Below are 55149 nucleotides of genomic sequence, written 5' to 3' on the forward strand. Positions count from 1 at the left end.
CGGCACGTGGAGGCCGTGACCGGAATCGAACCGGCGTAACTCGCTTTGCAGGCGAGTCCCTCAACCACTCGGGCACACGGCCGTGTGCTGCTTTCGGTACGACCGTAGGCGGGCGGTGAGGGTGGCTCAAGAGTGGCGGGAGGGTCGCAACAGGACCGCCATACGCCGTTCATGGTCGTACGACCATGGAAGGAGCTCCCGCCCTCCTCGCGACAGGGGCCAAGTGCCGCCACGGACCTTACTCTGGGCTCCATGAGCAGCCTGGAGCCGAGCGACCCCGCCGGGATAGCCGCCGACGCGGACGCCGACCGCGCCGACCGCGTCACCGACCGCGACCTCGATCGCGTCACCGACCGCGCCGACCGCGTCATCGATCGCGTCGACCACATCACCGACCGCGTCACCGACCGCGCCGTCCCGGCCGACCTCGATCCGCCCCTGGCCGGCCGGGACGGCGTGCTGGACCGTGCGCACCGCGCGCTGAGCGTCGGCATCGTCTCCGTCGTCCTGCTGATCGCCTTCGAGGCGACCGCCGTCGGCACCGCCATGCCGGTGGCCGCGCGGGAGCTGGACGGGATCCCGCTGTACGCGTTCGCCTTCTCCGCGTACTTCACCACCAGCCTCTTCGCCATGGTCCTCTCCGGCCAGTGGTCCGACCGCGCCGGGCCGCTCGCCCCGCTCACCACCGGCATCTCCGCCTTCGCCGCCGGGCTGCTGCTGTCCGGCACCGCGGGCACCATGTGGCTGTTCATCCTGGGCCGGGCCGTGCAGGGGCTCGGCGGCGGGCTGGTGATCGTCGCGCTGTACGTGGTCGTCAGCCGCGCCTACGCCGAACACCTGCGGCCCGCCATCATGGCGGCGTTCGCCGCGAGCTGGGTCGTTCCCTCGATCGTCGGGCCGCTCGCCTCCGGGACGATCACCGAACACCTCGGCTGGCGGTGGGTGTTCGTCGGCATCCCCGTCCTCGTCGTCCTGCCGCTGGCGCTCGCCCTCCCGGCGATCCGCCGGACGGCCTCCGGGCCCACCGACCCGCAGGCGCCCCCCGCCCCCTTCGACCGGCGCCGGATCCGCCTCGCGCTGGCCATCTCGCTGGGCGCGGGACTGCTCCAGTACGCGGGCCAGGATCTGCGCTGGCTGTCGCTGGTCCCCGCAGCCGCGGGCGCGGCGCTGCTCGTCCCCGCGGCGCTCGGGCTGCTGCCGCGCGGCACCTACCGGGCGGCGCGCGGTCTGCCGTCGGTGGTGCTGCTGCGCGGTGTGTCGGCCGGCGCGTTCGTCTCGGCCGAGTCCTTCGTGCCGCTGATGCTGGTCACCGAGCGGGGGCTGAGCCCCACCCTGGCCGGCTTCTCGCTCGCGCTGGGCGGCGCCACCTGGGCCCTCGGCTCGTACATCCAGTCCCGGCCGCGGGTGGAGCCCCATCGTGAGCGGCTGATGGTCCTGGGCATGGTGCTGGTCGCCGCGGCCATCGCGGCCGTGCCGACCGTACTGATCCCCTCCGTCCCCGTGTGGGTCGTCGGGGTGGCCTGGGGCTTCGGCTGTCTGGGCATGGGCATGGTGATCGCCTCGACGAGCGTGCTGCTGCTGAAGCTGTCGGCCCCGAAGGAGGCGGGCGCCAACTCCGCCGCGCTCCAGATCTCGGACGCCCTCTCCAACGTCCTGCTCCTCGCCGCGGGCGGCGCCGCCTTCGCGGCCCTCGGCGGCGGCGCGGCGGGCGCGGCCCACACCGCCTCCGCCGCCGGCTCGCACCCCGGGGCCTTCGCGGCGGTCTTCCTGCCGATGGCCGCCGTGGCCCTCGTCGGCGCCTGGGTCGCCACCCGGCTGCGTACCCGTCCGTGACCGCTCCGCCACCGCTCCGGCATACCTGCTGGTCAGCACGGGCGGGACGCCCGCACGCCCGCAACTCGGCTGCCCCGGGGGCGTTGTGAGCCGGGTCTCAACCACCCCCGCCCCGGCCTCGTCGGGGCCGGGAGCGGCCGGCGGCACCGGTAGGGTGGCCCGGTTGTCGTACGTAACCGAGGGCCCGAATCGGAGACCGTGACTACTACCGCCTCCCATCACCTCTCGCCCGCCTTTCCCGGCCGGGCCCCCTGGGGTACCGCCAACAAGCTGCGCGCCTGGCAGCAGGGTGCCATGGAGAAGTACATCCAGGACCAGCCCCGCGACTTCCTCGCGGTCGCGACGCCCGGCGCCGGAAAGACCACCTTCGCGCTGACGCTCGCCTCCTGGCTGCTCCACCACCACGTGGTGCAGCAGGTGACGGTCGTCGCGCCGACCGAGCACCTGAAGAAGCAGTGGGCCGCCGCCGCCGCGCGGATAGGCATCAAGCTGGACCCGGACTACAGCGCCGGTCCGCTCAGCAAGGAGTACCACGGGGTCGCGATCACGTACGCCGGTGTCGGCGTGCGCCCCATGCTCCACCGCAACCGCTGCGAGCAGCGCAAGACGCTCGTCATCCTCGACGAGATCCACCACGCCGGTGACTCGAAGTCCTGGGGCGAGGCGTGCCTCGAAGCGTTCGAGCCCGCCACGCGCCGGCTCGCGCTCACCGGTACGCCGTTCCGGTCGGACACCAACCCCATCCCCTTCGTCACGTACGAGGAGGGCAACGACGGCATCCGCCGGTCGTCGGCCGACTACACCTACGGCTACGGCAACGCGCTCGGCGACGGCGTCGTGCGCCCCGTGATCTTCCTCAGCTACAGCGGCAACATGCGCTGGCGCACCAAGGCCGGGGACGAGGTCGCGGCGAAGCTCGGCGAGCCGATGACCAAGGACGCCGTCTCGCAGGCATGGCGCACCGCGCTCGACCCGCGCGGCGACTGGATGCCCAACGTGCTGCGCGCCGCCGACCAGCGGCTCACCGAGGTGAGGAAGGGCATTCCGGACGCCGGCGGCCTGGTCATCGCCTCCGACCAGGACTCGGCCCGGGCGTACGCCAAGCTGATCCGCGAGATCACCGGCACCAAGGCGACCGTCGTCCTCTCCGACGAGGCAGCGGCGTCCAAGCGGATCGACGAGTTCAGCGACAACGACGACCGCTGGATGGTCGCGGTCCGCATGGTGTCCGAGGGCGTCGACGTGCCGCGCCTGGCCGTCGGCGTGTACGCCACGACGATCTCGACCCCGCTGTTCTTCGCGCAGGCGGTGGGCCGTTTCGTACGGTCCCGCAGGCGTGGCGAGACGGCGTCCGTCTTCCTCCCCACCATCCCGAACCTGCTCTCCTTCGCCAACGAGATGGAGGTCGAGCGCGACCACGTCCTCGACAAGCCGAAGAAGGACGGGGACGAGGACCCGTACGCCGAGTCCGAGAAGGAGATGGACGAGGCGAACAGGCAGGAGGACGAGGACACCGGGGAGCAGGACATGCTGCCCTTCGAAGCCCTCGAATCCGACGCGGTGTTCGACCGGGTGCTCTACGACGGTGCCGAGTTCGGCATGCAGGCCCACCCGGGCAGCGAGGAGGAGCAGGACTACCTCGGCATCCCCGGACTGCTGGAGCCCGACCAGGTGCAGCTGCTGCTGCGCAAGCGGCAGGCGCGGCAGATCGCCCACAGCAAGCAGCGGCCGGCCGAGGAGGCCGACCTGCTGGAGCTGCCCGCCGAGCGGCGGCCGGTCGTCTCCCACAAGGAGCTGCTGGAGCTGCGCAAGCAGCTCAACACGATGGTCGGCGCGTACGTCCACCAGAGCGGCAAGCCGCACGGCGTGATCCACACCGAGCTGCGCCGGGTGTGCGGTGGTCCGCCGAGCGCGGAGGCGACGGCCGGACAGATCCGGGAGCGGATCAAGAAGGTCCAGGAGTGGGCCACCCGGATGCGCTGAGCACCTCCGCCTCTCCTGGCACCCGGACCTCCCTCCGCCACTGAAACGCCGCCGTTGCCGTGCCGTGCCGTGCCGTGCCGGGACTGTGACCGTGGCCGCCCCCCGTCCGACGACCGCGGCCGTCCCCGCCCGGCCCGCCGACGGGGACGGTCGCGTCCGTCGCCCCTGTCGCAGGCGCCGCACTGGTCGCACTGGTCGTGCTGCTCGTGGGCGGCGCCGCTCAGGTTCCCGGTCGTCGGCCGGCCCGTCCTGCCCTCGAACGCCGCGCCCCGGATATCGGACGCCGCTCGCCGCCCCCAGGCGCCCCCTCACCCCGCGCGCACGGCGGCTGCGCTGCTCACGCTCCGCGCGTACGCCCCCGCCGGCACGGGGAACCGGAGGCAACCCCCCCTGTCGCGCCCGGATTCTGGACGAGGTCTTCCGCTGAGCGGAGTCCGTCGCTACTGTCCCCGGCACATGCAAACGCCCCGTGGCAGCGCCGCCGCGGAGCGCAGCCGGTGTGCCATGGCCTCGCCGGCGGCCTCTCCGTGCGTCGCCGATGGGACCGGTGTCGCGTCCGCCGTTGAGAGTGTCCGCCGTCACTCACTCCGAAGGAGAGGGCGTCGTGACCGCGGAGACCTCCCAGACGCTCGACCGGGGACTGCGCGTCCTCAAACTGCTCGCCGACACCGATCACGGTCTGACCGTCACCGAGTTGTCCAACAAACTCGGTGTCAACCGCACCGTCGTCTACCGCCTGCTCGCCACCCTGGAGCAGCACGCCCTCGTCCGCCGGGACCTGGGCGGCCGCGCCCGGGTGGGGCTCGGCGTGCTGAGGCTCGGCCGGCAGGTGCACCCGCTGGTGCGCGAGGCCGCGCTGCCCGCGCTGCGCTCGCTCGCCGAGGACATCGGGGCCACCGCCCATCTGACCCTGGTCGACGGGGCGGAGGCACTCGCCGTGGCGGTCGTCGAGCCGACGTGGACGGACTACCACGTGGCCTACCGGGCCGGTTTCCGGCATCCGCTCGACCGGGGCGCGGCGGGTCGCGCGATCCTCGCCGCACGCCAGGGCGCCCTGACCGATCCCGGCTACACGCTCACGCACGGAGAGCTGGAGGCGGGCGCGAGCGGCGCGGCCGCACCACTGGTGGGCGTGACCGGTGTCGAGGGCAGCGTGGGCGTGGTGATGCTGGCCGACGCGGTGCCGGAACGGGTGGGCCCGCGCGTGGTCGACGCGGCACGCGAGGTCGCCGACGCCCTGCGCTGAGGTCTCCGGCCCGGATCGGGCACGGTCCGGGCCGGTGGCCGGGGGCGACGGGCCCGGCAGGGTCCGGACGTGAGGCAGGCGCCGGACCATGACCGCGGAGTTCCGGTGGGGACGCGGCGGCCGCCCCCGCCGTCGACGGCCGGGTGCGCTTCTCGGCGTCCAGCCGGTGCATGAGGGAAGCGGGCCGGGAGGCCCGTGAGAGTGGCGGCGGCCACGCGGGGGTCGCGCAGCCCCGGGCACGACGTGCCGCGTGCGGCGCCCCGAGTGGCCGGGGGCCGGGCGGGGGAGGCGGGCCCGATAGATTGGCGTCGTGCTCTCCAGTCTCTCGCGTCCCCGTGCTCTCGCTCTGTGCGCCCTGCCCGTCATCGCGCTGCTCGCCGTCGCCGGACTCGCACCGCTGCCGTTCTCCCTCGCGCAGCCCGGGTCCACGGCCGATGTGCTGGGCGAGGACGACGGCAGGCCGGTGATCACCATCAAGGGCGTGCCCGTGCGCAGGACCGAGGGCCAGTTGCGGATGACGACCATCGTGGCGACCGGGCCGCGTGCCGAGGTGGACTTCGGGGACGTCGTCGACAGCTGGTTCCGCACGGACCGCGCGGTGCTTCCGCGCGACGCCGTCTTCCCGCCCGGCAAGTCCGACGCGGAGATCGAGAAGCGCAACCTCGGCCAGATGGCCGAGTCGCAGGACTCGGCCACCCTGGCCGCCCTGAACTACCTCGGCAAGAGCGAGGACCAGGTCGACGTCACGCTCGACCTTCCCGACATCGGCGGCCCCAGCGCGGGGCTGTTCTTCGCGCTCGGGATCGTCGACAAGATCGAGGGTGACGGGGCCGGCGGCGACCTCACCGGCGGGCGGAACATCGCCGGTACGGGAACGATCTCGGCCGACGGCAAGGTCGGCGAGGTGGGCGGGGTGTCCCTGAAGACGCAGGCCGCCCGCCGCGACGGGGCGAGCGTCTTCCTCGTACCGAAGGGCGAGTGCTCCGACGCCCGGGCGGCCCTGCCCGACGGGCTGCGGCTCGTCCCGGTGACGACGCTCAAGGACGCGGTGTCGTCCCTCCGGGCGCTGGAGCAGGGGACGAAGGTCCCGAGCTGCTGACCCCGGCCACGGCCGCGTCGCCCGTCGGCCCCGGCCCTCGCTCCGTTCCTGCCGCGCCGGTCCGCGCCGCGTCGTCCGGTGCGCCGCCGTCGCCGCCCGGTCCGCCGAAGTCCATCTCCCGCCAGCAGGGGAAGACCACCGGCGCCAGGGTCGCCAGCAGGAACAGCGCGCCGAGCGCGAGCAACGCCGTGGGGAGCCCGGCCCGTTCGACGAGGTAGCCGGCGGCCACGCCGCCGAGCGGGGTGGTCATCAGCACCCCGGCGGTGGTCACGCCGGAGACCCGGCTGCGCAGTGCGCCCGGGACGCGCTCGTACAGCACGGTGGTGAGGATCGGGTTGAGCACCCCGGCTCCCAGGCCGCCGACGGCCATCGTCACGACCAGCGGCAGGAGGGTGTCCGTGAGGGCGGCGACAACGTACGGCGGCGCTCCGCCGACCAGGAACGCGACGGCGAACACCCACCGGCGAGGGAAGCGGTGGCCCACCGCCCCGTACAGCAGCGCCCCGAGCAGCGCGCACCCGCCGAAGACGGCGACGATCAGCCCGATGGCGGTGGCGCCGCCCAGGTTGTCCCGGGCGTGCACCGGCAGCAGGACCGAACTCCAGCCCTGGCTCAGGCCGTTGGTGACCATCACCATGACCATGATGGCCAGCAGCAGCCGGCTGCGCAGGACGAAGGAGTACCCTTCGCGCAGCTGGGCGCGGTAGGCGGACAGGGAGACCGGTGCGGTGTCCCGCTGCGGTTCGGCCGCCTTCACCCCGCGCACCCCCCAGGCGACGAGGAGGGCGGAGAGTCCGAAGGTGGCGGCGTCCAGCAGGAGCACCGTCTCCGCGCCGACGAACGCGATGAGCAGTCCCGCCAGCGCCGCCCCGGTCATCCTGGCGCCCCGCGACACCGCGTCGAAGAGGCTCGCGGCGCGGGTGAGCGTGGTCCCGGCCCGCTCGGCCAGGTCGGGTACGAGGACGTGCCGGGCGGTCTCCCCGGGCGCGTGGAACAGGCCGGTGACGCCCATCAGCGCGCACAGCACCCAGAAGTCGAGCCGGCCCGCGTAGTGCAGGAGCGGGATCGCGGCGAGGGCGAGGGCACAGACGAGGTCCGAGACGACGCTCACGCGGCGGCGGCCGATCCGGTCGATGACCGGGCCGCCGAAGACCGCCGAGACCACCACGGGCAGGGTGGCGCAGAACGCCACCAGGCCCGCCTTGCCGGGGCTGCCCGTGGTCTGGAGCGCGAACCACGGGACGCCGATGAGGGTCAGTGCGTTGCCGCTGATCGATATCGCGTTGGCCGCCAGCACGGTGGCGAGCGGGCCGCGTCCCCCCGGACCGGTCATGCGGCGCGGGGGGCGTGCGCGGGAGCGGTGGCCAGGCGGAGGCCCATCTCGACGAGTGTCCAGCCGAGTCGGGCGCGCAGGAGGCGGCGGCGGGCCGGCCGCGGGGGAGCCGCGTCCCGCAGGTCGGCGGCGCGCAGGGCGTGCAGCATCAGATGGACGTCGGGGTGCATGGCGGTGGTCCCTTCAGTCGTTCTTCTGGGGGAAGGCGCGGAGGTGGACGCGCACGCGGGCCGCGCCCTCCCCCGGTGCGACGTCGGCGTAGCTGTTGATCACCGCGTGCAGCTTCTCGTCCAGCTCGCGCAGCTGCTCGGGGTTGAGCCGGAGCGTGAAGTCGCTCATGTCCGCGTTCTTGGCCCACTCGGCCGGCCAGTCGCGCATCGTGCCGATCCAGGTGGTCAGTTCCTGGCTGTGGATGGTGGCGACCTCGTGGAGGAGGACGCCGAGCGCGCCCCGGGTCTCGGGGCTGTCGTCGTCGTACAGGGCGGGGCCGAAGTGGGTGCTGTAGTGGGCCGACCTCCACCACCGCTCGCGTCCCTTGCCGCGCTCGGGGTCGTCCTCGACGAAGCCGTACGCGGCGAGCTGGCGCAGGTGGTAGCTGGTGGCGCCGCTCGACTCGCCGAGGCGCTCGGCCAGTTGGGAGGCGGTGGCCGGGCCGTGCCGGCGCAGGGCGTTCAGCAGCCGCATCCGCAGGGGGTGGGCCAGTCCGCGCAGGGAGCGGACGTCCAGTTCGTGGGCCGGCGGCCGGTCGGGCGGCTGCTTCTCGGGGGTGGGCATGCCTCCAGCGTAGAGTTGCAAAGGAATGGTTGCAAGCATTTCTTTGCAAGTCCCGTTCCGGACGGCCCGGCCGCTCCCCTTGCGACCGCTCTCCGTGCGACCGCCCTCCCCTCAGCCGCCCTCCTTGATGAAGCCCTCCTTCACCAGCCACTCCTTCGCCACGCCGTGCGGGTCCCGTCCGTCCACGTCCACCTTCGCGTTCAGCTCCTGTGCCACCTTCGTGTTCAGCCGTGCGCTCAGCGGGTCGAGCAGCTTCGCGATCACCGGGTACTTCTCGAACGTCGGGGAGTGCAGGGCCGGGGCGGCGTTGTAGTGGGGGAAGAACTGCTTGTCGTCGGCCATGGTGTCCAGGTGCATGGCCTGGATGCGGCCGTCGGTGGTGAACACCTCGCCGAGCAGACAGGAGCCGCCCTGCGCGACCTGCGTGTAGATGATCCCGGCGTCCATCTTCTTGATGTTCCCGGCCGGGATGTCCATCCCGTACGCCTTCTCCATACCCGGCAGTCCGTCCTCCCGGGAGGCGAACTCGTTCTCCACGCAGACCGTCACCGCCGAGGGGTCCTTCCGCGAGAGTTCGGCGACGTCCGACAGCGTTCTGAGCCCGTACCTCGCGTTGTCGCGCCGGTTGATCGCCAGCGTGTACGTGTTGTCGAGGGTGGACGGCGGCAGCCAGGTGACCCCGTTGCGCACATCCGCGTCGCGCACCGCCTCCCACTGCTCCAGCGGGTCGGCGATCGGCTCCTGCCGGCCCTGGTACGTGATCCAGGCCGTGCCCGTGTACTCGTAGATCGCGTCGGCGTCGCCCTTGATGATGGCCTCGCGTCCGCTGATCGATCCCGGCAGGTTCGTCCGGTCCAGCACCTCCGCGCCCGCCGCCTTGAAGATGAGGCCGATCATCTGGCCCAGGATGATGTTCTCGCTGAAGTTCTTCGACGTCACCGTCAGGGACGCGCCCCTGAGCGGCTGTCCCTGGCCCACCGATCCCGGCAGCACGTCGTCGACCATCGGTGACCCGCTCTTCAGCCCGCAGCCGGACAGCCCCGCGCCGCCCACGAGCAGCGCCAGGGCCGCGGCCGCGGCCGTCGTCCGGTACCGCGTCACGACGCCTCCAGCCCTCGTGGCGTCAGCGCCAGTTCCACCAGCGACGCCAGCCAGTCCACCAGCAACGCCAGCGCCACCGTCAGTACCGAGCCCAGGATCAGCACGGCTGTCCGCTGGGTCTGGATGCCCGACGTGATCAGGTCGCCGAGACCGCCACCGCCGACGAACGTCGCCAGCGTGGCCGTACCGACGTTGAGGACCAGCGCCGTGCGCACCCCCGCCAGGATCAGCGGCACGGCCAGCGGCAGCTCCACCTTGGTGAGCACCCCCGGCGCCGACATCCCGATACCGCGCGCCGCCTCCACCAACTGCGGTTCGATCGCCCGCAGTCCGGACATCGTGTTGGACAGCACGGGCAGGACCGCGTAGATCACCATGCCGATGACGGCCGTACGGGGCCCGATGCCCAGCCAGATCACCAGCAGCGCCAGCAGGCCGATCGCCGGGGTCGCCTGGCCGACGTTCGCGACCGCCGTCGCCACCGGCGCACCACGGCGCAGCCTGCGCCGGGTCAGGGCGATGCCCAGCGGAATGGCGATGATCAGCACCCAGAAGGTCGAGACGGCGGTCAGCCGGACGTGCTGCCACAGCCGCAGCTGCACATTGCCGCCCGACAGGGAGTTGCGGGCGATCGCGTCCAGCTGGGCGTGGGAGATCCACAGGTAGGTCAGCAGCAGCAGGACGGCCAGCGCGATCGGCATGACCAGGAGCTTGCGCGGGGTGAACCGCCGCCCGGGGCCGGCGGGCGGCGGCCCCGGCTCCCGCTCCCGCTCCCGTTCCCGGTCCTCGTCCGCGAGGTCGTCGCGGAAGGCGCGGTCCGCCGCCTCGTGCTCACCGGGCGGGCGTCGGGCGGCGCCGTTCACGAGCCGCCCTCCAGCTCCGCCTCGGTCCGGTGGTGGCGCAGCTCCTCCAGCTCGTGCCGGTGCTCCATGGCGGCCAGCCGGTCGGCCTCCAGCATCTCGTGCACGGAGTTCATCAGCGTCTCCATGTCGACGACCCCGATGAACTGGCCGCGCCGCCCGGTCACCGCCACCCGGCCGCCCGAGTCGATGAGCACGGCCTCCAGCGCGTCGTGCAGCGTGGCGTCCCGCGTCACGGTGTCGTGCACCAGCTGCCCGGCCCTGGCCGGCGACCCCTTGGCGCGCATCAGGTCGCCGCGCCGCAGCCATTTGTAGGGGCGGCCCCGCCGGTCCAGCATCAGCAGCTCGTTGTGCAGACCGTTGCGCAGCCGGTTGAAGACCGTCTGGAGCGGGTCGTCCACGGTCACGGTGGGGAAGTCGGCGATCTCCACCTCGCGCACCCGGGTGAGGTTGAGCCGCTTCAGGGCCGCGCCCGCCCCGACGAACCCCGACACGAAGTCGTCCGTCGGGTTGGTGAGGATCGCCTCCGGGGTGTCGAACTGCGCGATGTGCGACCGCTCCCGCAGTACGGCGATCCGGTCGCCGAGCTTGATCGCCTCGTCGAAGTCGTGGGTCACGAAGACGATCGTCTTGTGCAGCTCGTGCTGGAGCCGGATCAGCTCGTCCTGGAGGTGGTCGCGGGTGATCGGGTCGACGGCCCCGAACGGCTCGTCCATCAGCAGCACCGGCGGATCGGCGGCCAGCGCCCTCGCCACCCCCACCCGCTGCTGCTGTCCGCCCGACAGCCGGCGCGGATAGCGGCCGTGGTACTCGCGCGGATCGAGGCCCACCAGATCGAGCATCTCCTCGACCCGGTCCCTCACCCTGGTCCTCGGCCAGCCGAGCATCTTCGGCACGAGCGCGATGTTCTCGGCGACGGTCATGTGCGGGAAGAGCCCGGAGGACTGGATCGCGTACCCGACCTTGCGGCGCAGCTTCACCGGGTCGATGTCGGTGACGTCCTCGCCGTTGATCCTGATCCGGCCCGAGGACGGCTCGATCAGCCGGTTGATCATCTTCAGGGTGGTCGACTTGCCGCAGCCCGAAGGACCCACGAAGATCACCGTCTCGCCGGCCTTGATCTCCATCGACACGTTGTCCACGGCGGGCTGTGAAGTGCCGGGGTAGCGCTTGCTGAGGTTCTCCAGCTCGATCGAGGCACCGGACGTCTCAGACACGGATCCCCCTCGGGATGGTCAGCCGGCCCACGAGGGCCAGCAGGGCATCGAGGAGCAGGGCGAGGACGACGATGCCGAGCGTCCCGGCCAGCACCTGGTTGATGGCGTTGGCGCTGCCCAGCGAGGCGATGCCGCGGAAGATCTCGTTGCCCAGGCCCGGCCCGGAGGCGTACGCGGCGATCGCGGCGATGCCCATCAGCATCTGGGTGGCGACGCGGATGCCGGTGAGGACGGGCGGCCACGCGAGTGCCAGCTCCACCCGGAGCATCCTGGCCGTGCGGGACATCCCGATGCCCTTGGCGGCGTCCACCAGGGCCGGGTCGACGCCGCGCAGCCCCACGATCGCGTTGCGCACCACCGGCAGCAGCCCGTAGAGCACCAGCGTGATGACGGTGGGCGGCACGCCCAGGCCCACCACCGGGATCAGCAGGCCGATCAGCGCCAGTGAGGGGATGGTCAGGACGGTGGCCGTCGAGGCGATGGCCAGGTTCCCCGCCCAGTCGCTGCGGAAAGTGAGCACCGCGATCGCCACCCCCAGCAGGGTGGCGATCGCCATGCACTGGACGACGGCGCTGACGTGCTGGAACGCGTCGGTGAGCAGGTGCTGGCGCTGGTCGACCAGGTATCCCCAGAAGCTCACGCGCGCTCCTTCCCGGTCCGGAGCGGCCTGCCCGGCACGCGCCTCAGTCCGGCTCGTCCCCCGCGGCCTGCTGCACCAACGGGATGATCCGCAGAGGTACGGGGTTCTCCATGACGATCGCCGTGGAGGCCCGCACGATCCCATCAAAACCGACGACCCGGTCGATCACCCGCTGGAGATCCGCGTTGGAACGGGCCACCAGGCGGCAGAGCATGTCCCCGTGGCCGGTCGTGGTGTGCAGCTCCAGCACCTCGGGAACGCCCGCCAAGTGCGTGCGCACATCGGGCCCTTGGCCCTGCTTGATCTCCAGCGTCGCGAACGCGGTGACGGGGTAGCCGAGGGCCGCCGGATCGACGTCCGGGCCGAACCCGCGGATGACTCCGTTCGACTGAAGACGGTCCAGCCGGGCCTGGACCGTGCCCCGGGCGACGCCGAGACGTCGGGACGCCTCCAGGACGCCTATCCGCGGCTCGCGGGCCAGCAGGACGATGAGCCTGCCGTCCAGATGATCGATCGCCAAGACGTCCTCCCGATGGTCACCATGTACAGATAGCCCGGTCATACTCGCCGTTCGCTGAGCAGATTGCCCAGTGAATACGAGAACTATTGCGCAGCTTGTGGATCGGAGGGAGCCTGCCGCCATGGCAGAGAACTCGATGACCATTGAGCACACCCCGACCACCGCGCGCGAGGCCGACCCCTTCCCGGTGAAGGGAATGGACGCTGTCGTCTTCGCCGTGGGCAACGCCAAGCAGGCCGCGCACTACTACTCCACGGCCTTCGGCATGAAGCTGGTCGCCTACTCCGGACCGGAGAACGGCAACCGCGAGACCGCGAGCTACGTCCTGACGAACGGCGGCGCCCGTTTCGTGTTCACCTCGGTCATCAAGGTGGCCACGGACCGCGGCCGGTTCCTCGCCGACCACGTCGCCGAGCACGGCGACGGCGTCGTCGACCTCGCCATCGAGGTGCCGGACGCCCGCAAGGCGTACGCGTACGCCGTCGAGCAGGGCGCGACCGGCCTGGCCGAGCCGCACGAGGTGACGGACGAGCACGGCACCGTGGTGCTGGCCGCCATCGCCACCTACGGCAAGACCCGCCACACCCTCGTCGAGCGCCGCGGCTACGACGGCCCCTACCTGCCCGGCTACGTCGCCGCCGACCCGATGGTCGAGCCGCCCGCCAAGCGCACCTTCCAGGCGATCGACCACTGCGTGGGCAACGTCGAGCTCGGCAGGATGAACGACTGGGTGGCCTTCTACAACAAGGTCATGGGCTTCACCAACATGAAGGAGTTCGTCGGCGACGACATCGCCACCGAGTACTCCGCCCTCATGTCGAAGGTCGTCGCCGACGGCACGCTGAAGGTGAAGTTCCCCATCAACGAGCCCGCGATCGCGAAGAAGAAGTCGCAGATCGACGAGTACCTGGAGTTCTACGGCGGGGCCGGCGTCCAGCACATCGCGCTCGCCACGAACGACATCGTCTCCACCGTGCGGACCATGCGCGCGGCCGGCGTGCAGTTCCTGGACACGCCCGACTCGTACTACGACACCCTGGGCGAGTGGGCCGGCGAGACCCGCGTGCCCATCGAGACCCTGCGCGAGCTGAAGATCCTCGTCGACCGCGACGAGGACGGCTACCTGCTCCAGATCTTCACCAAGCCGGTCCAGGACCGTCCGACCGTCTTCTTCGAGATGATCGAGCGGCACGGCTCGATGGGCTTCGGAAAGGGCAACTTCAAGGCCCTCTTCGAGGCGATCGAGCGCGAGCAGGCCAAGCGCGGCAACCTCTAGAACGAGACCTGGGGTCTTCTCCCGTCCGGATCAGCCTGGATCAGCCCGGATCGGTGAGCGGGGTCCGGTATCGGCGACCGGTGACAACGCGGTGTCACGCGGTGCCGGGGCACGCGAGCCCGGCACGATCCGGACGTGAGGCCCCGGGCCGCGGCCGGAAGTCCCGCCCGGTCCGCGACTCCGGGCGGACGCCGGCACGTGCCGGACGATCGCCAGGCCCTCGCCCGGACCCCGCCGATCCGGCCGGCTCCGGGCGGGGGCCTGGTCGGCGGCGGGCACCACCCGGGGAGACACGCCCCGGGACCGGGGGAGTGCCCGCCGCACACGTGGCCCCGCGGCCCCTGACCCGCGGGGCCACGACCGTACGGCTCACCGTCCCGTCGCCCCGGGCGTGCCGCGCCCCGCCGGGGCGGGCCCCGTACGGGCGGAGTTCCCCGAGCCGCCATCCGGGACCCGGGCCGCCGGACCCGCGGGCCGGGCGGGCTGCCGCCAGGAGGGGGTACGGGACGGGCTGCCCGAACCCGCCTTGCGGCTCCCCGAACCCGCACCGGACCACGCCTTGCGGCTGCCCGAACCCGAACTGCGGCTCCCCGACCCGGCGGAGGCGGCGGCACCGCTCTTGCGCTGGGGGCGGGGCCTGGCGCCGTACACCTGGGCGGGCCCGCCCGCCGGGGGCTCGCCCAGCACCTCCAGGGCCCGGCGCGCCCGGGGCGCCAGCAGCGGCGAGAACGCCGGGTTGATCCTCAGCGCCTCCTCGATGTGACGGCGCGCCGCCCCGTACTTCTCCAGCGCCCGCTCGATCTGGCCCCGGTGGTACATGAACAGCGCGCTGCGCAGCCCCGTCCCGGTCGCCCGCACGGCATACGGCAGCGCCTCCTGGGGCCTGCCCGCCCGGTACAGCGCCCAGCCCAGGGCGTCCGCGACGTGCACCGAGCGGTGGTGGCGCGCCCACTCGGCGCCGAGCCATGTCACGGCCGCGTCCGGATCCCCGTGGTCCGTCTCGTAACGGGCCAGCGCCAGCGACCGGTTCACCCCGTGCGTGAGCCCCTCCGCCGAGCGGACGCGGAGCATCTCGTACTGGGTCCGCGCGTCACCGTCCAGGCCCACCGACTCGTGCAGCTCCGCCGACGCCAGCGTGTACTCGGGCAGCGGCGCCGCCGACAGCGCCGCCCCGTACTCCCGCAGCGCCTCGTCCGTGCGCCCCAGCGACGCCAGCGCCCTGGCCCGTCCCGCCAGCGAAGGGGCGTGCCCGCGCACCAGCCGCAGCGCCGCGTCGTACGCCCCCAGCGCCTCGGCCGGCTCACCCCGCTCCCACGCCAGGTCGCCCAGCCGCTGCAGGCAGCTCGCCTTCTCGGCCTTCGTGGCCGCCAGCGCCACCGCGTCCTGTGCCACCGCCGACGCGTCCTCGCGCCAGCCCCGGTCACCGAAGACCAGCGTCGCCCGGGACAGCGTGGGCCCGTCCTGGCGCAGTGCGCGCAGCTGCTCCAGCGCCCGGCCCGCCGAGGTGTAGTCCCCGAGCCCCGTGTACGCGTCGACGAGCACCGGATACGTCTGCCAGCGGCGGGGCTTCGCCCTGCGCGCCGCCTCACCCCACTGCTTGGCCGCCACGAAGTCCCCGCGGGCGTTGGCCAGCGCCCCCATGCCCGCCAGGGCGCCGGCGTTCCCCTTGGCCCCGGGGAACACCGCGAGGGACCGCTTCAGCGCCCGCTCGGCCCGAGGGAAGGCCGCGGAGTCGCCCTCCCGGGTGCCCCGCTCGACGTAGGCGGCCCCGAGCGCCGCCCACGACTCGTCGTCACCGGGGTGCCTGCGCAGCCACTTCTCACGGTCGCCGATGAGCGCGGCCAGCTCCGGCAGCGAGGCCTGCGCGCCCGCCTCGACGGCCGACACCGCCCGCGCGACCGGGCCGGGCGCCGGCGGCGGCCCGTCGCCGCCCGGGCCGACCGGGAGGACGAACAGCAGCACCGTCCCCGCCAGCACCGCGGCGATCCCCGCGACCAGCACCGTCCGTGGGGCCCGTTCCTTCTTCATAAGGATCACTGTGCGCCAGTACGACGAGCACACGGGGAGCACACTCCGCCGCCCCGAGCGGTTCGCCCGACGGGTTCACACCGATGGCCCCGGGTGCCAGGCTGGAACCATGGACGATCTCTACGAACGGCTGCGCGCGGGCCTCCCGGACGAAGCGTTGATCACCGACCCGGACATCACCGCTTCGTACGCCCACGACATGGCGAGCTTCTGCGAGGCCGGCACACCGGCCGTGGTCGCCCTCCCGCGCACCGTCGAGGAGGTCCAGCACGTGATGCGGACCGCCACCGCGCTGCGCGTCCCCGTCGTCCCGCAGGGGGCCCGGACCGGACTGTCCGGCGCGGCGAACGCGTCGGACGGCTGCATCGTGCTCTCCCTGACCAGGATGGACCGCATCCTGGAGATCAGCCCGGTGGACCGGATCGCCGTCGTCGAACCCGGCGTCGTCAACGCCGTGCTGTCCCGCGCGGTGGGGGAGCACGGCCTGTACTACCCGCCGGACCCCTCCAGCTGGGAGACGTGCACCATCGGCGGCAACATCGGCACCGCGTCGGGCGGCCTGTGCTGCGTCAAGTACGGCGTGACCGCCGAGTACGTCCTGGGCCTGGACGTCGTGCTGGCCGACGGCCGTCTGCTGTCCACCGGCCGCCGTACCGCCAAGGGGGTCGCCGGGTACGACCTGACCCGTCTCTTCGTCGGCTCCGAGGGCAGCCTCGGGGTCGTCGTACGCGCCGTCCTCGCCCTCAAGCCCCAGCCGCCCCGGCAGCTGGTCCTCGCCGCCGAGTTCCCCTCCGCCGGCGCCGCCTGCGACGCCATCTGCGCGATCATGGAGCGGGGGCACACGCCCTCGCTCCTCGAACTCATGGACCGCACGACGGTCCGGGCGGTCAACCGGATGGCGGCCATGGGGCTGCCGGACAGCACCGAGGCCCTGCTGCTCGCCGCGTTCGACACGCCCGACCCGACGGACGACCTGGCCGCGGTCGGCGAGCTGTGCACCGCGGCGGGCGCCACGCAGGTCGTCCCGGCCGAGGACACGGCCGAGTCCGAACTGCTGCTCCAGGCACGGCGACTGGCGCTGACCGCCCTGGAGACGGTCTCCACGGCGACGATGATCGACGACGTCTGCGTACCGCGCTCCAGGCTCGCCGAGATGCTCGACGGCACGGCCGCCGTCGCGGCGAAGTACGACCTCACCATCGGCGTCTGCGCCCACGCGGGCGACGGCAACACCCACCCCGTCGTCTGCTTCGACCACGCCGACCCCGACGAGTCCCGGCGGGCCCGTGAGTCGTTCGACGAGATCATGGCCCTCGGGCTGGAGCTCGGCGGCACCATCACCGGCGAACACGGGGTGGGCGTACTGAAGAAGGAGTGGCTGGCCCGCGAACTGGGCCCGGTGGGGATCGAGTTGCAGCGCGGCATCAAGCACACCTTCGACCCGCTCGGCATCCTCAACCCGGGCAAGCTCTTCTGATCCCCGCAAACCCGCCCCCGGCTACCCCGGCCCCCGGCGACCCCGCCCCCCGGCCTCAGGCCCCGGGCCACCGGCTCCGTGGCGCTGCGTCCTACGGCCTAGGCCCGATGTCCGATGGTCGGGGCACCGGCAACCGCATAGCGTGAAGGCACCGATGAAGGAGGAGCCGTGCCCGCACGCCTTGACCACACCATCGTCCGCAGCCGCGACCGGTTCGCCGCCGCGCGCTTCCTCACCGAGCTGATCGGCGAACCGGAGCCCAGGCCCTTCGGCCCGTTCGCCAGCGTCCCCCTCGCCAACGGCGTCACCCTCGACTACCTCGACGACGAAGGGGACATCGTCTCCCAGCACCTCGCCTTCCTCGTCGCCGAGGACGAGTTCGACGAGATCTTCGGACGGATCGTGAAGGGCGAACTCCCTTACTGGGCCGACCCGTACCACCGCACGCCGCAGGAGATCAACCATCTCCACGGCGGCCGCGGGGTGTACCTGGAGGACCCGGACGGCCACTCCATCGAGTTCATCACCCACACCTATGTGACCGAGTCCTCCTGAGCCGGGACACCCCCTAGGCGTCCTCGTCCTGTGACTCCCCCGAGAGCCACAGGTCGTGCGGCCACCCCCCGCCGAAGCCGTCCGCGGCGCGGGCGAGCAACTCGGTGAGCCCGTCGTCGATGCCGAGCCGTCCGGACTCCGACCCGGGCGGCACGATCCGCAGCGTGCGCTCCAGCCATGCCGACACCTGCGCGCGCGGCGCCCGCAGCAGCGCGTCGCCGTCCGGCGAGGACAGCGCCAGCAGGACGACGGCGCGTCCGCCGGCCCGGGAGGGCCGGATCCGGACATCCCCGTCGCCGCACGGCCCGAAGACCCCTTCGACCAGCAGGTCGCGGGCGAAGGTCCAGTTCACCGGGTGTTCCGAGCCGATGTGGAAGGCGATGTGCACCGCGTACGGGTCGTCCGTGCGGTAGGTCAGCCGGGCCGGTACGGCGCCGCCGCGCCCGGGCGGCCCCACGAGTTCGATCTCCACGTCACGTTCCACCACGGTGTGCTGCATGGGACTGCTCCTCCTTCTCCGGTACGGACCCGGGAGCGGGCCGCACCAGGGAAGAGGCGTCTACCCCGTCATCCTTACGCGACTTCGGGCGATGACTTCCCGTTACTTTCCGTGATGTCATTGTGACCGAATAGTGTCCCTTACGGCGGGACGGGCCCGGGGGCACGCGGCGGTCTGATAGATGTGGTGCCTTGAATTGCGGCCCTCGAAGAGATACGGGACCACGGTGATGAGCGCCCCAACCCCGGCGACCGGCGATGGCAGTCCCACGCCTGGCTACTATCCGGATCCTTCCATCCCTGGATATATCCGGTTCTGGAACGGGGGTGCCTGGGTGCCCGGCACGAGCCGCCCCGCGCCCGGGGACGGCGAGGCGATGCCGGCACCGCCCGCCTCGGCGGCCCCCGCCCCCGCCCCGGCACCGGTGCCCTCGGTCGAGGAGACCGGCCCGGTCTTCTTCGACGAGGAGCCGCTGGCAGGGGAAGCCGTCGTCGAGACCCACCCCGAGCCCGCGTCCGCCTGGCAGGCCGACGCCTCCCGCCAGGCCGGCTTCGGCGGCGAGAGGGACCGCCGTGTCTCCTGGGGGGCCGAGGGACAGGACCCGCGTACACCGGCCGACCCGCGCCGGGCGCCCGCCGACCCGACGGGCGGCGCGCTGCCCGGCGTACGGAACGTGGAGCCGGAGCCCGGCGCGGCGGGCGTCCAGCCGCAGCGGCGGGCGCCCGGCCAGGGCGTCCCGGAGGGCACCGTCACCATCCGCGCCCAGCAGTCCCGGCAGGAGCAGCCCGCCGACGGCACCATGACGATCCGCGCGCTGAAGCCGGAGGGCCCCAAGGCTCCCGAGTCGCCGCAGATCCCGGCCCGGACGCCGCCCGCGCAGCCCCAGCGGGCCCAGCAGGCGGGACCGCCGCACGTCCCCCAGGCCCAGCCGAACCAGGCCCAGGCGCATCTGTCCCAGCCGCCCCGGCAGGCACAGCCCCAGCCCGCGCCCGGCGTGCCCGCCACTCCCGCTGCTCCCGTCACCCCCGTCACCCCCGGCCCCGGCGGCGGCGCGGCGTCCTGGGCGCAGCAGGTCCACCAGCTCGCCCAGCCGCAGCTCTCCCAGCCCCAGGCCCAGCCGCAGCCGCAGTCCGGCGGCCGCTTCCCGGAGGCGGAGGCGCAGCAGCCGGTCGTGCCGTGGAAGCCGCCGGTCGCGGACCCGTTCCTGGCGGCCGCCCAGGCCCAGGCCAACGCGCGCCCCGCCGGTCTCGGCAAGCGGCTGGCGGCCCGGTTGATCGACACCGTGGTCCTCGGAGCGCTTGTCGGGGCGGCGTCCTTCCCGTTCGTCTCGTCGGCGCTCGGCCACATCGACGGCAAGATCGAGCAGGCCAAGCAGTCCGGTGAGACGGTGACCGTGTGGCTGCTCGACGGCACCACCTCAATGCACTTCGGCATCGCGCTGGCCCTGCTGCTGGTGCTCGGGGCGCTGTACGAGGCGCTGCCGACCGCCAGGTGGGGCCGCACGCTCGGCAAGAAGGTGTGCGGTCTGGAAGTGCGCGACATCGAGTCGCACGGGCCGCCCGCGTTCGGCGCGGCGCTACGCCGCTGGCTGGTGTACGGGGTGCTCGGCGTCCTGGTGATCGGGATCGCCAACGTCCTGTGGTGCCTGGTCGACCGGCCGTGGCGGCAGTGCTGGCACGACAAGGCGGCGCATACGTTCGTGGCCGGCTGAGGCCCGCTCAGGACGGCGGCCGGCCCCGGAGGAGCGGCCGCCGGGCTCCCGACGGGCGCCCGCTCCCCGTGGGGGCGAGAGGCTTCCCCCGAACGGCGGGTGAGCCGTTGCGGGGCCCGGCCGGCCGGGATGCACTGCCCCCATGAGCAATGATCAGCCGACGCCCGGCCAGCCGCCCGAGGACGACCCGTTCCTCAAGAAACCGCAGGGCCCGCCGTCATCGGGTTCCCCGTACGGGGAGGGCACTCCGCCGCCGTCCGCCCCGCCCCCGGGCGCCGGCGGCCCGTACGACGGCGGTGGCGGGGCCGGCGGAGGGGGAGCGCAGGGCGGCGGCCCGTACGGGGGCGGCGGGCCCTACGGGGGCGGGGGAGGCCCTTACGGGGGCGGCGGGGGAGGCCCGTACGGCGGCACGGGCGGACCCTACGGCGGTTACGGCGGCTCCGACCCGCTCGCCGGGATGCCGCCGCTCGCCCCGTCCGGCAAGCGCATCCTCGCGCGCGTCATCGACTGGTTCATCATCTTCGTGCCGCTGGCCGTCATCGGCATCCCGTTCGACATCTACCAGAAGGTGTCGGGAGACTCCGACGACCTGGGCGACGTGTGGCAGGCGAGCTCCGGCGGGCAGTGGCTCTTCCAGCTCATCTCGATCGTGGCGTATGTCGGCTACGACACCCTCATGACGAAGCGCAACGGGCAGACCCTGGGCAAGCGCCTGATGGGGCTGCGGGTGGCGATGCTCAACGACGGCAGTGTGCCGCCGACGAACGCGTCGCTGGTGCGTGCCCTCGTGCTGTGGCTGCCGACGCTGATCTGCTGCGCCTGTCTGTGGCCGCTGCTCCTGCTGATCCTGATCCTGGTCGACAAGCCGTACAAGCAGGGTCTGCACGACAAGGCGGCCAGGACCGTGGTCGTGTCAACGACGCAGTGAGTGCTCCGAGCCGCGGGCTCGCGGGCCGGGGAGGCCGGTCCGGACGCCGTCGCCGGCGGTGGCGTCCGGCTTGCGTGCTCCGGCCGCCCGGGCGGGTGCGGTCGTCCTCGGGCGGGAGACGGGCAGCGTGAGGGCGACCAGCAGGCCGAGCAGGAGCGCGGCCAGGCCGATCAGCGCGATACCGGGACCGGTCGTGGTGCGGGACAGCAGGAGCATGGCGACGGTCGCGAAGACGACGGTGGCCGAACCGTAGGCGAGCTGTGCGGCATTCGGACGCGGCATGACGGATTCCGTCCTCGAAGCATCGGTTGGGGGTGTCTCGCAACTCGGTCGCACTGCCAAACGACTCTACGACGGTGGATGCCCGAGAGGAACCGGTAGTAAGCGTGACCTAACCCACGGTACCGGTGCATGGGGGGCGCACAGAATCACGGCCTATGCCATATGGCCGGATCGGGGCGCCCGTTGACGCGATCCGGCGCCCGGCGGGGGAGGACGGCGGTGTCCGCCCGTCGGAGTCCCCGCCTGCTCAGTGTGGTCGTGCCCGGACAGGTCCAGTCACTGTCCTTTCATCCCGAACTCCGGTCGAATGGCGCCACTTGGCACGCGTGGCACACCGGGGGCCCGACGGAGACGGCTTGATGCGGCGGGCCGTGCAGGGGAGGACCGGATCAAGTGACCCAGAGGAACGCAGCGCTGAGAGCCACCGCCGTGCTGGCGGCTCTCGCGGCGACCGCGGCGATGTCCGGCACGGCCCGGGCCGGCGAGACCCCGCCCGCCGCCCCCGCCGGATCCGCCGGATCCGCCGGATCCGCCGGATCCGCCGGATCCGTCCGGGCCGGAGCGGCCGCCCAGGACGACGCCGCGCACGGCGTGTCGGAGGGCAGGCACGACGGCCACGTCATCGACGGACCCTTCAGCGCACAGCAGGAGCAGCAGCGCCGGGCGGCCCTGGAGCAGGTGCTGAACGGCACGGCGAAGGTCGAGCGCCACGGCGGCTCCAAGGTGGTGAAGCTCGGCGACCGGAAGTACGTCGAGCTGGGCAGGGAGCGCACCGACAGGATCTTCACGATCCTCGTGGAGTTCGGCGACAAGGTCGACAGCACCACGATGTACGACCCCGACGGCCCGAACGGTCCCGCGCCGCCGGTCCTGAAGTACGGCGGCACACCGGGCCCGCTGCACAACAGGATCCCGGAGCCGGACCGCACGAAGGACAACTCGACCGACTGGCGGGCGGACTACAACCGCGAGCACTTCCGCGACCTGTACTTCGGCGGGGGCGAGGGGGTGGAGTCGCTCAGGACGTACTACGAGAAGACCTCCTCCGGCCGGTACTCGGTCGAGGGCGAGGTCTCGGACTGGGTGAAGGTCGAGTACAACGAGGCCCGCTACGGCTCCGACTACTGCGGCGGCAACAACTGCCCCAACGTCGAGGACCTCGTCCTGGACGGCGTCAACGCCTGGGTCGCGCGGGAGAGGGCGGCCGGCCGGACGGACGCCCGGATCAAGGCGGACGTGGCGCGGTTCGACGAGTGGGACCGTACGGACCACGACAACGACGGCGACTTCGAGGAGCCGGACGGCTACATCGACCACTTCCAGATCGTCCACGCGGGCGAGGACGGTTCGGCGGGCGGCGGCGCCCAGGGCCCCGACTCGCTGTGGGCCCACCGCGGCTACGCGTACAGCCGTGACGACGGCGACACCGGTCCGGCGGGGTTCAAGGCCGGTGGCGTCGCGGTCGGCGACACCGGCCTCTGGGTCGGCGACTACACGATGCAGCCGGAGAACGGCGGCCTGGGCGTCTTCGCCCACGAGTACGCCCATGACCTGGGCCTGCCCGACCTGTACGACACCAACAACGTGCCGGGGGCCGAGAACTCGGTCGGCTTCTGGTCGCTGATGTCGTCCGGCTCGTGGCTGGGCGCGGGCAAGGAGTCCATCGGCGATCTGCCCGGCGACATGACCGCCTGGGACAAGCTCCAGCTGGGGTGGCTGAACTACGAGAAGGCCAAGGCGGCGACGGTGTCGACGCACACGCTGGGCGTCTCCGCGTACAACACCGGGAACCCGCAGGCGCTCGTCGTGGAGCTGCCCAGGAAGACCGTCACCACCCCGGTGGTCCGGCCCGCCGACGGCACGACGCAGTGGTGGAGCGACTACGGCGACAACCTGTCGAACACGCTGACCCGCACGGTCGACCTGACGGGTGTCTCCTCCGCCTCGCTGGAACTGGACGGCTGGTGGGACATCGAGAAGGACTACGACTACCTGTACACCCAGGTGTCCACGGACGGCGGCGCCGGCTGGCAGTCCGTCGACGGCACGGCCAACGGGGAGCCGATCACCCGTGACGGCGGTGACAAACCGGCCCTGACGGGCGTCTCGGAGACGTACCAGAGGCTGGTGTACCCGCTGGACGCCTACGCGGGGAAGAAGATCGGCATCCGGTTCCGCTACAGGACGGACGGGGGTGTGGCCGGCAAGGGCTTCGCCGCGGACGGCATCACCGTCAAGGCGGACGGCGCCGCACTCTTCTCGGACGACGCCGAGGGCGGGGACAACGGCTGGGCCGCGCGCGGCTTCACCCGGGTCGGCGAGTCCGTCACCGGCGAGTACCCGCAGTTCTACCTCGCGGAGAACCGTCAGTACGCCGGCCACGACAGGACCCTCGAGGCCGGCCCGTACAACTTCGGCTTCAAGAAGCCGATGGACAACTGGGTCGAGCACTACGCCTACCGGCCCGGTCTGATGGTCTGGCAGTGGGACACCTCACAGCGCGACAACAACGTCACCGAGCACCCCGGTCAGGGGCTGCTGCTTCCGGTCGACGCCCACGCGACGCCGATGAAGTGGGCCGACGGAACGCTCATGTCCAACAAGATCAGCCCGTACGACGCGGCCTTCGGCTGGTATCCGACGCCCGGCTTCACCCTGCACAGGCAGGACGCGCCGACGTACATCAGGCCCCAGGCGGGCAACCCGGTCTTCGACGACCGCAAGGGCGTCTACTGGTACGCGGAGAACAAGTACGGCAGTGTGAGGACCACGGACACCAACACCCGTATCGCCGTCGTCGCCCAGCCGCCGAGCGGCTCGACCATCGTCGTGAAGGTCGGTCCGTCCACCCGTTGAGACCCCGGTGACCTGTCCCGTCGGGCCGTGAACGGCCGCCGCCCGCTTTTGCGGCGGCGGCCGTTCCGGTTGCCCGGATTCCGGATAATGCTATCCGCATAAGGTATTTGACTGAGCAAAGTCAAGATCTGTTTTTTTTCGCGTATCTCCGTTCCAATGTGTTCACTTGTGGCGCGCTCCGCACGCGGATAACACTTCGACCCCCCATCCGCGGATCGCGGGCGCGGGGGAGGAAACATCAAGTGACCAGCAGAAGACGGGCGTTTCGCACGTCTGCGGTGATCGTGGCCCTGGCCACCACCGCCGCTACCGCCTCGGCGTTGACCACGGCGCAGGCAGACGACCGCCCTACCACCGGCATCGAGCGCCATGACCCAGCGCCCAACGCCGATGTCCCGGGGCACGACCACGCCGCCAAGGTCGACCACGACCTCGACGGCCCTTACAGCAAGCAGCAGGAGCAGCAGCGCCAGGCGGCCCTGGAGCAGGTCCTGTCCGGCGACCTCACGGTGGAGCGCAGGGGTGCCTCCAAGGTCGTCAAGCTCGACGACAAGAAGTACGTCGAGCTGGGCCGCGAGAAGACCGACAAGATCTTCACGATCCTGGTCGAGTTCGGTGACAAGGTCGACAACACCACGCTGATCGACCGCGCGGACGACGGCAAGGACCGCACGCTGAAGCCGAAGTTCGGCGGCACGCCCGGTCCGCTGCACAACCAGATAGCCAAGCCGGACCGTTCGAAGGACAATTCGACGGCCTGGCAGGCGGACTACAACCGGAAGCACTTCCAGGACCTGTACTTCGGCACCGGCAAGGACAAGAAGGGGCAGCCGAAGCAGTCCCTGAAGACCTACTACGAGAAGACCTCTTCCGGCCGGTACTCGGTCGCCGGCGGCGTCTCGGACTGGGTCAAGGTCGACTACAACGAGGCCCGCTACGGCTCCAACTACTGCGGCAGCAGCAACTGCGCCAACGTCTGGGACGCGGTGCGCGACGGAGTGACCGCCTGGACCGCCGACCAGAAGGCCAAGGGCCGTACGGACGCGCAGATCAAGGCGGACCTGGCGCAGTACGACCAGTGGGACCGCTACGACTTCGACAGTGACGGCAACTTCAACGAGGCCGACGGCTACATCGACCACTTCCAGATCGTCCACGCGGGCGAGGACGAGTCGGCCGGCGGCGGTGTCCAGGGCACCGACGCCCTGTGGGCCCACCGCTGGTACGCCTACGGCACCGACTCCGGCAAGACCGGCCCGGCGAACAACAAGTCCGGTGGCACCCAGATCGGCAAGACCGGCATCTGGGTCGGCGACTACACGATGCAGCCGGAGAACGGCGGCCTGGGCGTCTTCGCCCACGAGTACGGCCACGACCTGGGCCTGCCTGACCTGTACGACACTTCGGGGAAGCCGGGCGCCGAGAACTCGGTCGGCTTCTGGTCCCTGATGTCGGCCGGTTCCTGGCTCGGTACCGGCAAGGACTCCATCGGCGACCTGCCCGGCGACATGACCGCCTGGGACAAGCTCCAGCTGGGCTGGCTGAACTACGAGAAGGCCAAGGCGGCCACCAAGTCCAAGCACACGCTGGGCGTCTCGGCGTACAACACCAAGAACCCGCAGGCGCTCGTCGTCGAGCTGCCGAAGAAGAAGGTCACCACCCCGGTTGTCAAGCCGGCCCAGGGCTCCAAGCAGTGGTGGAGCAACATGGGTGACGACCTCAAGAACACCCTGACCCGCTCGGTCGACCTCACCCGCAAGTCCAAGTCCAAGGTCAAGCTGTCGCTCGACGGCTGGTGGGACATCGAGAAGGACTACGACTACCTCTACACCGAGGTGTCCACCGACGGCGGCAAGCGGTGGACCGCCCTGGCCGGTACCGCCGACGGCAAGGCCATCCCGGCCGACGCCAGCGGCGCTCCGTCGCTGACCGGCGCCTCCGGCGCCTACCGGAAGCTGGTCTTCCCGCTGGACGCCTACGCCGGCAAGAAGATCGACCTCCGCTTCCGCTACCAGACCGACGGCGGCGCGGGCGGCAAGGGCTTCGCGGCCGACTCCATCACCCTGACGGCCGGCGGCGCCCCGGTCTTCTCGGACAACGCCGAGGGCGGCGACGCGGGCTGGACGTCGAAGGGCTTCTCCCGCATCGGCGAGTCCCTCACCAGCGAGTACGAGCAGTACTACCTGGCCGAGAACCGTCAGTACGTCTCGTACGACGCGACCCTCAAGGTCGGCCCGTACAACTTCGGCTTCGCGGCCCCGAAGGACAGCTGGGTGGAGCACTACCCGTACCAGACCGGTCTGCTGGTCTGGCAGTGGGACACCTCCCAGAAGGACAACAACACCGCTGTCCACCCGGGCCAGGGCCTGATCCTGCCGGTCGACTCCCACGCCAAGCCGCTGAAGTGGTCGGACGGCAAGACGCTGCTGCGCAACAAGATCCAGCCGTTCGACGCTCCGTTCAGCCTGTACCGCACGGACAGCTTCACGCTGCACAACGCGGGCGTTCCGCTGCGGATCAAGTCGCAGGCATGCAACCCGGTCTTCGACGACCGCAAGGGTGTCTACTGGCACGCCGAGAACCCCCAGGGCAGCGTCAAGGTAACTGACACCAACACCCGGATCTCGATCGTCAAGCAGCCTAGGGACGGCCAGACGATCACCGTTCAGGTGGGCCCGTCCTCGAAGTAAGAGCATCACTGCAGGTCACTGCATGATCGGCCGTCGCCCTCTAGCGGGCGGCGGCCGATCGTGTTTAGGTGCGTCTACCAGGTTCTTATTGACACGCCATCTCATGGGGGAGAGGTCCCGACATGCCCGGCGGAGGTTTCTGCACATTGCCAGGCGGCAGCGTGGTGGTCGCGCTCGGTCTGCCCAGCCCGGTCGGCGACGGGTCCACGGTCCGGATCCTCGTCCACGCCGCCAACCGCGCCCGCGCCCTGACCAGGCTGCGCAACCTCGGACTGCGCGCCGTCTACCTGCGGGGCAACACCCACCCGCCGACCCCCGACGAGGTCACCGCGGTGCTCCATCACCCGGACGGCCTGCTGTGGCGCACCAGCCCGCAGTGCGCCGCCGAGCTCTGGCACCCGATACGGGCGCTGCTGAGGCCCTGAGCGCCCGGGGACACGACGCGGACCCGCCGCCCCGGACGGGACCGGGGCGGCGGGGCCGGGAGACGGCCTCAGGCGGCCTCGGGCGGCCTCAGACCACCGGCTTGCCGGTCAGCCGGACACCGGCCTCGCGCAGCTCCTTCAGGGCCCGCCGGGTGGTCTCCGGGGACACGCCCGCCGTCAGGTCGAGCAGCACCTGGGTGGTGAAGCCCTCCCGGGCGGCGTCCAGGGCGGTCGCGCGCACGCAGTGGTCGGTGGCGATGCCCACCACGTCCACCTCCGTCACCTCGCGGTCGCGCAGCCACCGGGCCAGGGGGATGTCGTTCTCGTCGGTGCCCTCGAAGCCGCTGTACGCCGCCGAGTAGGCGCCCTTGTCGAAGACCGCGTCGATCGACCCCGAGGCGACCGCCGGGGCGAAGTTGGGGTGGAAGCCGACCCCTTCCGTACCGGCCACGCAGTGCACCGGCCAGGAGTCGACGTAGTCGGGCTCGTCGGCGAAGTGGCCGCCCGGGTCGATGTGGTGGTCGCGGGTGGCCACCACGTGCTGGTAGACGGCCCCGGCGGCCTCGCCGACCAGGTCCGTGATGGCGGCGGCGACATCCGCGCCTCCCGCCACCGCGAGGCTGCCGCCCTCGCAGAAGTCGTTCTGAACGTCCACGACGATCAATGCGCGGTGCATGGCGGTTGTCCTTCGGTGGGGGAGTGGTCGGTCGGGAGGCGTCGGGCATGTGTCACTGGAATGGGGTCGAGCCTAGAGACTCGGCCCGCCCTGCGGGAGGGGGCCCGGGAGCTTGCCCGCCGAGTCCGGCGGATATTCCGCCGGAGCCCGGCCCGACGCGTCGCTCCTGGGCCGTTGAGGACCGGATCGGGAGGGTCTGGCCGCTCGGTGACCGGTGGTACGGGTATCTCCGGCAACCTTCGGGATACCGCCGGTAACACGGGAATCATGTCGGTAGGTGATCTCTCGTCACGGTGAGGAATGGTCTCAGATGTATTCGGTGGGGATGACCGGCTCGCCCCGGGAGAGCTGCATCGCCGACATGGGGAGCGAGGCCAGCGCCCGGATGTGCCGTTCGCGCGCGGTCTCCAGCGGTTCGCGCGCCACGACCTCGCCGCCCTTGATCAGCTCCACCAGCAGCTGCCGGTCCGCCAGCGCGTCCGGGACCTGGCCGGTGCCGATGACCTCGGCCTCGGCGATCCCGTCGGCGTCCGGCCGGCGCGCCGCCCACTTGCGGCCGCCGATCGAGGTCTTGCCGCTCTGCGACTTCTTCGCCACCGGGTGAAGGGGCGCCTTCGGGTCGGCGGACCCGGCCCGGGCGACCAGCTTGTAGACCATGGAGCAGGTGGGGTGGCCGCTGCCGGTGACCACCTGCGTGCCCACGCCGTACGCGTCCACCGGCGCCGCCGCCAGTGAGGCGATCGCGTACTCGTCCAGGTCGGAGGTGACCACGATCTTCGTGTCGCGGGCGCCCAGCTCGTCCAGCTGCTGGCGGACCCGGTGGGCGACCAGCAGCAGGTCGCCCGAGTCGATGCGGACCGCGCCCAGGTCGGTCCCGGCGATCTCGACCGCGGTCCGGACGGCCTCGGCCACGTCGTAGGTGTCGACGAGCAGCGTCGTGCCCCGGCCCAGGGAGTCCACCTGTGCCTGGAACGCGTCCCGCTCGGTGTCGTGCAGCAGGGTGAAGGCGTGCGCGGAGGTGCCCACGGTCGGGATGCCGTAGCGGAAGCCGGCGGCCAGGTCGGAGGTGGAGTGGAAGCCGCCGACATAGGCGGCGCGGGACGAGGCGACGGCGGCCAGCTCGTGGGTGCGCCGGGCCCCCATCTCGATCAGCCGCCGGCCGCCGGCCGCCGCCGACATCCGCGAGGCGGCGGCGGCGATCGCCGAGTCGTGGTTGAGGATCGACAGGATGACGGTCTCCAGCAGCACGCACTCCGCGAAGGAGCCCTCCACCCGCAGGATCGGCGAGCCGGGGAAGTAGACCTCGCCCTCGGGGTAACCCCACACGTCACCGCTGAAGCGGTAGTCGGAGAGCCACTTCAGCGTCGGCCCGTCGACGATGTCCCGCTCGCGCAGGTAGCCGAGGACGCCCGGGTCGAAGCGGAAGTTCTCGACGGCGTCCAGGACGCGTCCGATGCCGGCCACCACGCCGTACCGCCGTCCCTCGGGCAGCCGCCGGGTGAACACCTCGAAGACCGATCTCCGGTCGGCGGCCCCGCCCCGCAGGGCCGCCTGGAGCATCGTCAGCTCGTACTGGTCGGTGAAGAGCGCGGTAGACGGCACGTCCACCGGCAGCCCGAGATCCGCAGTATTCATACGTGGATGCTACCCCCGAATACTCGTCAGAGTGACGATTTCTCGGGCCCGTTTGTGCGTTCCCGCACCCCCAGTGGCAGCATTGGGTAAGTGAGTGTTGCTCCCGTAGAGATCGAACGCACCGAAGCGGCCGAAGAGAGTTTCGCCGTCACCGAACCCGATGTGCCGTGGGTGACGATCGTCCACAACGACCCGGTCAACCTCATGAGCTATGTCACCTACGTCTTCCAGACGTACTTCGGCTACTCCAAGGACAAGGCGCACAAGCTGATGCTCGACGTGCACCACAAGGGGCGGGCCGTGGTCTCCAGCGGCACCCGCGAGGAGATGGAGCGCGACGTGCAGGCGATGCACGGCTTCGGCCTGTGGGCCACCCTCTCCCAGGACCGCACCTGATGAGCGGCCACTTCGAGGCGCTGCCCGACGGGGGCGCGGCCGTACTGCTCGACGAGGTCGAGATCTCCATCCTCCGCTCGCTCGCCGTCCAGCTGCTGGAGCTGATCGGTCCCGGCGACGCGCCCGCCCAGGGCGAGGACCCGCTGGCGGCGCTCTTCGCCGAGGGCCCGAGCGAGCCGCCCGCCGATCCGGCGCTGGCCCGGCTCTTCCCGAACGCCTACTCCGACGAGGACGAGGAGCTGCGCGCCGCGTCCGCGGAGTTCCGGCGGTTCACCGAGCTCGACCTGCGCTCCCGCAAGCGCGAGGACGCCCTCGCCGTCGTGCGGAGCCTGGACGGGCTGACCGTCGAGGAGCGGGGGGCGGGCGAGGCCGGGGCGACCCTGCGGCTGTCCGGCGAGGACTCCCGCCGCTGGCTGGGCGCGCTCAACGACCTGCGCCTGACCATCGGCGCCCGGCTGGAGGTCGCCGACGAGGACGAGAGCGAGGACCTCTACCGGCTGCCGGACTCCGACCCGCGCAAGCCGATGGTGATGGCCTACCTCTGGCTCGGGGCCCTCCAGGAGACCCTCGTCGAGACGCTGATGGGCCGCTGAGAGGTCGCTGAGCGAAGTGTTCGCTCAGCGGACGCTCAAATCCGCATAACGATCGCATTACCAAGAAGCCCCTCTTTGATCCAAGGAGGGGCTTTTGTCCGCTTCTTCCTGTGGTCTGCGCCACAGTGGCGCAGACCGATCATTGTGACGGCCGTGATAAATCTTCACGACCGCTCGGGGACGCCACCCATGTCCCCGAGGGCGCTTCGGCCGGCAGACCGCCGGTGGCACTCCATTCACATCCGGGGGGATCAGGACCTGATCCGCAGTCGCACCAGTCGACGCGGGTCAGCATGGAGAAAGGCGCATCAACCATGACCTCAGTGCGGGTCGACAAGCAGCACGACGGCAGTGAGGCCGCGGAAGACGGTTCCGGCGAGGGATATCAGAGGGGCCTGGGAGCCCGTCAGATCCAGATGATCGCGATCGGCGGCGCCATCGGCACCGGTCTGTTCCTCGGCGCGGGCAAGGGCATCTCCAAGGCCGGCCCCAGCCTCATCCTGGCGTACGCCATCGCCGGTCTTGTCATCTTCTTCATCATGCGGGCGCTGGGCGAGCTGCTCATGTACCGCCCCGTCTCGGGCTCCTTCTCCGAGTACGCCCGTGAGTTCATCGGCCCCTTCGCGGGCTTCGTCACCGGCTGGACGTACTGGCTCTTCTGGGTCGTCACCGGCATCACCGAGGTCACCGCGGCCGCCACGTACATGACGTACTGGTGGGACATCCCGCAATGGATCTCCGCCCTGGTCTTCACCGTCATCCTGTTCGGCGCGAACCTCATCTCCGTGAAGCTCTTCGGTGAGCTGGAGTTCTGGTTCTCGATGGTCAAGGTCACCGCGATCATCGGCATGATCCTCATCTGTGCCGGCATCCTCACCATCGGCTTCTCCGACGCCGGCGAGACCGCGTCCGTGACCCACCTGTGGGCCGACGGCGGCTTCTTCCCCAAGGGCATCGGCGGCACGCTGATGACCCTGCAGCTCGTGATGTTCGCCTTCCTCGCCGTCGAGCTGGTCGGCGTCACCGCCGGCGAGTCCAAGGACCCGGAGAAGACCCTCCCCAAGGCGATCAACACCGTGCCGTGGCGCATCGCCGTCTTCTACGTCGGCGCGCTGATCATGATCCTCTCGGTGGTGCCCTGGACGCACTTCCAGCCGGGCGTCTCGCCGTTCGTCGCCGCCTTCGAGAAGATGGGCCTCGGCGTCGGCGCCGCCATCGTGAACTTCGTGGTGCTCACCGCGGCGCTCTCGTCCTGCAACTCCGGCATGTACTCCACCGGCCGCATGCTGCGCGACCTCGCGCTCAACGGCCAGGGCCCCAAGGCGTTCACGCGGCTCACCCGGAGCGGCACCCCGCTGATCGGCACCGCCTTCTCCGCCGGTCTGATGCTGGTCGGCGTCTGGATCAACTACCAGTGGCCGGGCGACGCCTTCAACTACGTCGTCTCCTTCGCCACCATCTCCGGCATGTGGGCCTGGATCATGATCCTGGTCAGCCAGCTCCGCTACCGCGCCAGGGCCGACCGCGGCGAGCTGCCGCAGTCGCCGTTCAAGGCGCCCGGTGCCCCCTGGACCAGCTGGTTCGCCCTGCTGTTCATCGGCATGGTGATCGTGATGATGGGCATCGACAAGGACGCCCGCGTCTCGCTGTACTGCGCCCCGCTGTGGGCCCTGATCCTCGGTGTCTCGTACCTGGTGCTCAAGAACCGCAACCCGGAGGGCGCCGCCTTCACGCGCCGCTGACCCCGGGCCCGCCCCGGCCGGTCCCGGTCCGCGTCCCGGCATTCGGGCCCGTCCGTACCACTCCTCGGTACGGGCGGGCCCCTCTGCTTATCCTGATGCGCATGCTCACCCTGACTCGCGACCTGTACGACCAGATCGTGGCGCACGCGCGCGCCGACCACCCGGACGAGGCGTGCGGTGTGGTCGCCGGCCCGGCCGGCTCGGGACGCCCCGAGCGCTTCGTCCCGATGCTCAACGCCGCCCGTTCGCCCACGTTCTACGAGTTCGACTCGGCGGACCTGCTCAAGCTCTACCGCGAGATGGACGACCGCGACGAGGAGCCGGTCATCGTCTACCACTCGCACACGGCGACCGAGGCCTACCCGTCCCGTACCGACATCACCTACGCCAACGAGCCCGGCGCCCACTACGTGCTGGTCTCCACCGCGGACACCGACGACGCGGGACCGTTCCAGTTCCGCTCGTTCCGCATCGTGGACGGCGAGATCACCGAAGAAGACGTCAAGGTCGTCGACGCCTACTGAACCGCGCTGGTCAGCGCAGTGCGATCCGGATACTGGGCGGTTTGCGTCCAGCATGCGGGATCACACTCCGGCACCCGCAGGGGGAATCGATACGATGACCGCATGGTTCCCCATGACGTGAGCGCACGGACGCCGAGCAGGCCGCTGCTCGCTCCGCTCGCGTACGCCCGCAGCGCCTCCGCCCTGCTCGGGGCCTTCGGATGCGGAGCGGCGCGGCTGCACGTCGACCTGTGCCGGCTCGCCAGCGCCATCTGTACGCGCTGCGCCGCCGCCTGAGCCGCGGCCCGCCGAGAACCACCCCAGCTCCGCCGGGCGCCGCCGCGCCCACAGGCACCACCGCACTCCCGCGTCACGTACCCGCCCCTTCCGACAGGAGCCCACGCCATGGCCATCGAGGTCCGCATCCCGACCATCCTCCGCACCTACACCGACGGCGCCAAGGCCGTGCAGGGCAGCGGAGCGACCATCGCCGACCTCCTCGCCGACCTCGAGACCCGGCACGCCGGCATCCGGGCGCGGATCGTCGACGGCGACCAGCTGCGCCGCTTCGTGAACGTCTACCTCAACGACGAGGACGTCCGCTTCCTGGACGGCATCTCCACCAAGCTGGCCGACGGCGACAACGTCACGATCCTCCCGGCGGTCGCCGGCGGAATGCGCTGATGCGCTACGACAGCCCTCTCGCCGCGGTCGGCAACACCCCGCTGGTCCGCCTGCCGCGCCTGTCCCCCTCGGAGGACGTGCGCGTCTGGGCCAAGCTGGAGGACCGCAACCCGACCGGCTCGATCAAGGACCGCCCGGCCCTGCACATGATCGAGCAGGCGGAGAAGGACGGCCGGCTCACCCCCGGCTGCACCATCCTGGAACCCACCAGCGGCAACACGGGCATCTCGCTCGCGATGGCGGCCCGGCTCAAGGGCTACCGCATCGTGTGCGTGATGCCCGAGAACACCTCCCAGGAGCGGCGCGACCTGCTCACCATGTGGGGCGCCGAGATCATCTCGTCCCCCGCGGCGGGCGGCTCCAACACGGCCGTGCGGGTCGCCAAGGAACTCTCCGCCGAGAACCCGTCCTGGGTGATGCTCTACCAGTACGGCAACCCCGACAACGCCGGTGCCCACTACGCCACCACCGGCCCCGAGATCCTCGCGGACCTGCCGTCGATCACCCACTTCGTGGCGGGTCTGGGTACCACCGGCACCCTCATGGGCGTCGGCCGCTTCCTGCGCGAGAACCGCCCCGACATCAAGATCGTCGCGGCCGAGCCGCGCTACGACGACCTGGTCTACGGCCTGCGCAACCTCGACGAGGGCTTCGTTCCGGAGCTGTACGACGCCTCCGTCCTCACCACCCGCTTCTCGGTCGGCTCGGCCGACGCCGTGACCCGCACCCGGGAGCTCCTCCAGCAGGAGGGGATCTTCGCGGGCGTCTCCACCGGTGCCGCCCTGCACGCCGCGATCGGCGTCGGCAACAAGGCGGTGAAGGCCGGCGAGAGCGCCGACATCGTCTTCGTCGTCGCCGACGGCGGCTGGAAGTACCTGTCCACGGGCGTCTACACCGCCCCGACGACCGAAGCGGCCATCGAGACGCTCCAGGGCCAGCTCTGGGCCTGACGAGGCCGCACCGGGTGCGCGGGGGAGGGCCCCGCGCACCTCACGCCGCCAGGTGACGGACCTGGTCCCACACCAGCGGGTCGACGGGGCCCACCCGGCGGCGGAACTCCCACACCGGCACGTCCCGCAGCTCGTCCGTCTCCAGGAAGCTCGGACGTCCCCCGGCGTCACCCACCGTCCCCGGCCGCAGGGCGATCACCGCGGCCCGGTCGTCGTGGTACTTGCTGGTGATCTTGGCGACGAGCGCGGTGCCGCCCCGTACCGACAGGACCAGGCACGGCCGGTCCTTGGAGCCCGGCCCGTCCTCGTACGGCACGTCCGCCCACCAGATCTCACCCGGCCGGGGCCGCGGCTCCGGGGCCTCGCGGGGCCCGGCGGGCCGCCCGGACGGCCGCGTCGAAGGACGGGCCGGCGGGCGCGTGCGGCCACCGGGGCGCCGGGCACCCCGCCGCGCGCCGCCCGTACGGCGCGCACCGCGCCCCACGCCGTCGGCCACCGCCGCGACCAGCGCGAGCACCACGACGGCGCCGAGCGCCAGCCACCAGGACGTGTCCATACCCCAGGACGTTACCGGCGCCGGCGCCGCCGCGCGCACTCGCCCCGCGTCCATCCGAACCGGTGACAGCACAGGTGAGTTCCCCCACAACGGGCCACCGCGAAGGAGCGACCGGCGCCGCCGCGCCTTACGCTCGACGCACCGCACGACCTCCCCCCGCCAGCGTCTTCTCCCGCTCCCGTCCACGGAGGTTCACGCTCCATGAAGCTCACCGTCGTCGGCTGCTCAGGGTCGTTCCCGTCGTCGGAATCGGCCTGTTCGAGCTACCTCGTAGAGGCCGACGGCTTCCGGCTGCTCCTCGACATGGGCAACGGCGCCCTGGGCGAGCTGCAGCGCCACATCGGTCTGTACGACCTCGACGCCATCTTCCTCAGCCACCTGCACGCCGATCACTGCATCGACATGTGCGGGTACTTCGTGGCCCGCTACTACCGGCACGACGGAGGCCGCTGCGCCGCCCTGCCGGTCTACGCCCCCGAAGGCGCCGAACAGCGGCTGACCACGGCCTACGCGGACACGCCCTCCGACAAGTCGATGAGCGAGGTCTTCGACTTCCACACGCTCAAGGCGGGCTCCTTCGCGCTCGGGCCCTTCCAGATCCGTACGGAGAAGGTCTGCCACCCGGTCGAGGCGTACGGCATCCGCATCGAGCACGCCGGCAAGTCGCTCACGTACTCCGGTGACACCGGCGTCTGCGACGCGCTCGACGAGCTGGCCGCGGGCAGTGACCTCTTCCTGTGCGAGGCGTCCTTCACCCACGGCAAGGAGGACATCCCCGCGCTCCACCTCAACGGCCGGGAGGCCGGCGCGTCCGCTGCCCGGGCCGGCACGGGGCGGCTCGTCCTGACCCACATCCCGCCGTGGACCGACGGCCGGAAGAACCTGGCGGACGCCCGCGAGGTCTACGGCGGCCCGGCGGAACTGGCGTACCCCGGCGCGGTCTACGAACTCTGAGCACGGGCACGGCGCGCGCTCCCGGGCGCACCGCACATACGGGAAGGCCCCGGAACCGTTCACGGTTCCGGGGCCTTCCCGTATGTCGGGGCGGGGGTTACTTGGCCTCGGCCTTCAGAAGCTCGGCGAGCTCCTCGTCGGACTCGCGGCCCGGTGTCGGCAGATTGAACTTGGTGATCGCGAAGCGGAAGACCACGTAGTAGACCGCCGCGAAGCACAGACCCACCAGCACCAGCATCCAGGGCTTGGACGCGATGCCCAGGTTGAGCAGGAAGTCGACCGCGCCGGCGGAGAAGCCGAAGCCGTCCTTCATGCCGAGTGCCCAGGTCAGCGCCATGGAGACACCGGTCAGCACCGCGTGCATCGCGTACAGCACCGGCGCGATGAACATGAAGGTGAACTCGATCGGCTCGGTCACACCGGTGACGAACGAGGTCAGCGCGAGCGAGAACATCATGCCGCCGACGACCTTGCGGCGCTCGGGGCGGGCGCAGTGGACGATCGCGAGACAGGCCGCCGGGAGGGCGAACATCATGATCGGGAAGAAGCCGGTCATGAACTGGCCGGCGGACGGGTCACCGGCCAGGAAGCGGGCGATGTCGCCGCTCTTGCCCTCGTACGAGCCGGCCTGGAACCACGGGAAGGAGTTCAGCAGGTGGTGCATGCCGACGGGGATCAGCGCGCGGTTGGCGACACCGAAGATGCCCGCGCCCACGGCGCCGGAACCGACCAGCCACTCACCGAAGTTGTGCAGACCCGTGCCGAGGACCGGCCAGATGAAGCCGAAGACGATGCCGATGACGAGGCCCGCGAAGGCGGACAGGATCGGCACCAGGCGGCGGCCGCCGAAGAAGCCCGCCCAGTCCGGCAGCTTGGTGCGGTAGAAGCGCTGGTAGAGAAGCGCCACCACGATGCCCATCACGACACCGCCGAGGACGCCGGCGTTGACGGGGGCGTCGACATTCACGATCTTGCCGTCGACGACCTTGGCGACCTGCGGCAGGTTGCTGTCGGTGAAGGTGGCGAGGACGTTCTTGAAGACCAGGTAGCCGGTCACGGCGGCGAGCGCCGTGGAGCCGTCCGACTTCTTCGCGAAGCCGATCGCGATGCCCACGGCGAACAGCAGCGCCATGTTGTCGAGGATGGCGCCGCCACCGGCGGACATGTAACCCGCTATCTTGGTGACGAAGGTCGGGAACGACTCGCGCCCCAGCATGTCGCCGTTACCGAGCCGGACCAGCAGCGCGGCTGCGGGCAGCACGGCGACCGGCAGCATGAGGCTGCGGCCGATGCGCTGCAGGACAGCCATGGCTCCGGCGCCCTTCTTCTTCTCCGCCTCGGGCGCGGCGGTGTCCGTGGACATCAACTTCCTCCAGTGGGCAAGGCGCCGCCCGGGGAAGCTGAAGCTGCGGGGGACGGCGGCGTCTCAGGGAACGCGCGGCGCTGAAAAGGCCGCGTGGTCTACACCAATAGTGGTGTAGACCAGTTTTAGCACGGTCGGGGATAGATAAGGAACCTTCAATTAGGTAACGCCCCTCGCACGCGGAGTACAGGCCCCCGCCCGGACCGCGGCACTCCCGGCCGGACCGTGGCGCTCCCGGCCGGGGCGCGGGCCCGGGGCAGGACGAGACCCCCGGACCGTGAACGGTCCGGGGGCCTGTCCGGCGGGTTCCGCCCCGCTCCTACGGCTTGGTGACGTCCCGCTCCATCTGCTCGCCCAGCTCCTCCGGCTCGCGGCCGGGCGTCGGGATGTCGAACTTGGTGATCGCGAAGCGGAACACCGCGTAGTACACCACCGCGAAGCCCAGGCCGATCGGCACGATGAGCCAGGGTTTGGTCGCCAGGCCCCAGTTGATGACGTAGTCGATCAGGCCGGCCGAGAAGCTGAACCCGTCCTTGACCCCGAAGGCCCAGGTCACCGCCATCGACACGCCGGTCAGTACCGCGTGGATCGCGTACAGCAGGGGCGCGACGAACAGGAAGGAGTACTCCAGCGGCTCGGTGATGCCGGTGACGAACGACGTCAGGGCCACGGAGAGCATCAGGCCGCCCACCTCCTTGCGGCGGTGCGGTCTGGCGCAGTGCGTGATGGCGAGGGCCGCCGCCGGCAGGGCGAACATCATGATCGGGAAGAAGCCGGTCATGAACTGGCCGGCGTCCGGGTCGCCGTTCAGGAACATCGCGATGTCGCCGTGCACGACCTGGCCGTCCGGTGTGGTGAAGCTGCCGAACTGGAACCACACCGGCACGTTCAGGAACTGGTGCAGGCCGATCACCAGCAGTGCGCGGTTCGCGACGCCGAAGATGCCGGCGCCCCAGGCGCCCAGCCGCACCAGCCAGTCCGAGAAGCTCTCCAGCGCGCTGCCGACCGGCGGCCAGACCCACAGGCAGATCACCGCGAAGAGGATCCCGACGAACGCCATGATGATCGGGACCAGCCGGCGGCCGTTGAAGAAGCCGAGCCAGTCGACCAGCCTCACCCGGTGGTAGCGCTGCCAGAACCAGGCGGCCAGCAGGCCCATGATGATGCCGCCGAACACGCCCGGGTTCTGGAACGTGTACTCGGCGAAGGTGTCGTCCGCGCCCAGGCAGCCGCCGCCGACGTCCCTGGTGTCCGGGGGGCAGCCGTCCGGGAAGGCGCGCAGGACGCCCCGGTACACCAGGAAGCCCACCACCGCCGCCAGCGCCGTGGAGCCGTCCGCCTTCTTCGCCATGCCGATCGCCACGCCGATGCAGAAGAGCAGCGGCAGGCCGAGATCGGCGTTCAGCAGCGCGCCTCCCGCGCTCGCCATCACCTTGGCGACATCCGTCCAGCCGAGGCCCTTGTCGCCGAAGACGTCGGGCTGGCCGAGCCGGTTGAGAATGCCCGCGGCGGGCAGGACCGCGATCGGCAGCTGAAGGCTGCGGCCCATCTTCTGCAGCCCCTGGTACGCGCCGTTCCACCGCTGGGGCCGGGCCGCGGCCGCACTGTCGGAGCTCATCGGCGTCCTCCTGGAACGGGTCGGTTTGGCAGGAGTTGCATACTGGTGTAGACCAGTCGCCATACGGTCCCGACGCCCCGCCGCGCGACAGGGCGCTGGTGATCGTTATCTTTCGGTACAAGACGGTTAAGTGCTCGCGAAGATGGGCCAACCGTGCGTTACCGTGGCGAAGTCCTGGGGTCTTCCTCCGGATCGGGCCGGATCGGCGTGCGGGGCACGTGCGCCGGCCGGATCCGCGAAGAAGGACCCGAGGCGGGCCGAGACAGCGCTCAGCGCACTTGAACGCAGGGAGAAGACATGGCCACCAAGGCTGAGAAGATCGTCGCCGGGCTCGGCGGCATCGAGAACATCGAAGAGATCGAGGGCTGCATCACCCGCCTGCGCACCGAGGTCATCGACCCGAGCAAGGTCGACGAGGCCGCGCTGAAGGCCGCCGGAGCCCACGGCGTCGTCAAGATGGGCACGGCCATTCAGGTCGTCATCGGCACGGACGCCGACCCGATCGCCGCCGACATCGAAGACATGATGTGAGCTGACCACCCGCTCACTCCCGAAGGGCCCGTTCCGGCATCGGAACGGGCCCTTCCGGCATCTGCGACTAGGCTCTCCCCCATGTCTCGAATCGACGGCCGCACCCCCGAACAGCTCCGCCCTGTCACCATCGAACGCGGATGGAGCAAGCACGCCGAGGGCTCCGTCCTCATCTCCTTCGGCGACACCAAGGTCTTCTGCACCGCCTCCGTCACCGAAGGCGTGCCGCGCTGGCGCAAGGGCAGCGGCGAAGGCTGGGTCACCGGCGAGTACTCGATGCTGCCCCGCTCCACCAACACCCGCGGCGACCGCGAGTCCGTACGCGGCAAGATCGGCGGCCGCACGCACGAGATCTCCCGGCTCATCGGCCGGTCCCTGCGCGCCGTCATCGACTACAAGGCGCTCGGCGAGAACACCATCGTCCTCGACTGCGACGTCCTCCAGGCCGACGGCGGCACCCGCACCGCCGCCATCACCGGCGCCTACGTCGCCCTCGCCGACGCCGTCGCCTGGGCCCAGGGCAAGAAGCTCGTCAAGGCCGGCCGCAAGCCCCTCACCGGCACCGTCGCCGCCGTCTCCGTCGGCATCGTCGACGGCACCCCGCTCCTCGACCTCTGCTACGAGGAGGACGTGCGCGCCGAGACCGACATGAACGTCGTCTGCACCGGCGACGGCCGCTTCGTCGAGGTCCAGGGCACCGCCGAGGCCGAGCCCTTCGACCGCAAGGAGCTCAACGCCCTCCTCGACCTCGCCACCGGGGGCTGCGCCGACCTCGCCGCCCTCCAGCGCGCGGCCCTCGAAGGCACCCTCCAGGCGTAGGCACGCGAAGGGTCCGGCAACCAGGACGCCCCGGGAGGCGTCCGAACGAGTACGGGCGCACGGGCCGAACCGTGCGCCCGTCCGCAGAACCGGGGAGGACACGTTCCATGAGCCGTCGCACCGCCGCTCTCGTCGCCGCCACCGCAGTCATCGCCCTCACGGGTACGGCCGGCTGCTCGGCCCTCGACAAGGCCATGGACTGCGTCCAGGCCGCCGACGCCATCGCCACCAGCGTCGACAAGCTCTCCAACGCCGTCTCCACGGCGGCCAACGACCCCACCCAGCTCACCGAGGCCCTCGACGACATCGACAGGGAACTCGACACCCTCAAGGACAAGACCGACAACGCGGACCTGTCCAAGGCGGTCGACGACCTGAACACGGGCGTCGACAACGTACGGGCGGCCGTGAAGGCCGGAGACAACACGCCCGACATCCAGCCCGTCACCGACGCGGCGGCGGAGATCGGCAAGGTCTGCACCCCGTGAGCGGGGTCCGCGCCCCCGTAGATACTGGGGGCATGACCCGCCTGATCCTCGCCACCCGCAACGCCGGGAAGATCACCGAACTGCACGCCATCCTCGCCGACGCGGGGCTCACCCACGACCTCGTCGGCGCGGACGCCTACCCCGACATCCCCGACGTCAAGGAGACCGGCGTCACCTTCGCCGAGAACGCCCTGCTCAAGGCCCACGCCCTCGCCAGGGCGACCGGTCTGCCCGCCGTCGCCGACGACTCGGGCCTGTGCGTGGACGTCCTCGGCGGCGCGCCCGGCATCTTCTCGGCCCGCTGGGCGGGCCGCCACGGCGACGACCGGGCCAACCTGGACCTGCTGCTGGCCCAGCTCGCCGACATCGACGCTTCGCACCGCGCCGCCCACTTCGCCTGCGCGGCCGCACTCGCCCTCCCGGACGGCACGGAACGCGTCGTCGAGGGCCGCCTGCGCGGCACCCTGGTGGACGCCCCGCGCGGGACGAACGGCTTCGGCTACGACCCGATCCTCCAGCCGGACGGCCACAGCCGCACCTGCGCGGAGCTCGACCCGGCGGAGAAGAACGCCATCAGCCACCGAGGCCAGGCCTTCCGGGCGTTGGCCCCGGTGGTGCGCGAACTGCTGGGCTGAGCCGCCGGCGCCGGAGGCGCGAGCGTCCGGGCGGCCCGGGAGGGCGCGACGCGAACGGCCTGCGCATCGACAACGCGATGCGCAGGCCGTGAAGTGCGGCGGAAGGGATTCGAACCCTCAAGCCCGATCAAGGGCCACAGATCCTAAGTCTGCTGTGTCGCCATTGCACCACCGCCGCCGGTCGCCTGTCATCGTACCGAAGCAGGCGCTCCGGCGGGCCGGGGCGGGGTTCACCCGAGGGGCAGCGGCGGTTCAGAACCTCGGCTCGGGCGCCTGGGCCTGGACCAGCTCCGCGGCCTCCTCCTTGGTGCAGACCGACGGCGGGGAGCCGGCCAGCGGCTGACGGGCCGTCTCCTTCATGCAGGCCACCGCGATGACGCCCACCAGGGCGGCCGCCATGGCGTAGTAGGCGGGCATCAGGTTGCTGCCCGTCAGGCTGATGAGCGCCGTGATGACCAGCGGGGTCGTGCCGCCGAAGAGGGACGCGGAGAGGTTGTACCCCACCGACAGCGAGCCGTAGCGCACCTCGGTCGGGAACAGGGCCGGCAGCGCCGCCGACATGGTGCCCAGCAGGCAGACCAGGGACAGGCCCAGCATCAGCATGCCGGCCGTGATCGCGAGGACGCTGCCCTGCCCGATGAGCAGGAACGCGGGCGCCGACAGCACCAGGAAGCCCAGCATGCCCGCCATCAGCAGCGGCTTGCGGCCGAACCTGTCGCTGAGCCTTCCCACCTGATTGATGATCAGCATCAGGAGGGCCATGACGCCGAGCAGGATCAGCAGGCCGTGCGTCTCGCTGTAGCCGAGCTCGTCGGAGAGGTACGTCGGCATGTACGACAGCAGCATGTAGTCGGTGACGTTGTACGCGCCGACCAGCGCGACGCAGAGGATCAGGGTGGGCCAGTACTGGCGGAAGATCTTGGCCAGGTCGCCCTTGGCGGAGGTCTCCACCGGGTCCGCCGCCTCCGAGGCGGACGCGTTCTCCGCCTCCAGCTTCTGGAACGCGGGGGTCTCGTCGAGCCGCAGCCGCAGGTAGAGGCCGACCAGCCCCAGCGGGCCCGCCACCAGGAACGGCACGCGCCAGCCCCAGTCGGCCATGGTGTCCGGGCCGAGGGCCGCCGTCAGCACGGTGACCAAACCCGCGGCGCCCACGTAACCCGCCAGCGTGCCGAACTCCAGGAAGCTGCCGAAGAAGCCCCGGCGCTTGTCGGGGGCGTACTCCGCGATGAAGGTGGAGGCGCCGCCGTACTCACCGCCCGTGGAGAAGCCCTGCACGAGCCGGAAGAGGATCAGCAGCACGGGGGCCCAGAAGCCGATCGAGGCGTACGAGGGGATCAGGCCGATCGCGAAGGTGCCGACCGCCATCATGATCATCGTCAGGGCGAGGACCTTCTTGCGCCCGATCCGGTCGCCCATGGGGCCGAAGAACATGCCGCCCAGCGGCCGGACCAGAAAGGCCACGGCGAAGGTCGCGAACGACGACAGCAGCTGAGCCGTTTCGTTCCCGGACGGGAAGAAGACATGCCCGAGGGTGACGGCCAGATAGCTGTAGATGCCGAAGTCGAACCACTCCATGGCATTGCCGAGCGAGGCCGCCTTCACGGCCCGCTTGACCGCCGCCTGGTCGGTGACCGTGATGTCCGATCGCCGAAGCTTGGGGTTCTTCCGCTGTTTGATCGTGCGGAAGAGGATCGGGTGGCGTCTGACCGCTGCGGGGTCGGCCGTGTGCTCCTCGCCGGTGACCGCCATGACCGAGTTCCTTTCCTGGACTGTGCTCATTCCGAGGGGAACACCTGCTCGGTCGTGGCGCTCGCAAACCCGCGCTCCGGGTGCGGGGGCCTCCCTCACCCGGACCGCGCGCGCCGCGAGGCCCGTCGGCGGGCCTCACGAGGCGGTTCGTGAGGTCCGTCACAGGGGCGGATCTCAGATGCCGAGATCCTTGATGATCTTGGCGACGTGTCCGGTCGCCTTCACGTTGTAGAGGGCCCGCTCGACCTTGCCCTCCTCGTCCACGACGACCGTCGAGCGGATGACACCCGTCACCGTCTTGCCGTACAGCTTCTTCTCGCCGAAGGCGCCGTACGCCTCCAGCGTCTCCTTCGACGGGTCACCGACGAGAGTCACCTTCAAACTCTCCTTGTCGCGGAACTTGGCCAGCTTCTCCGGCTTGTCCGGCGACACCCCGATCACCTCGTAGCCGGCGCCCGCCAGCAGCTCCAGGTTGTCGGTGAAGTCGCACGCCTGCTTGGTGCAGCCGGGGGTGAGGGCGGCCGGGTAGAAGTACACGATGACCTTGCGGCCCTTGTGGTCGGCGAGGGAGACGTCATTGCCGTCCGCGTCGGGCAGGGTGAAGGCGGGGGCGGTGTCGCCGGGCTGAAGTCGCTCGCTCATGGCTCTCCTCGGAGGGGGTGGGCGTACGCGTCCAGAGCCTAATGGGGGTCGGAGGCAGTGGTCGGGCGGTCGAGCTGACAGACTGTCCACCACGCACTTACGGACCAGCGGACCAGATCACGGAGGCAGCCCGGTGTCGGATGCCAGGACCCCCGCGCAGATCGAGGCGGACATCGTCCGCCGGCGCGAGCAGCTCGCCGTCACTCTCGACGAGATCGGCGTACGGGTACACCCCAGGACGATCGTCGGAGACGCGAAGGCCAAGGTCGCGTCGACGATCGACGAGACGGCGGGGCGCGCGTTCGTCGCGGTCAACCGCGCCGTGACGGATGTGAAGTCCCGCTTCGTCTCCCACGACGGCACTCCCCGGCTGGAGCGCGTGCTCCCGGTGGCGCTCGTGGCGGTCGCCGTGATCGGACTCATCACCGTGTCCGGCCGCAAGCGCGAGGACTGAGCCGGTGGAGACCCCCTCCGGTCCCCGCGACACGCCCGGGCAGGTAGGTTCGTGACGTGAGCGACAACACCCACGACAAGCTGCCCATCCGGATGCTGCACGACCGGGTGCTGGTCCGGTCCGACACCCCCGAGGGCGAGCGGCGCTCCGGCGGGGGCATTCTGATCCCCGCGACCGCCGCGGTCGGCCGCCGCCTGGCCTGGGCCGGAGTCGTCGCGGTCGGACAGAACGTCCGGACCGTGGAGCCCGGGGACCGGGTGCTGTACGACCCCGAGGACCGCGCCGAGGTCGAGGTGCGGGGCGTGGCGTACGTGCTGATGCGCGAGCGGGATCTGCACGCGGTGGCGGCGGACCGTTTCGAGGGCTCCGAGGACTCGACCGGCCTGTACCTCTGACCCCCTGATCAGGGGGACGGCCCGGTCCGTGGGCCTGGTGGCGGATGTCACCGGGCCCTTCGGCACGCCCCTTGCTACCGTTGAAGGACCCCCGACGAGACGCGCCGTACCGGGTTGTACGCAAAGACGACGCACCCCGTAGTCCGTTTCCGTCTCTCGGAGGTGCCGTCATGGCCTGGATCCTGCTCGTCGTCGCCGGTCTGCTCGAAGTGGCCTGGTCGATCGGGATGAAGTACACCGACGGGTTCACCCGGCTGTGGCCGAGCGTGTTCACCGGTGCCGGGATCGTCGCCAGCATGCTGCTGCTGTCCCACGCCGCGAAGACCCTGCCGATCGGCACCGCGTACGGCGTGTGGGTCGGCATCGGCGCGGCGGGCGCGGCGGTGGTCGGCATGATGGTGCTGGGCGAGCCGGCGACCGCCGCCCGGATCTTCTTCGTCTGTCTGCTGCTGGTCGCGGTGGTGGGCCTCAAGGCGACATCGGGGCACTGAGCGCCCTCCCCGCCCCCCGCTCGCCGGGCTCACGCGCCGGGCGGCGGGGGGACGAACGGTCGCCGGAAGTGCAGGGGGCCGCCGCCCGTGGCGCCGTCCATGCCGGACGGATCGCCGCCGTCGATGCCGCCGATGACCTGGCCGTCCATGACGCCGCCGGTCGTGGCGCCCGCGGTGAAACCGCTGTCCGCCGGCCTGCCGTGGCCCGCGGTGGCCCCCGCCGCGGTGGCCCTGCCGTCGGGGCCCCGCGTCCCGCCGGGGTCGCCGTCCGTGCCGCCCGGGCCCCCCGTCCCGCCCGTACCGTTGCCGCCGCCGTCGGCCGCACCGCCCTGGGCCCGGTCGTCCGGGTACTCCCCGGAGGCCGACTCGTGCGGCCGGAGGGGATCGGCCGGCAGCGGCTCCTGCTCCAGCTCGGCCCCCTCCGCCAGGCGCAGGTCGAACTCCCTCGGGGGCGTGCCCTGGAGGGCGGCCCGGGTGAACTGGCCCCAGATCTGCGCGGGCGCCCCGCCGCCGTTGATCCTCGGCAGGCCCAGCGCTCCGTACAGCGGCTTCTGCGCTCCCGTCTTCGGGTCCTGGCCCATCACGGCGACCACGGTCGCCAGCTCCGGGGTGTACCCGGCGAACCAGGCGGCCTTGTCGTCCTCGGCGGTTCCCGTCTTTCCGGCGGCCGCCGGCCCGGCCGACCGGGCGGCGGTGCCCGTGCCGCCCTCGACGACGCCGCGCAGCACGGCCGTCGTGGTGTCGGCGGCCTCGCGGCTGATCACCTGGGTGCCGGCCGAGACGGGCAGCGCGAGGTCGGTGCCGTCCTTCTGGACCTTCTCGACCAGCGTGTACGTGCCGTGCCTGCCGTGGTTCGCGAGCGTCGCGTACGCCTCCGCCATGTCGAGCACGCTCGCGGTGGCCGGGCCGAGCGCGATGGAGGGGGACGCGGTGAGGTCGGGGGTGTCGGCCGGCAGGCCGAGACGGACGGCGGTCTGCTCGACCTTGCCCGGCCCCACGTCGACGGCCAGCTGCGCGTACACGGCGTTGACCGACTTGTCGGTGGCGGTCCGGACGGTGATCGGCCCGTAGGAGACGTCGTCCTCGTTGGCGGGGGCGTAGGGGGCGCCGCTCCAGCCGCGCACCGGGCGCTTGTTCGTTCCGTCGTACACCGTGTTCGGGGTGATCCGCTCGCCGTTCTGGGTGGTGGAGCCGTTGTCGACGGCCGAGGCGAAGACGAACGGTTTGAAGGTCGAGCCGACCTGGTAGTCGCGGCGGGTCGCGTTGTTGACGTACTGCTTGGTGAAGTCGATGCCGCCGTACATGGCCACGACCTTGCCGGTGGCGGGGTCGATGGCGGCGCCCCCGACCCGTACGAGGTGGTCGGCCGCGTTGCCCTCGGAGAGCCGGGAGGTGACCTGGTCGGCGACGGCCTGGGCGAACGCGTCCTGCTTCGCCCGCTCCAGGGTGGTGGTGATCCGGTAGCCGCCGGTGGCCAGGGTGGTCGCGTCGATGATGCGGTGGTCGGTGAGGTAGTCCTCGACCGCCTGCACGATGTAGCCGCGCTGGCCGGCCAGGCCCGTCGACGGCCTGGCGGTCTGCGGGACCGGGAAGGGCAGGGAGGCCCGTTCGCCGGCGACCAGCCACCGCTCCTTCACCATGGCGTCGAGCACGTAGTTCCACCGGGCCTCCACGCTGGGCCTGTTCTGAGGGTGGGCGCCGATGTCGTACGCACTGGGGGCGTTGAGCAGCGAGGCGAGGTAGGCGGCCTGCCCGGTGCCGACGTGCTGGACGTCGTGGCCGTAGTAGGCGCGGGCGGCCGCCTGGATGCCGTAGGCGTTGCGGCCGTAGTAGCTGGTGTTGAGGTACCCCTCGAAGATCTCGTCCTTGGTCTTCTCGCGGTCGAGTTTGATCGCGATGAAGAACTCCTTCACCTTCCGGGTGATGGTCCGTTCCTGCCCCAGGTAGTAGTTCTTGACGTACTGCTGCGTGATGGTGGACCCGCCCTGGGTCCCCTTGCCGGTGACGGTGTTCCAGGCGGCGCGGAGCATCGCCTCGGGGTCGACGGCCGACTCGGTGTAGAAGTCGCGGTCCTCGGCGGCGAGTACGGCGTGCTGGACGGTCACCGGGACCTGCTCCAGCCGCACGTTCTCCCGGTTGATTTCACCGTCACGGGCGATCTGGCTGCCGTCCTTGTAGAGGTACACGTTGGACTGGGCGGTCGCCGCGGCGTTGGCCGCCGGGATGGCGACCAGGTGGTAGCCGGCGAAGAACCCGCCGATCACCAGCAGGGCGAGGAAGAGGAACGTGCCGAGGACCGTCCGCCAGGTCGGGACGAGACGGCGCAGGCCGGTGCGTGGTGGCCGGCGGCCGCGCGCGGAACGTCCGTCTCCCCTGGGCGTGCCGGTCGCGACGGGACCGGCCGGGACCGCCACGGTCGGGTCACGGGGGTACCAGCCCGGCTGCGGTGGGTCGTCGCTCATGGGTCTCCGGCCTGTCTGTGTCGTATGGGTGGATTTGTACGGCTCCTTCATAGTGCATCGCGCACCCGCGCATCCCCGGCAACGGCAGCCGAAAAGCGGTCGCGGGGGCGCATCGCGGCTCGGTAGGCTCACCCGCTTTGGCGCGAGGGAAGGAGCTGATGTGCGGCTGTACGCGGCGGTGGCGGCCGGTGGGTTCCGGCGCTACGCGACGTACCGGGTGGCCACGGCGGCAGGAGTGTTCACCAACACCGTCTTCGGCTTCATCCTGGCCTACACCTACATAGCTCTCTGGGACGAGCGCCCCCACCTCGGCGGCTACGACATGCCGGAGGCGCTGGCCTATGTGTGGATCGGACAGGCGCTGCTGGCGACCTGCGGACTCATGGGCGGCGGCTTCGAGGACGAGCTCATCGAGCGCATCAAGACGGGTGACATCGCCGTCGACCTGTACCGGCCCGCCGACCTCCAGATGTGGTGGCTCTCCTTCACCCTGGGCCGCAGCGGCTTCCAGCTGCTGGGGCGGGGCGTCGCGCCCATGGTGATCGGCGCGTGCGCCTTCGACCTGTCGCTCCCCGGGCGGCTGCTGACCTGGCCGGCCTTCCTGCTGTCGGTCCTGCTGGGCGTCGTCGTGAGCTACGCGGTGTGGTTCCTGGTGGCGCTGAGCGCGTTCTGGCTGATGGACGGGGCCGGTGTGGTGCAGGTGGCCTGGCTGTCGGGGCTGTTCTTCTCCGGGATGCTGCTGCCGCTGAGCGTCTTCCCCGGCCTGCTGGGCGAGGTGGCGCGGATGCTGCCGTGGGCGTCGATGCTCCAGATCCCGGCCGACGTCTTCCTGGAGAAGCGCACCGGCCGTGACCTGCTGGAGGCGTACGCCTTCCAGGCGGGCTGGGCGCTGGTGCTGCTGGCGGCCGGGCGGGTCCTCCAGGCGACGGCGACCCGAAGGGTGGTGGTGCAGGGTGGCTGAGGGGCTGCGCGCGTACGGCCTGATCGCGGGCATGTGGGTGCGCTCGACGATGACGTACCGCTTCTCGTTCGCGATGACGCTCCTGTCGAACTTCCTGGCCACCGGATTCGACTTCGTGGTCATCCTGCTGATGTTCGGTCAGGTGCGGGGGCTGGGCGGCTTCTCCTTCGGGGAGGTGGCCTTCCTGTACGGGACGACCAGCACCGCCTTCGGGCTGGCCGATCTGGCGCTGGGGCAGGTGGGACGGCTGGGCAAGCGGGTGCGTGACGGCACGCTCGACACGATGCTGGTGCGCCCGGTGCCGGTGCTCGCGCAGGTGGCGGCGGACCGGTTCGCGCTGCGGCGGCTGGGGCGGGTGACACAGGGGCTGCTGGTGCTGATCTGGTCGCTGGTGGTGCTGGAGATTTCCTGGACACCGCTGAAGGTGCTGCTCGTCCCGATGACGGTGATCGTCGGCTGGCTGATCTTCTCGGCCGTGATGGTGGTGGGCGCGGCGTTCCAGTTCTGGGCGCAGGACGGGGCGGAGGTCACCAACGCCTTCACCTACGGGGGCAACACCCTGCTGCAGTACCCGCCGTCGATCTTCGCGACCGAGCTGGTGCGGGGCGTGGTCTATCTGGTGCCGCTGGCCTTCGTGAACTGGGTCCCGGCGCTGTACGTCCTGGGGCGGGACGCCCCGGCGGGGCTCCCGCAGTGGGCGGCCTTCGTCTCACCGGTGGTCGCGGTGGGGTTCTGGGCGCTGGCGGGACTGGCATGGCGGGTGGGGATTCGTTCGTACCGGAGCACAGGGAGCTGAGCGGGCGTGGACAGCGATTTCATCGAGCTGGAGGATGTCGAGAAGGTCTTCGACGTGAGGCGCAAGGTGGGTTTCCTGCGCCGGGAGAGGCGCGAGGTGCGGGCGGTCGACGGGATCGGCTTCCGCGTGGCGCGCGGCGAGATGGTCGGCTACATCGGCCCCAACGGCGCCGGGAAGTCCACGACCATCAAGATGCTGACGGGCATCCTCACCCCCAGCGGCGGCCGGCTGCGGGTCGCGGGGATCGACCCGTCGCGCGAGCGCACCCGGCTGGCGCGGCGGATAGGAGTGGTGTTCGGACAGCGGACGACCCTCTGGTGGGACCTGCCGCTGCGCGACTCGTACCGCCTGGTCCACCGGATGTACCGGATCCCCGACGCGCGCTTCCGGGAGAACCTGGAACGGTGCGTCGAACTGCTGGACCTGGGCGCCCTGCTGGAGGTGCCGGTGCGTCAGCTGTCGCTCGGCCAGCGGATGCGCGGCGACATCGCGGCGGCGCTGCTGCACGACCCGGAGGTGCTCTACCTGGACGAGCCGACGATCGGCCTGGACGTGATCTCCAAGGCCCGGGTGCGGGAGTTCCTGCGGGACCTGAACGCCGAGCACGGCACGACGGTCCTGCTCACCACGCACGACCTGACGGACATCGAGCAGCTGTGCAAGCGCGTGATGGTCATCGACCACGGGCGGCTGATGTACGACGGGGCGCTGGGCGGGCTGCACGAGGTGGGCGACAGCGAGCGGACGCTCGTCGTCGACCTGGAGCGGGAGCTGCCCCCCATCGACGCGGACGGCGCCCGGGTGGTGAGGGTGGAGGGCCCCCGGCAGTGGCTGGCCTTCCCGGCCGCCCGGTCGGCGGCGCCGCTGGTGGCGCGGATCGCGGCGGAGTACCCGCTGGTGGACCTGTCGGTGCGGGAGCCGGACATCGAGACCGTGATCGCCAGGATGTACGCGGAGAGGTCGTCCGGCCTGTGAGCCCGGTGCCCGGCCGGGGCTGCCGACAGGACCTCGCAGGACCCCGCGCACTAGGCTGTTCGCATGACGGATGAACTCCCTGAGATGCGGGCCTCCGACGCGGAACGCGAGCGGATCGCCGAACGGCTGCGGGACGCGGTGGCCGAGGGCCGGCTCGACATGACGGAGTTCGAGGAGCGGCTGGACGCCGCCTACAGGGCCCGTACGCACGGCGAGTTGGAGCCGCTGGTACGCGACCTCCCCGCGCCCTCCGGTACCGCTGCCGGGACCGGAGCCGCGCCCGCCCTCGCCGACGGCGGCTGGGCCTCGCGGATCGGGCAACCGGCCACCTCCCGGGTCGGGTTCGCCTGGTGGAGCGCGTTCTCACGGCGCGGCCGGTGGACCATCGGCCGCGCCTTCACGGCGGTCGTCATCCAGGCGGGCGGGCAGATCGACCTGCGCGAGGCGAACTTCGAGGACCGCGACATCGTGATCCGCTGCTTCGCCCTCATGGGCGGTGTCGAGGTCGTCGTGCCGCCCGACATGCACGTCGAGGTGAAGGGCTTCGGCTTCATGGGCGGCTTCGACGACAGCGGGGACGGCGAGGGCACGCCCGGGTCGCCGCGCGTGACGGTCACCGGGTTCGCCCTGATGGGCGGCATCGGGGTGGTGCGCAAGCGGCGCAAGGGGCTGAAGGCGGAGAAGGACCGCAAGGAACTCGACGGCTGAGGGGCGGGGCGCCGGCGGCCGACGCCCCGGGACCACCGCTCCCGCGGGCCCTCACAGCTGCTGCGGGGCGCCGCCCTCCAGGTCGGCCGGGTCCAGGAAGGCCGCCATGCGCCGGTAACCGGCGTCGTTCGGGTGCAGGCCGTCCCCGGAGTCGTACGCGGGCAGCAGCCGCTCGGGCGCGTACGGGTCGCGCAGCGCCACGTCGAAGTCCACCACCTCGTCGAACACGCCGCCCGCCCGTATGGCCCGGTTGACCTCCTGGCGCACCGCCTCCAGCTCGGGGGAGTGGCGGCGATGGGCGCCGAACGGCATCAGCGTCGAGCCGACCACCCGCAGCCCGCGCGCGTGCGCCTGACGGGTCAGGGCGGTCAGCCCGTCGCCTATGCGCCGGGCGTCCCGCTCGTGCGGCGGGCGCAGGATGTCGTTGATGCCGAGGCTGATCACCACGGTCCTGGCTCCGGAGCGGCCCAGGGCGTCCCGTTGGAAGCGGCCGACGCCGCTCTGCCCCTTGCCGTCGCGCAGCACGCAGTTGCCGCCTATGCCCTGGTTGAGCACCGCGTAGCCCCGGCCCCGCAGCCGGTCGGCCAGGAGATCGGGCCAGCGCCGGTTGGTGTCCGACGTCGAGCCGACACCGTCGGTGATCGAGTCGCCGAAGACGACGACGGCGCCCCGGGCCGACGGATTGACCACGTCGACCGCCGCGAGGTGCTCCCACGCGGTGCCGCGCGCCGTGTATGCCCGCCCGCCCGGGTCCAGCGTCCGGTCGCCGGCGGCCGCGTACGAGGTCTGGCGCGCTATCGGGTGCCGGGTGACCGGAGCGGCGGCCGGGGTGTGGACGGTGACCAGGAGGTCGCCGTCGTACGGCACGGGGACCTGGACCGGGTCGCTGACCTTCTCCGCGCCCGGTGCGACCGTGACCCGGGTGCTGCCCGCGAAGGTCACCCGGCGCAGGGTCCCGGGCACGGCCGCGGCGCCCGCCTCCCGCACGGCGATGGAGGCGGCCCCGACCACCAGCGGACGCTGCCCGTACAGGTTCGTCAGGGTGATCCGGGCATGGGTGCCGCCGATACTGGTGTGCACGACGTTGCGCAGCGAACGCGCGGTCGCGCCCTGCGCGCGGGCCGGCGGGCCCGGCTCGGCCGGTGACGCGGACCAGGTGCCGGTCCACGCCGCGCCGGCCTCGACCGTCGCGGCCGGCAGGCGGGCCGAACCCGCCCGCACACCGTCGGCGGAGCCGCCCCGTGTGCCTCCGGCGCCTCCGGCGCCCCCCGCACCCTCGACCGCCACGTAGATGGTGCCGCAGACGGCGACGACCAGCGCCATCAACGCGGCGAGCATGGCGTATCCGCGACGTGCGCTCATGACCGATGTATCCCCCGGGACCGCTTTTCAAGAACCGAACACATCATCCGGCATGGCCCCGGGAACTCGGAATGCGCCCCGGGAGTACCTGAGGTAGTGACTACGTACAGACGTCGTACGCGAACGGTGGAGCGGATGGAACGCACGGAAACGGACGAGAAGGCCCCCTCGGGGGCCCGGTCGCCGCTGGTCGCCTTCGCGTACACGGCGGCGGACGAGGAGAAGCGCCAGGGGGTCCGGCGCATGAAGGCCACGGCGACGGGCCTGCTCCTGTTCGTGGCCGTCGTCTACGCGCTGGCCACCTGGGCCCGCAACTCCGGCGTGACCGGCTGGCCGCCCTATGTGGCCGCGGCGGCCGAGGCCGGCATGGTGGGCGCGCTGGCGGACTGGTTCGCGGTCACGGCCCTCTTCCGGCGACCGCTCGGACTGCCCATCCCGCACACCGCGATCATCCCGACGAAGAAGGACCAGCTGGGTGCCTCGCTCGGCGCGTTCGTCGGTGAGAACTTCCTGTCCGCCGATGTCGTACGGGCCCGCCTGCACTCCCTGTCCATCGGCCGCCGCCTCGGCGGCTGGCTCGCCGAGCCGGCCCACGCCGACCGGGTGACGGCCGAGCTGTCGACGGCCCTGCGCGGCGCGCTGACCGTACTCCGCGACGCGGACGTACAGGCAGTCGTCGGCGAGGCGATCACGCGGCGGGCCGACGCTGCGGAGATCGCCCCCGGGATAGGGAAGACCCTGGAGAAGGTCGTCGCCGACGGCGCGCACCGCCGGGCGGTGGACCTGATCTGCGCCCGCGCGCACGACTGGCTGGTCTTCCACGGCGACTCCGTCATGGACGCGGTCCAGGGCGGCGCCCCCGGCTGGACACCCCGGTTCGTCGACAGGAAGGTCGGCGAGCGGGTCTACAAGGAGCTGCTGCGCTTCGTCACGGAGATGCGCGACATGCCCGCGCATCCGGCTCGCGGCGCGATCGACCGCTTCCTGACGGACTTCGCGTCCGACCTCCAGGCCGACACGGACACCCGGGGGCGCGTGGAGCGCCTCAAGTCGGACCTTCTGGCCCGCCCGGAGGTGCAGGACGTCATCGCGTCCGCCTGGGCCTCGATACGCTCCTTGATCATCTCGGCGGCGGAGGACGAGACCAGCGAACTGCGGATGCGCGCCCGCGCCTCGCTGATCTCCCTCGGCAGCCGGCTGGCGACCGACACCCGCCTCCAGGAGAAGGTGGACGGCTGGATCGAGGACGCGGTGGTCTACGTCGTCACGACCTACCGCGCCGAGATCACCTCACTGATCACCGACACGGTGGCCGGCTGGGACGCGGACCAGACGTCGAAGAAGATCGAGGCCAACATCGGCCGCGACCTCCAGTTCATCCGTATCAACGGCACGGTCGTGGGAGCCCTGGCCGGCCTGGTGATCTACACGGTCTCGCACGCGCTGGGCGGCTGAGGGCCCGACGAGCGGCGCTCGAACGGCCGGGGCGGCCAGTGCTCCGCCGGTGCCGCACGGGGCCGGCGGCCCGGGGGAGGGTCGCTGGGCGGGCGACCATGTTCCCTGCCGTTCGGTCGCCCGCCCAGCCACTGTGGGGAGGTGCCCTTGAATACGCGCGGCACCCGGGGCGCGTTCACCCCGGGCGCCGTCTTTTTCAGCCCCGCTCGCGGGTGACCGCCCAGGAGGCGGCGGCCATGGCCCCGGCCACGGAGAACACCGCAGGCCAGGCGCCCACCTTCTTGGCCAGCGGGTGGGACCCGGCGAACGCGGCCACATACGCGACGCTCAGCCCGGCCGCGGCCTTCCCGCCACTGCGCTGCTGCCACTCCCGGGCGGCCACCGCCCCCGCGGCGAGCAGGGCGGCCCCGCCGAGGGGCCGCTTCCCGGTCCACCGGGCGACGGCGTACCCGCCGACAAGCCCGCTCGCCGCCACCACTGTTGCCGGGATCCTGGCCATCGCTGTCCTGCCTTCCGCCTTCTTCGGTCTGCCTGCCCGAGGCTAACGCGGCGGTCCGCACCGCTCACGCCGGGCCCGTACGAGACCCGTCCCGGGGCCGGGCGGGCGCCCGGCGCGCGTCCGGTCGTGTGGGCGGAGCGCCCCTTCACGGTGCGTCCACGGCCGGCGGGCAGGCTCCGCGCTACGTTCGCGGTCGGCCGAGGGAGGCAACGGTGACCGTTCACCCGCACATCACGGTGTTCCAGCGCGCCATGAGCGCCTTCTCCGCGGGGGACATGAAGGCACTGGCGAAGGTCTTCGCACCCGGAGTCGTATGGCATCTGACGGGCAGGGGCCCGCTGTCCGGGGTGTACGAGGGCCGTGACGCGACCTTCGGCCTGTTCGCGCGGGTCTTCGAGCTGTCGGGCGGCACGTTCGCGTCCCGGCTCCGCGACGTCCTCGCCAACGACGACCATACGGTCGCCCTGCTCCACGGCACGGCCTCACGCGAGGGCAGGCACCTCGACATGGACTTCGCCATCGTCTTCCACATCGACGAAGGTAAGGTCACCGAGGGCTGGGAGACCTGGACCGATCAGGCGGCGTTCGGGGAGTTCTGGTCGTGACCCGAGGGGTGCGTGAGGCGATGACCGCGAGCGACGAGGCACCGGTGATCCGGAGCAACGAGCCCGGCTCGTTCGCCCGGAGCGTTCTGGCCGAACGCCACCCGGCACTCATCCGGCAG

At 71.5% G+C, this 55149-nt stretch carries 55 protein-coding genes, 2 tRNA genes and 1 riboswitch (1 of these 58 cut by a window edge); of the genes, 34 read left to right on the forward strand and 23 right to left on the reverse strand.

The features are described 5' to 3' along the window. Positions 1-7: 7 nt before the first annotated feature. Positions 8-82, reverse strand: a tRNA-Cys gene (locus PUR26_RS07175). A gap of 170 nt (positions 83-252) precedes the next feature. On the opposite strand from PUR26_RS07175, the gene PUR26_RS07180 reads away from it, so the two are divergent. The 4 genes from PUR26_RS07180 to PUR26_RS07195 all read left to right on the forward strand — a co-directional run bounded on the left by PUR26_RS07180 (position 253) and on the right by PUR26_RS07195 (position 6161). After that, positions 253-1833, forward strand: a complete 1581-nt coding sequence (locus PUR26_RS07180; protein ID WP_329870331.1) for an MFS transporter — start codon at positions 253-255, stop codon at positions 1831-1833. A gap of 198 nt (positions 1834-2031) precedes the next feature. Continuing rightward, a complete protein-coding gene (locus PUR26_RS07185; protein WP_329870333.1) occupies positions 2032-3816 on the forward strand; it encodes a DEAD/DEAH box helicase in 1785 nt (594 codons plus the stop codon). 604 nt (positions 3817-4420) lie between these two features. Then, positions 4421-5062 (forward strand): IclR family transcriptional regulator, encoded by a 642-nt coding sequence (locus tag PUR26_RS07190; RefSeq protein ID WP_329870335.1) that lies wholly within the window; start codon positions 4421-4423, stop codon positions 5060-5062. Between the two features lie 310 nt (positions 5063-5372). After that, positions 5373-6161, forward strand: coding sequence for a YlbL family protein (locus tag PUR26_RS07195; RefSeq protein WP_329870336.1), 789 nt, complete (start codon positions 5373-5375; stop codon positions 6159-6161). Here the strand turns inward: PUR26_RS07195 and PUR26_RS07200 are convergent. From PUR26_RS07200 to PUR26_RS07235, 8 genes are all read right to left on the reverse strand, one after another. Further along, positions 6100-7494 carry an MFS transporter gene (locus tag PUR26_RS07200; protein ID WP_329870337.1) on the reverse strand — a complete coding sequence of 465 codons (1395 nt, stop codon included), beginning with the start codon at positions 7492-7494 and terminating at the stop codon, positions 6100-6102. The two genes, PUR26_RS07195 and PUR26_RS07200, sit on opposite strands and share 62 nt — an antisense overlap. Next, positions 7491-7664 carry a hypothetical protein gene (locus PUR26_RS07205; protein WP_329870339.1) on the reverse strand — a complete coding sequence of 58 codons (174 nt, stop codon included), beginning with the start codon at positions 7662-7664 and terminating at the stop codon, positions 7491-7493. The genes PUR26_RS07200 and PUR26_RS07205 overlap by 4 nt, the downstream gene beginning before the upstream one ends. A gap of 13 nt (positions 7665-7677) precedes the next feature. Further along, complete coding sequence (locus PUR26_RS07210; RefSeq protein ID WP_329870341.1) at positions 7678-8268, reverse strand: ArsR/SmtB family transcription factor; 591 nt, start codon at positions 8266-8268, stop codon at positions 7678-7680. A 111-nt stretch (positions 8269-8379) separates the two neighbouring features. Continuing rightward, entirely contained in the window at positions 8380-9273 is an 894-nt protein-coding gene (locus PUR26_RS07215; RefSeq protein WP_329870528.1) for a glycine betaine ABC transporter substrate-binding protein, read from the reverse strand. Between the two features lie 92 nt (positions 9274-9365). After that, entirely contained in the window at positions 9366-10232 is an 867-nt protein-coding gene (locus tag PUR26_RS07220) for an ABC transporter permease (RefSeq protein WP_329870343.1), read from the reverse strand. Next, positions 10229-11446, reverse strand: a complete 1218-nt coding sequence (locus PUR26_RS07225) for a betaine/proline/choline family ABC transporter ATP-binding protein (RefSeq protein WP_329870346.1) — start codon at positions 11444-11446, stop codon at positions 10229-10231. The genes PUR26_RS07220 and PUR26_RS07225 overlap by 4 nt, the downstream gene beginning before the upstream one ends. Beyond that, positions 11439-12086: an ABC transporter permease gene (locus tag PUR26_RS07230; RefSeq protein ID WP_329870348.1), complete on the reverse strand. Its 648-nt coding sequence runs from the start codon at positions 12084-12086 to the stop codon at positions 11439-11441. Before PUR26_RS07230 ends, PUR26_RS07225 begins: the two co-directional genes overlap by 8 nt. 43 nt (positions 12087-12129) lie before the next feature. Continuing rightward, entirely contained in the window at positions 12130-12606 is a 477-nt protein-coding gene (locus PUR26_RS07235) for an Lrp/AsnC family transcriptional regulator (RefSeq protein WP_329870350.1), read from the reverse strand. 121 nt (positions 12607-12727) lie between these two features. Between PUR26_RS07235 and hppD the strand changes: the two genes are divergently transcribed. Then, positions 12728-13882: a 4-hydroxyphenylpyruvate dioxygenase gene (hppD, locus tag PUR26_RS07240; protein ID WP_443076998.1), complete on the forward strand. Its 1155-nt coding sequence runs from the start codon at positions 12728-12730 to the stop codon at positions 13880-13882. A 369-nt stretch (positions 13883-14251) separates the two neighbouring features. On the opposite strand, the gene PUR26_RS07245 is transcribed toward hppD, so the two are convergent. Next, the gene (locus PUR26_RS07245; protein WP_329870351.1) at positions 14252-15910 is read right to left on the reverse strand and encodes a tetratricopeptide repeat protein; all 1659 of its coding nucleotides are present in this window, start codon (positions 15908-15910) and stop codon (positions 14252-14254) included. A gap of 109 nt (positions 15911-16019) precedes the next feature. Here PUR26_RS07245 and PUR26_RS07250 point away from each other — a divergent pair, with 109 nt between their 5' ends. Together PUR26_RS07250 and PUR26_RS07255 are read left to right on the forward strand one after the other, a co-directional pair. After that, positions 16020-17387: an FAD-binding oxidoreductase gene (locus PUR26_RS07250; RefSeq protein ID WP_329870353.1), complete on the forward strand. Its 1368-nt coding sequence runs from the start codon at positions 16020-16022 to the stop codon at positions 17385-17387. Between the two features lie 168 nt (positions 17388-17555). Continuing rightward, the gene (locus tag PUR26_RS07255) at positions 17556-17942 is read left to right on the forward strand and encodes a VOC family protein (protein ID WP_329870355.1); all 387 of its coding nucleotides are present in this window, start codon (positions 17556-17558) and stop codon (positions 17940-17942) included. A gap of 13 nt (positions 17943-17955) precedes the next feature. Here PUR26_RS07255 and PUR26_RS07260 read toward each other — a convergent pair whose 3' ends face one another. Beyond that, complete coding sequence (locus PUR26_RS07260) at positions 17956-18441, reverse strand: SsgA family sporulation/cell division regulator (RefSeq protein ID WP_329870357.1); 486 nt, start codon at positions 18439-18441, stop codon at positions 17956-17958. Between the two features lie 229 nt (positions 18442-18670). On the opposite strand from PUR26_RS07260, the gene PUR26_RS07265 reads away from it, so the two are divergent. Further along, the gene (locus PUR26_RS07265) at positions 18671-20152 is read left to right on the forward strand and encodes an RDD family protein (protein ID WP_329870359.1); all 1482 of its coding nucleotides are present in this window, start codon (positions 18671-18673) and stop codon (positions 20150-20152) included. Between the two features lie 142 nt (positions 20153-20294). Beyond that, positions 20295-21080: an RDD family protein gene (locus PUR26_RS07270; RefSeq protein WP_329870361.1), complete on the forward strand. Its 786-nt coding sequence runs from the start codon at positions 20295-20297 to the stop codon at positions 21078-21080. Here the strand turns inward: PUR26_RS07270 and PUR26_RS07275 are convergent. Continuing rightward, positions 21066-21362 carry a hypothetical protein gene (locus tag PUR26_RS07275; protein ID WP_329870362.1) on the reverse strand — a complete coding sequence of 99 codons (297 nt, stop codon included), beginning with the start codon at positions 21360-21362 and terminating at the stop codon, positions 21066-21068. The two genes, PUR26_RS07270 and PUR26_RS07275, sit on opposite strands and share 15 nt — an antisense overlap. Before the next feature lie 393 nt (positions 21363-21755). Here PUR26_RS07275 and PUR26_RS07280 point away from each other — a divergent pair, with 393 nt between their 5' ends. The 3 genes from PUR26_RS07280 (at position 21756) to PUR26_RS07290 (ending at position 27333) form a co-directional block, all read left to right on the forward strand. Beyond that, positions 21756-24218 (forward strand): immune inhibitor A domain-containing protein, encoded by a 2463-nt coding sequence (locus PUR26_RS07280; protein WP_329870364.1) that lies wholly within the window; start codon positions 21756-21758, stop codon positions 24216-24218. 242 nt (positions 24219-24460) lie between these two features. Further along, positions 24461-26908 (forward strand): immune inhibitor A domain-containing protein, encoded by a 2448-nt coding sequence (locus tag PUR26_RS07285; RefSeq protein WP_329870366.1) that lies wholly within the window; start codon positions 24461-24463, stop codon positions 26906-26908. Between the two features lie 122 nt (positions 26909-27030). Next, positions 27031-27333: a hypothetical protein gene (locus PUR26_RS07290; RefSeq protein ID WP_329870368.1), complete on the forward strand. Its 303-nt coding sequence runs from the start codon at positions 27031-27033 to the stop codon at positions 27331-27333. 88 nt (positions 27334-27421) lie between these two features. Here the strand turns inward: PUR26_RS07290 and PUR26_RS07295 are convergent, their stop codons facing one another. After that, positions 27422-28009, reverse strand: coding sequence for an isochorismatase family protein (locus PUR26_RS07295; protein WP_329870370.1), 588 nt, complete (start codon positions 28007-28009; stop codon positions 27422-27424). 306 nt (positions 28010-28315) lie between these two features. After that, on the reverse strand, positions 28316-29644 hold the full coding sequence (locus PUR26_RS07300; RefSeq protein ID WP_329870372.1) for a nicotinate phosphoribosyltransferase: 1329 nt from the start codon (positions 29642-29644) through the stop codon (positions 28316-28318). Positions 29645-29734: 90 nt separating this feature from the next. Between PUR26_RS07300 and clpS the strand changes: the two genes are divergently transcribed. The 7 genes from clpS (at position 29735) to PUR26_RS07335 (ending at position 34512) form a co-directional block, all read left to right on the forward strand. Further along, positions 29735-30040: an ATP-dependent Clp protease adapter ClpS gene (clpS, locus tag PUR26_RS07305; protein WP_329870374.1), complete on the forward strand. Its 306-nt coding sequence runs from the start codon at positions 29735-29737 to the stop codon at positions 30038-30040. Further along, entirely contained in the window at positions 30040-30633 is a 594-nt protein-coding gene (locus tag PUR26_RS07310) for a DUF2017 domain-containing protein (RefSeq protein ID WP_329870375.1), read from the forward strand. Before clpS ends, PUR26_RS07310 begins: the two co-directional genes overlap by 1 nt. Positions 30634-30947: 314 nt before the next feature. After that, entirely contained in the window at positions 30948-32375 is a 1428-nt protein-coding gene (locus tag PUR26_RS07315) for an amino acid permease (RefSeq protein ID WP_329870377.1), read from the forward strand. A 101-nt stretch (positions 32376-32476) separates the two neighbouring features. After that, positions 32477-32899, forward strand: a complete 423-nt coding sequence (locus PUR26_RS07320) for a M67 family metallopeptidase (protein WP_329870379.1) — start codon at positions 32477-32479, stop codon at positions 32897-32899. A gap of 102 nt (positions 32900-33001) precedes the next feature. Continuing rightward, positions 33002-33175, forward strand: a complete 174-nt coding sequence (locus PUR26_RS07325) for a putative leader peptide (RefSeq protein WP_329870381.1) — start codon at positions 33002-33004, stop codon at positions 33173-33175. A gap of 108 nt (positions 33176-33283) precedes the next feature. Next, positions 33284-33562, forward strand: a complete 279-nt coding sequence (locus PUR26_RS07330) for a MoaD/ThiS family protein (protein WP_329870383.1) — start codon at positions 33284-33286, stop codon at positions 33560-33562. Beyond that, positions 33562-34512: a PLP-dependent cysteine synthase family protein gene (locus PUR26_RS07335; RefSeq protein ID WP_329870385.1), complete on the forward strand. Its 951-nt coding sequence runs from the start codon at positions 33562-33564 to the stop codon at positions 34510-34512. The genes PUR26_RS07330 and PUR26_RS07335 overlap by 1 nt, the downstream gene beginning before the upstream one ends. A 40-nt stretch (positions 34513-34552) precedes the next feature. Here PUR26_RS07335 and PUR26_RS07340 read toward each other — a convergent pair whose 3' ends face one another. Next, positions 34553-35068 (reverse strand): type II toxin-antitoxin system PemK/MazF family toxin, encoded by a 516-nt coding sequence (locus PUR26_RS07340; protein WP_329870387.1) that lies wholly within the window; start codon positions 35066-35068, stop codon positions 34553-34555. Positions 35069-35269: 201 nt separating this feature from the next. On the opposite strand from PUR26_RS07340, the gene PUR26_RS07345 reads away from it, so the two are divergent. Further along, entirely contained in the window at positions 35270-36022 is a 753-nt protein-coding gene (locus tag PUR26_RS07345) for an MBL fold metallo-hydrolase (RefSeq protein ID WP_329870389.1), read from the forward strand. 97 nt (positions 36023-36119) lie between these two features. Here PUR26_RS07345 and PUR26_RS07350 read toward each other — a convergent pair whose 3' ends face one another. Beyond that, positions 36120-37385: a PTS transporter subunit EIIC gene (locus PUR26_RS07350; RefSeq protein WP_329870391.1), complete on the reverse strand. Its 1266-nt coding sequence runs from the start codon at positions 37383-37385 to the stop codon at positions 36120-36122. Positions 37386-37704: 319 nt separating this feature from the next. Next, positions 37705-39003 (reverse strand): PTS transporter subunit EIIC, encoded by a 1299-nt coding sequence (locus tag PUR26_RS07355; protein ID WP_329870393.1) that lies wholly within the window; start codon positions 39001-39003, stop codon positions 37705-37707. A gap of 297 nt (positions 39004-39300) precedes the next feature. Here PUR26_RS07355 and PUR26_RS07360 point away from each other — a divergent pair, with 297 nt between their 5' ends. The 4 genes from PUR26_RS07360 to rdgB all read left to right on the forward strand — a co-directional run bounded on the left by PUR26_RS07360 (position 39301) and on the right by rdgB (position 41476). Next, positions 39301-39534, forward strand: coding sequence for a PTS glucose/sucrose transporter subunit IIB (locus PUR26_RS07360; protein ID WP_329870395.1), 234 nt, complete (start codon positions 39301-39303; stop codon positions 39532-39534). Positions 39535-39615: 81 nt separating this feature from the next. Next, entirely contained in the window at positions 39616-40353 is a 738-nt protein-coding gene (gene rph / locus PUR26_RS07365) for a ribonuclease PH (protein WP_329870397.1), read from the forward strand. A gap of 107 nt (positions 40354-40460) precedes the next feature. Continuing rightward, complete coding sequence (locus tag PUR26_RS07370) at positions 40461-40841, forward strand: hypothetical protein (protein ID WP_329870399.1); 381 nt, start codon at positions 40461-40463, stop codon at positions 40839-40841. 32 nt (positions 40842-40873) lie between these two features. Beyond that, the gene (gene rdgB, locus PUR26_RS07375; protein WP_329870400.1) at positions 40874-41476 is read left to right on the forward strand and encodes an RdgB/HAM1 family non-canonical purine NTP pyrophosphatase; all 603 of its coding nucleotides are present in this window, start codon (positions 40874-40876) and stop codon (positions 41474-41476) included. A gap of 94 nt (positions 41477-41570) precedes the next feature. On the opposite strand, the gene PUR26_RS07380 is transcribed toward rdgB, so the two are convergent. The 3 genes from PUR26_RS07380 to bcp form a co-directional block, all read right to left on the reverse strand. Beyond that, positions 41571-41654: transfer RNA gene (locus PUR26_RS07380), tRNA-Leu, on the reverse strand. 74 nt (positions 41655-41728) lie between these two features. Further along, on the reverse strand, positions 41729-43225 hold the full coding sequence (proP, locus tag PUR26_RS07385) for a glycine betaine/L-proline transporter ProP (RefSeq protein ID WP_329870532.1): 1497 nt from the start codon (positions 43223-43225) through the stop codon (positions 41729-41731). A 174-nt stretch (positions 43226-43399) separates the two neighbouring features. Continuing rightward, positions 43400-43867 carry a thioredoxin-dependent thiol peroxidase gene (gene bcp / locus PUR26_RS07390; protein WP_329870402.1) on the reverse strand — a complete coding sequence of 156 codons (468 nt, stop codon included), beginning with the start codon at positions 43865-43867 and terminating at the stop codon, positions 43400-43402. 133 nt (positions 43868-44000) lie between these two features. Here bcp and PUR26_RS07395 point away from each other — a divergent pair, with 133 nt between their 5' ends. From PUR26_RS07395 to PUR26_RS07405, 3 genes are all read left to right on the forward strand, one after another. Further along, on the forward strand, positions 44001-44321 hold the full coding sequence (locus tag PUR26_RS07395) for a DUF3618 domain-containing protein (RefSeq protein ID WP_329870404.1): 321 nt from the start codon (positions 44001-44003) through the stop codon (positions 44319-44321). 56 nt (positions 44322-44377) lie between these two features. Further along, the gene (locus PUR26_RS07400; protein WP_329870405.1) at positions 44378-44716 is read left to right on the forward strand and encodes a GroES family chaperonin; all 339 of its coding nucleotides are present in this window, start codon (positions 44378-44380) and stop codon (positions 44714-44716) included. 64 nt (positions 44717-44780) lie between these two features. Next, positions 44781-44852, forward strand: a riboswitch (guanidine-III (ykkC-III) riboswitch). Positions 44853-44886: 34 nt separating this feature from the next. Then, complete coding sequence (locus PUR26_RS07405; protein WP_329870407.1) at positions 44887-45207, forward strand: DMT family transporter; 321 nt, start codon at positions 44887-44889, stop codon at positions 45205-45207. Between the two features lie 29 nt (positions 45208-45236). Here the strand turns inward: PUR26_RS07405 and PUR26_RS07410 are convergent, their stop codons facing one another. Beyond that, positions 45237-47669, reverse strand: coding sequence for a transglycosylase domain-containing protein (locus PUR26_RS07410; RefSeq protein WP_329870409.1), 2433 nt, complete (start codon positions 47667-47669; stop codon positions 45237-45239). A 160-nt stretch (positions 47670-47829) separates the two neighbouring features. On the opposite strand from PUR26_RS07410, the gene PUR26_RS07415 reads away from it, so the two are divergent. The 4 genes from PUR26_RS07415 to PUR26_RS07430 all read left to right on the forward strand — a co-directional run bounded on the left by PUR26_RS07415 (position 47830) and on the right by PUR26_RS07430 (position 51109). Beyond that, a complete protein-coding gene (locus PUR26_RS07415; RefSeq protein ID WP_329870411.1) occupies positions 47830-48630 on the forward strand; it encodes an ABC transporter permease in 801 nt (266 codons plus the stop codon). A gap of 31 nt (positions 48631-48661) precedes the next feature. After that, positions 48662-49426, forward strand: coding sequence for an ABC transporter permease (locus PUR26_RS07420; RefSeq protein ID WP_329870534.1), 765 nt, complete (start codon positions 48662-48664; stop codon positions 49424-49426). Positions 49427-49432: 6 nt separating this feature from the next. Further along, positions 49433-50401, forward strand: coding sequence for an ABC transporter ATP-binding protein (locus PUR26_RS07425; RefSeq protein ID WP_329870413.1), 969 nt, complete (start codon positions 49433-49435; stop codon positions 50399-50401). 63 nt (positions 50402-50464) lie between these two features. Then, positions 50465-51109: a DUF1707 SHOCT-like domain-containing protein gene (locus tag PUR26_RS07430; protein WP_329870414.1), complete on the forward strand. Its 645-nt coding sequence runs from the start codon at positions 50465-50467 to the stop codon at positions 51107-51109. Between the two features lie 51 nt (positions 51110-51160). Here PUR26_RS07430 and PUR26_RS07435 read toward each other — a convergent pair whose 3' ends face one another. Then, positions 51161-52471, reverse strand: a complete 1311-nt coding sequence (locus PUR26_RS07435) for an SGNH/GDSL hydrolase family protein (RefSeq protein WP_329870416.1) — start codon at positions 52469-52471, stop codon at positions 51161-51163. Positions 52472-52606: 135 nt separating this feature from the next. Here PUR26_RS07435 and PUR26_RS07440 point away from each other — a divergent pair, with 135 nt between their 5' ends. Further along, a complete protein-coding gene (locus tag PUR26_RS07440; RefSeq protein WP_329870418.1) occupies positions 52607-53926 on the forward strand; it encodes a DUF445 domain-containing protein in 1320 nt (439 codons plus the stop codon). 196 nt (positions 53927-54122) lie between these two features. Here PUR26_RS07440 and PUR26_RS07445 read toward each other — a convergent pair whose 3' ends face one another. Continuing rightward, positions 54123-54425: a hypothetical protein gene (locus tag PUR26_RS07445; RefSeq protein WP_329870419.1), complete on the reverse strand. Its 303-nt coding sequence runs from the start codon at positions 54423-54425 to the stop codon at positions 54123-54125. 212 nt (positions 54426-54637) lie between these two features. On the opposite strand from PUR26_RS07445, the gene PUR26_RS07450 reads away from it, so the two are divergent. Next, complete coding sequence (locus PUR26_RS07450; RefSeq protein WP_329870421.1) at positions 54638-55030, forward strand: nuclear transport factor 2 family protein; 393 nt, start codon at positions 54638-54640, stop codon at positions 55028-55030. A gap of 20 nt (positions 55031-55050) precedes the next feature. Further along, positions 55051-55149 carry the start of a damage-control phosphatase ARMT1 family protein gene (locus tag PUR26_RS07455; protein ID WP_329870535.1) on the forward strand. 1077 nt of this gene lie beyond the right edge of the window, so 99 of the gene's 1176 nt are visible here — the first part of the coding sequence; its start codon is at positions 55051-55053; the stop codon falls past the right edge of the window.

This window comes from Streptomyces sp. SP18CS02 (assembly GCF_036322365.1).
Classification (GTDB): Bacteria; Actinomycetota; Actinomycetes; order Streptomycetales; family Streptomycetaceae; genus Streptomyces.

What these genes read in the sequence shown, in the direction of transcription:
- PUR26_RS07410 (WP_329870409.1), bottom strand. Translation starts at nt 47,669, where the DNA reads ATGAGCGACGACCCACCGCAGCCGGGCTGGTACCCCCGTGACCCGACC.
- PUR26_RS07405 (WP_329870407.1), top strand. Translation starts at nt 44,887, where the DNA reads ATGGCCTGGATCCTGCTCGTCGTCGCCGGTCTGCTCGAAGTGGCCTGG.
- PUR26_RS07205 (WP_329870339.1), bottom strand. Translation starts at nt 7,664, where the DNA reads ATGCACCCCGACGTCCATCTGATGCTGCACGCCCTGCGCGCCGCCGAC.
- proP (WP_329870532.1), bottom strand. Translation starts at nt 43,225, where the DNA reads ATGGCGGTCACCGGCGAGGAGCACACGGCCGACCCCGCAGCGGTCAGA.
- PUR26_RS07295 (WP_329870370.1), bottom strand. Translation starts at nt 28,009, where the DNA reads ATGCACCGCGCATTGATCGTCGTGGACGTTCAGAACGACTTCTGCGAG.
- PUR26_RS07345 (WP_329870389.1), top strand. Translation starts at nt 35,270, where the DNA reads ATGAAGCTCACCGTCGTCGGCTGCTCAGGGTCGTTCCCGTCGTCGGAA.
- PUR26_RS07335 (WP_329870385.1), top strand. Translation starts at nt 33,562, where the DNA reads ATGCGCTACGACAGCCCTCTCGCCGCGGTCGGCAACACCCCGCTGGTC.
- PUR26_RS07330 (WP_329870383.1), top strand. Translation starts at nt 33,284, where the DNA reads ATGGCCATCGAGGTCCGCATCCCGACCATCCTCCGCACCTACACCGAC.
- PUR26_RS07215 (WP_329870528.1), bottom strand. Translation starts at nt 9,273, where the DNA reads ATGGTCGACGACGTGCTGCCGGGATCGGTGGGCCAGGGACAGCCGCTC.
- PUR26_RS07445 (WP_329870419.1), bottom strand. Translation starts at nt 54,425, where the DNA reads ATGGCCAGGATCCCGGCAACAGTGGTGGCGGCGAGCGGGCTTGTCGGC.
- PUR26_RS07430 (WP_329870414.1), top strand. Translation starts at nt 50,465, where the DNA reads ATGACGGATGAACTCCCTGAGATGCGGGCCTCCGACGCGGAACGCGAG.
- PUR26_RS07310 (WP_329870375.1), top strand. Translation starts at nt 30,040, where the DNA reads ATGAGCGGCCACTTCGAGGCGCTGCCCGACGGGGGCGCGGCCGTACTG.
- PUR26_RS07180 (WP_329870331.1), top strand. Translation starts at nt 253, where the DNA reads ATGAGCAGCCTGGAGCCGAGCGACCCCGCCGGGATAGCCGCCGACGCG.
- PUR26_RS07200 (WP_329870337.1), bottom strand. Translation starts at nt 7,494, where the DNA reads ATGACCGGTCCGGGGGGACGCGGCCCGCTCGCCACCGTGCTGGCGGCC.
- PUR26_RS07435 (WP_329870416.1), bottom strand. Translation starts at nt 52,471, where the DNA reads ATGAGCGCACGTCGCGGATACGCCATGCTCGCCGCGTTGATGGCGCTG.
- bcp (WP_329870402.1), bottom strand. Translation starts at nt 43,867, where the DNA reads ATGAGCGAGCGACTTCAGCCCGGCGACACCGCCCCCGCCTTCACCCTG.
- PUR26_RS07290 (WP_329870368.1), top strand. Translation starts at nt 27,031, where the DNA reads ATGCCCGGCGGAGGTTTCTGCACATTGCCAGGCGGCAGCGTGGTGGTC.
- PUR26_RS07315 (WP_329870377.1), top strand. Translation starts at nt 30,948, where the DNA reads ATGACCTCAGTGCGGGTCGACAAGCAGCACGACGGCAGTGAGGCCGCG.
- PUR26_RS07320 (WP_329870379.1), top strand. Translation starts at nt 32,477, where the DNA reads ATGCTCACCCTGACTCGCGACCTGTACGACCAGATCGTGGCGCACGCG.
- rph (WP_329870397.1), top strand. Translation starts at nt 39,616, where the DNA reads ATGTCTCGAATCGACGGCCGCACCCCCGAACAGCTCCGCCCTGTCACC.
- PUR26_RS07270 (WP_329870361.1), top strand. Translation starts at nt 20,295, where the DNA reads ATGAGCAATGATCAGCCGACGCCCGGCCAGCCGCCCGAGGACGACCCG.
- PUR26_RS07265 (WP_329870359.1), top strand. Translation starts at nt 18,671, where the DNA reads ATGAGCGCCCCAACCCCGGCGACCGGCGATGGCAGTCCCACGCCTGGC.
- PUR26_RS07245 (WP_329870351.1), bottom strand. Translation starts at nt 15,910, where the DNA reads ATGAAGAAGGAACGGGCCCCACGGACGGTGCTGGTCGCGGGGATCGCC.
- PUR26_RS07300 (WP_329870372.1), bottom strand. Translation starts at nt 29,644, where the DNA reads ATGAATACTGCGGATCTCGGGCTGCCGGTGGACGTGCCGTCTACCGCG.
- PUR26_RS07325 (WP_329870381.1), top strand. Translation starts at nt 33,002, where the DNA reads ATGGTTCCCCATGACGTGAGCGCACGGACGCCGAGCAGGCCGCTGCTC.
- PUR26_RS07355 (WP_329870393.1), bottom strand. Translation starts at nt 39,003, where the DNA reads ATGAGCTCCGACAGTGCGGCCGCGGCCCGGCCCCAGCGGTGGAACGGC.
- PUR26_RS07260 (WP_329870357.1), bottom strand. Translation starts at nt 18,441, where the DNA reads ATGCAGCACACCGTGGTGGAACGTGACGTGGAGATCGAACTCGTGGGG.
- PUR26_RS07210 (WP_329870341.1), bottom strand. Translation starts at nt 8,268, where the DNA reads ATGCCCACCCCCGAGAAGCAGCCGCCCGACCGGCCGCCGGCCCACGAA.
- PUR26_RS07420 (WP_329870534.1), top strand. Translation starts at nt 48,662, where the DNA reads ATGTGGGTGCGCTCGACGATGACGTACCGCTTCTCGTTCGCGATGACG.
- hppD (WP_443076998.1), top strand. Translation starts at nt 12,728, where the DNA reads ATGGCAGAGAACTCGATGACCATTGAGCACACCCCGACCACCGCGCGC.
- PUR26_RS07440 (WP_329870418.1), top strand. Translation starts at nt 52,607, where the DNA reads ATGGAACGCACGGAAACGGACGAGAAGGCCCCCTCGGGGGCCCGGTCG.
- PUR26_RS07275 (WP_329870362.1), bottom strand. Translation starts at nt 21,362, where the DNA reads ATGCCGCGTCCGAATGCCGCACAGCTCGCCTACGGTTCGGCCACCGTC.
- rdgB (WP_329870400.1), top strand. Translation starts at nt 40,874, where the DNA reads ATGACCCGCCTGATCCTCGCCACCCGCAACGCCGGGAAGATCACCGAA.
- PUR26_RS07250 (WP_329870353.1), top strand. Translation starts at nt 16,020, where the DNA reads ATGGACGATCTCTACGAACGGCTGCGCGCGGGCCTCCCGGACGAAGCG.
- PUR26_RS07340 (WP_329870387.1), bottom strand. Translation starts at nt 35,068, where the DNA reads ATGGACACGTCCTGGTGGCTGGCGCTCGGCGCCGTCGTGGTGCTCGCG.
- PUR26_RS07360 (WP_329870395.1), top strand. Translation starts at nt 39,301, where the DNA reads ATGGCCACCAAGGCTGAGAAGATCGTCGCCGGGCTCGGCGGCATCGAG.
- PUR26_RS07370 (WP_329870399.1), top strand. Translation starts at nt 40,461, where the DNA reads ATGAGCCGTCGCACCGCCGCTCTCGTCGCCGCCACCGCAGTCATCGCC.
- PUR26_RS07350 (WP_329870391.1), bottom strand. Translation starts at nt 37,385, where the DNA reads ATGTCCACGGACACCGCCGCGCCCGAGGCGGAGAAGAAGAAGGGCGCC.